General features: G+C 69.3%; 54 protein-coding genes and 1 tRNA gene (1 of these 55 running past the window's edge). 30 read left to right on the forward strand and 25 right to left on the reverse strand.

Going from position 1 to position 55253, the window contains the following annotated elements; translation table 11 throughout:
- Window positions 1–244 precede the first annotated feature (244 nt).
- From Q0W60_RS03805 to Q0W60_RS03820, 4 genes are all read left to right on the forward strand, one after another.
- On the forward strand, window positions 245–928 hold the full coding sequence (locus Q0W60_RS03805) for a superoxide dismutase (RefSeq protein WP_297692726.1): 684 nt from the start codon (window positions 245–247) through the stop codon (window positions 926–928).
- A gap of 126 nt (window positions 929–1054) precedes the next feature.
- Complete coding sequence (locus Q0W60_RS03810) at window positions 1055–3061, forward strand: protein-L-isoaspartate(D-aspartate) O-methyltransferase (RefSeq protein WP_297692728.1); 2007 nt, start codon at window positions 1055–1057, stop codon at window positions 3059–3061.
- 84 nt (window positions 3062–3145) lie between these two features.
- Entirely contained in the window at window positions 3146–3583 is a 438-nt protein-coding gene (locus Q0W60_RS03815) for a CBS domain-containing protein (protein ID WP_297692730.1), read from the forward strand.
- A gap of 173 nt (window positions 3584–3756) precedes the next feature.
- On the forward strand, window positions 3757–4368 hold the full coding sequence (locus tag Q0W60_RS03820; protein ID WP_297692732.1) for a cytochrome b/b6 domain-containing protein: 612 nt from the start codon (window positions 3757–3759) through the stop codon (window positions 4366–4368).
- Here the strand turns inward: Q0W60_RS03820 and Q0W60_RS03825 are convergent.
- Window positions 4301–4813: a TetR/AcrR family transcriptional regulator gene (locus tag Q0W60_RS03825; RefSeq protein WP_297692734.1), complete on the reverse strand. Its 513-nt coding sequence runs from the start codon at window positions 4811–4813 to the stop codon at window positions 4301–4303. The genes Q0W60_RS03820 and Q0W60_RS03825 overlap by 68 nt on opposite strands.
- 119 nt (window positions 4814–4932) lie before the next feature.
- Here Q0W60_RS03825 and Q0W60_RS03830 point away from each other — a divergent pair, with 119 nt between their 5' ends.
- Together Q0W60_RS03830 and Q0W60_RS03835 are read left to right on the forward strand one after the other, a co-directional pair.
- Window positions 4933–5304, forward strand: a complete 372-nt coding sequence (locus Q0W60_RS03830) for a VOC family protein (RefSeq protein WP_297692736.1) — start codon at window positions 4933–4935, stop codon at window positions 5302–5304.
- 2 nt (window positions 5305–5306) lie between these two features.
- Window positions 5307–5747, forward strand: coding sequence for a DUF4345 family protein (locus Q0W60_RS03835; RefSeq protein WP_297692738.1), 441 nt, complete (start codon window positions 5307–5309; stop codon window positions 5745–5747).
- Here the strand turns inward: Q0W60_RS03835 and Q0W60_RS03840 are convergent.
- A tRNA-Leu gene (locus Q0W60_RS03840) sits at window positions 5726–5811 on the reverse strand. The two genes, Q0W60_RS03835 and Q0W60_RS03840, sit on opposite strands and share 22 nt — an antisense overlap.
- A gap of 130 nt (window positions 5812–5941) precedes the next feature.
- Between Q0W60_RS03840 and Q0W60_RS03845 the strand changes: the two genes are divergently transcribed.
- Window positions 5942–7468 carry an FAD-dependent oxidoreductase gene (locus Q0W60_RS03845; protein WP_297692740.1) on the forward strand — a complete coding sequence of 509 codons (1527 nt, stop codon included), beginning with the start codon at window positions 5942–5944 and terminating at the stop codon, window positions 7466–7468.
- On the opposite strand, the gene Q0W60_RS03850 is transcribed toward Q0W60_RS03845, so the two are convergent.
- Window positions 7465–8217, reverse strand: coding sequence for a VOC family protein (locus tag Q0W60_RS03850; protein ID WP_297692742.1), 753 nt, complete (start codon window positions 8215–8217; stop codon window positions 7465–7467). The genes Q0W60_RS03845 and Q0W60_RS03850 overlap by 4 nt on opposite strands.
- An 85-nt stretch (window positions 8218–8302) precedes the next feature.
- On the opposite strand from Q0W60_RS03850, the gene Q0W60_RS03855 reads away from it, so the two are divergent.
- Window positions 8303–9124 (forward strand): enoyl-CoA hydratase, encoded by an 822-nt coding sequence (locus tag Q0W60_RS03855; RefSeq protein WP_297692744.1) that lies wholly within the window; start codon window positions 8303–8305, stop codon window positions 9122–9124.
- 7 nt (window positions 9125–9131) lie between these two features.
- Complete coding sequence (locus tag Q0W60_RS03860; RefSeq protein WP_297692746.1) at window positions 9132–10190, forward strand: amidohydrolase family protein; 1059 nt, start codon at window positions 9132–9134, stop codon at window positions 10188–10190.
- On the opposite strand, the gene Q0W60_RS03865 is transcribed toward Q0W60_RS03860, so the two are convergent.
- From Q0W60_RS03865 to Q0W60_RS03875, 3 genes are all read right to left on the reverse strand, one after another.
- On the reverse strand, window positions 10187–12385 hold the full coding sequence (locus Q0W60_RS03865) for a CoA transferase (protein ID WP_297692748.1): 2199 nt from the start codon (window positions 12383–12385) through the stop codon (window positions 10187–10189). The genes Q0W60_RS03860 and Q0W60_RS03865 overlap by 4 nt on opposite strands.
- Window positions 12386–12397: 12 nt before the next feature.
- Window positions 12398–13654: a TetR family transcriptional regulator gene (locus tag Q0W60_RS03870; protein WP_297692750.1), complete on the reverse strand. Its 1257-nt coding sequence runs from the start codon at window positions 13652–13654 to the stop codon at window positions 12398–12400.
- A 164-nt stretch (window positions 13655–13818) separates the two neighbouring features.
- On the reverse strand, window positions 13819–14586 hold the full coding sequence (locus Q0W60_RS03875; RefSeq protein WP_297692752.1) for a molybdopterin-binding protein: 768 nt from the start codon (window positions 14584–14586) through the stop codon (window positions 13819–13821).
- 167 nt (window positions 14587–14753) lie between these two features.
- Between Q0W60_RS03875 and Q0W60_RS03880 the strand changes: the two genes are divergently transcribed.
- From Q0W60_RS03880 to Q0W60_RS03905, 6 genes are all read left to right on the forward strand, one after another.
- A complete protein-coding gene (locus Q0W60_RS03880; protein ID WP_297692754.1) occupies window positions 14754–16805 on the forward strand; it encodes a M13 family metallopeptidase in 2052 nt (683 codons plus the stop codon).
- 50 nt (window positions 16806–16855) lie between these two features.
- On the forward strand, window positions 16856–17596 hold the full coding sequence (sfsA, locus tag Q0W60_RS03885) for a DNA/RNA nuclease SfsA (RefSeq protein WP_297692756.1): 741 nt from the start codon (window positions 16856–16858) through the stop codon (window positions 17594–17596).
- 69 nt (window positions 17597–17665) lie between these two features.
- Complete coding sequence (map, locus tag Q0W60_RS03890) at window positions 17666–18490, forward strand: type I methionyl aminopeptidase (protein WP_297692758.1); 825 nt, start codon at window positions 17666–17668, stop codon at window positions 18488–18490.
- A 31-nt stretch (window positions 18491–18521) separates the two neighbouring features.
- The gene (locus Q0W60_RS03895) at window positions 18522–19055 is read left to right on the forward strand and encodes a hypothetical protein (protein ID WP_297692760.1); all 534 of its coding nucleotides are present in this window, start codon (window positions 18522–18524) and stop codon (window positions 19053–19055) included.
- Between the two features lie 87 nt (window positions 19056–19142).
- Entirely contained in the window at window positions 19143–20018 is an 876-nt protein-coding gene (locus Q0W60_RS03900; protein ID WP_297692762.1) for an ABC transporter ATP-binding protein, read from the forward strand.
- Between the two features lie 15 nt (window positions 20019–20033).
- The gene (locus Q0W60_RS03905) at window positions 20034–23633 is read left to right on the forward strand and encodes a M1 family aminopeptidase (protein WP_297692764.1); all 3600 of its coding nucleotides are present in this window, start codon (window positions 20034–20036) and stop codon (window positions 23631–23633) included.
- 9 nt (window positions 23634–23642) lie between these two features.
- Here Q0W60_RS03905 and Q0W60_RS03910 read toward each other — a convergent pair whose 3' ends face one another.
- Entirely contained in the window at window positions 23643–24026 is a 384-nt protein-coding gene (locus tag Q0W60_RS03910) for a hypothetical protein (RefSeq protein ID WP_297692766.1), read from the reverse strand.
- A gap of 203 nt (window positions 24027–24229) precedes the next feature.
- Between Q0W60_RS03910 and radC the strand changes: the two genes are divergently transcribed.
- Complete coding sequence (radC, locus tag Q0W60_RS03915) at window positions 24230–24976, forward strand: DNA repair protein RadC (protein ID WP_297692854.1); 747 nt, start codon at window positions 24230–24232, stop codon at window positions 24974–24976.
- A gap of 189 nt (window positions 24977–25165) precedes the next feature.
- Here the strand turns inward: radC and Q0W60_RS03920 are convergent, their stop codons facing one another.
- Window positions 25166–26071, reverse strand: coding sequence for a sugar kinase (locus Q0W60_RS03920; RefSeq protein WP_297692768.1), 906 nt, complete (start codon window positions 26069–26071; stop codon window positions 25166–25168).
- A 227-nt stretch (window positions 26072–26298) separates the two neighbouring features.
- Here Q0W60_RS03920 and Q0W60_RS03925 point away from each other — a divergent pair, with 227 nt between their 5' ends.
- Genes Q0W60_RS03925 through Q0W60_RS03935 form a run of 3 tightly spaced genes read left to right on the forward strand, consistent with a single transcriptional unit; the run spans window position 26299 to window position 28391 of the window.
- A complete protein-coding gene (locus Q0W60_RS03925; protein ID WP_297692770.1) occupies window positions 26299–26943 on the forward strand; it encodes a DUF47 domain-containing protein in 645 nt (214 codons plus the stop codon).
- Between the two features lie 10 nt (window positions 26944–26953).
- The gene (locus Q0W60_RS03930; RefSeq protein ID WP_297692773.1) at window positions 26954–27973 is read left to right on the forward strand and encodes an inorganic phosphate transporter; all 1020 of its coding nucleotides are present in this window, start codon (window positions 26954–26956) and stop codon (window positions 27971–27973) included.
- Window position 27974: 1 nt separating this feature from the next.
- The gene (locus Q0W60_RS03935) at window positions 27975–28391 is read left to right on the forward strand and encodes an NUDIX hydrolase (RefSeq protein WP_297692775.1); all 417 of its coding nucleotides are present in this window, start codon (window positions 27975–27977) and stop codon (window positions 28389–28391) included.
- 22 nt (window positions 28392–28413) lie between these two features.
- Here Q0W60_RS03935 and Q0W60_RS03940 read toward each other — a convergent pair whose 3' ends face one another.
- On the reverse strand, window positions 28414–28602 hold the full coding sequence (locus Q0W60_RS03940) for a hypothetical protein (RefSeq protein WP_297692776.1): 189 nt from the start codon (window positions 28600–28602) through the stop codon (window positions 28414–28416).
- Window positions 28603–28741: 139 nt separating this feature from the next.
- Window positions 28742–31102 (reverse strand): PAS domain S-box protein, encoded by a 2361-nt coding sequence (locus tag Q0W60_RS03945; protein WP_297692778.1) that lies wholly within the window; start codon window positions 31100–31102, stop codon window positions 28742–28744.
- A gap of 143 nt (window positions 31103–31245) precedes the next feature.
- Between Q0W60_RS03945 and Q0W60_RS03950 the strand changes: the two genes are divergently transcribed.
- The 5 genes from Q0W60_RS03950 to Q0W60_RS03970 all read left to right on the forward strand — a co-directional run bounded on the left by Q0W60_RS03950 (window position 31246) and on the right by Q0W60_RS03970 (window position 34242).
- Window positions 31246–31533 (forward strand): hypothetical protein, encoded by a 288-nt coding sequence (locus tag Q0W60_RS03950; RefSeq protein WP_297692780.1) that lies wholly within the window; start codon window positions 31246–31248, stop codon window positions 31531–31533.
- A gap of 52 nt (window positions 31534–31585) precedes the next feature.
- Complete coding sequence (locus Q0W60_RS03955; RefSeq protein ID WP_297692782.1) at window positions 31586–31789, forward strand: hypothetical protein; 204 nt, start codon at window positions 31586–31588, stop codon at window positions 31787–31789.
- Between the two features lie 180 nt (window positions 31790–31969).
- Window positions 31970–32401 (forward strand): response regulator, encoded by a 432-nt coding sequence (locus tag Q0W60_RS03960; protein WP_297692784.1) that lies wholly within the window; start codon window positions 31970–31972, stop codon window positions 32399–32401.
- Window positions 32402–32462: 61 nt separating this feature from the next.
- Window positions 32463–33239, forward strand: a complete 777-nt coding sequence (locus Q0W60_RS03965; protein ID WP_297692786.1) for an alpha/beta fold hydrolase — start codon at window positions 32463–32465, stop codon at window positions 33237–33239.
- A 7-nt stretch (window positions 33240–33246) separates the two neighbouring features.
- On the forward strand, window positions 33247–34242 hold the full coding sequence (locus tag Q0W60_RS03970; protein ID WP_297692788.1) for a nitronate monooxygenase: 996 nt from the start codon (window positions 33247–33249) through the stop codon (window positions 34240–34242).
- Here the strand turns inward: Q0W60_RS03970 and phoU (Q0W60_RS03975) are convergent.
- The 6 genes from phoU (Q0W60_RS03975) to Q0W60_RS04000 all read right to left on the reverse strand — a co-directional run bounded on the left by phoU (Q0W60_RS03975) (window position 34239) and on the right by Q0W60_RS04000 (window position 40165).
- Window positions 34239–34907 (reverse strand): phosphate signaling complex protein PhoU, encoded by a 669-nt coding sequence (phoU, locus tag Q0W60_RS03975; protein ID WP_297692790.1) that lies wholly within the window; start codon window positions 34905–34907, stop codon window positions 34239–34241. The genes Q0W60_RS03970 and phoU (Q0W60_RS03975) overlap by 4 nt on opposite strands.
- Window positions 34908–34916: 9 nt before the next feature.
- Complete coding sequence (gene pstB, locus Q0W60_RS03980) at window positions 34917–35726, reverse strand: phosphate ABC transporter ATP-binding protein PstB (RefSeq protein ID WP_297692792.1); 810 nt, start codon at window positions 35724–35726, stop codon at window positions 34917–34919.
- Window positions 35723–36574 (reverse strand): phosphate ABC transporter permease PstA, encoded by an 852-nt coding sequence (gene pstA / locus Q0W60_RS03985; RefSeq protein ID WP_297692794.1) that lies wholly within the window; start codon window positions 36572–36574, stop codon window positions 35723–35725. Before pstA ends, pstB begins: the two co-directional genes overlap by 4 nt.
- Window positions 36571–37539 (reverse strand): phosphate ABC transporter permease subunit PstC, encoded by a 969-nt coding sequence (gene pstC / locus Q0W60_RS03990; RefSeq protein ID WP_297692796.1) that lies wholly within the window; start codon window positions 37537–37539, stop codon window positions 36571–36573. The genes pstA and pstC overlap by 4 nt, the downstream gene beginning before the upstream one ends.
- A 93-nt stretch (window positions 37540–37632) precedes the next feature.
- Window positions 37633–38634, reverse strand: coding sequence for a phosphate ABC transporter substrate-binding protein PstS (gene pstS, locus Q0W60_RS03995; RefSeq protein ID WP_297692798.1), 1002 nt, complete (start codon window positions 38632–38634; stop codon window positions 37633–37635).
- 199 nt (window positions 38635–38833) lie between these two features.
- Window positions 38834–40165, reverse strand: a complete 1332-nt coding sequence (locus Q0W60_RS04000) for a hypothetical protein (protein ID WP_297692800.1) — start codon at window positions 40163–40165, stop codon at window positions 38834–38836.
- Between the two features lie 394 nt (window positions 40166–40559).
- On the opposite strand from Q0W60_RS04000, the gene Q0W60_RS04005 reads away from it, so the two are divergent.
- A complete protein-coding gene (locus tag Q0W60_RS04005; protein WP_297692802.1) occupies window positions 40560–40757 on the forward strand; it encodes a hypothetical protein in 198 nt (65 codons plus the stop codon).
- Window positions 40754–40954: a hypothetical protein gene (locus Q0W60_RS04010; protein ID WP_297692804.1), complete on the forward strand. Its 201-nt coding sequence runs from the start codon at window positions 40754–40756 to the stop codon at window positions 40952–40954. Before Q0W60_RS04005 ends, Q0W60_RS04010 begins: the two co-directional genes overlap by 4 nt.
- A 42-nt stretch (window positions 40955–40996) precedes the next feature.
- Here Q0W60_RS04010 and phoB read toward each other — a convergent pair whose 3' ends face one another.
- On the reverse strand, window positions 40997–41686 hold the full coding sequence (gene phoB, locus Q0W60_RS04015) for a phosphate regulon transcriptional regulator PhoB (RefSeq protein ID WP_297692806.1): 690 nt from the start codon (window positions 41684–41686) through the stop codon (window positions 40997–40999).
- Entirely contained in the window at window positions 41683–42402 is a 720-nt protein-coding gene (gene phoU / locus Q0W60_RS04020) for a phosphate signaling complex protein PhoU (protein ID WP_297692808.1), read from the reverse strand. Before phoU (Q0W60_RS04020) ends, phoB begins: the two co-directional genes overlap by 4 nt.
- 147 nt (window positions 42403–42549) lie before the next feature.
- Between phoU (Q0W60_RS04020) and Q0W60_RS04025 the strand changes: the two genes are divergently transcribed.
- Window positions 42550–43428 (forward strand): oxygenase MpaB family protein, encoded by an 879-nt coding sequence (locus tag Q0W60_RS04025; protein ID WP_297692810.1) that lies wholly within the window; start codon window positions 42550–42552, stop codon window positions 43426–43428.
- 28 nt (window positions 43429–43456) lie between these two features.
- Here the strand turns inward: Q0W60_RS04025 and Q0W60_RS04030 are convergent, their stop codons facing one another.
- The 4 genes from Q0W60_RS04030 to Q0W60_RS04045 are packed head-to-tail and all read right to left on the reverse strand — an operon-like array spanning window position 43457 to window position 47842.
- Complete coding sequence (locus Q0W60_RS04030) at window positions 43457–44581, reverse strand: ATP-binding protein (protein WP_297692812.1); 1125 nt, start codon at window positions 44579–44581, stop codon at window positions 43457–43459.
- Window positions 44582–44629: 48 nt separating this feature from the next.
- Complete coding sequence (gene mgtA / locus Q0W60_RS04035; protein ID WP_297692814.1) at window positions 44630–47239, reverse strand: magnesium-translocating P-type ATPase; 2610 nt, start codon at window positions 47237–47239, stop codon at window positions 44630–44632.
- A 59-nt stretch (window positions 47240–47298) separates the two neighbouring features.
- Window positions 47299–47511: a hypothetical protein gene (locus tag Q0W60_RS04040; RefSeq protein ID WP_297692816.1), complete on the reverse strand. Its 213-nt coding sequence runs from the start codon at window positions 47509–47511 to the stop codon at window positions 47299–47301.
- Entirely contained in the window at window positions 47465–47842 is a 378-nt protein-coding gene (locus Q0W60_RS04045) for a metalloregulator ArsR/SmtB family transcription factor (protein WP_297692856.1), read from the reverse strand. Before Q0W60_RS04045 ends, Q0W60_RS04040 begins: the two co-directional genes overlap by 47 nt.
- Before the next feature lie 2 nt (window positions 47843–47844).
- Here Q0W60_RS04045 and Q0W60_RS04050 point away from each other — a divergent pair, with 2 nt between their 5' ends.
- Both Q0W60_RS04050 and Q0W60_RS04055 read left to right on the forward strand, forming a co-directional pair.
- Window positions 47845–48708, forward strand: a complete 864-nt coding sequence (locus Q0W60_RS04050) for an MBL fold metallo-hydrolase (RefSeq protein ID WP_297692818.1) — start codon at window positions 47845–47847, stop codon at window positions 48706–48708.
- Between the two features lie 68 nt (window positions 48709–48776).
- Window positions 48777–49982: a cytochrome P450 gene (locus Q0W60_RS04055; RefSeq protein WP_297692820.1), complete on the forward strand. Its 1206-nt coding sequence runs from the start codon at window positions 48777–48779 to the stop codon at window positions 49980–49982.
- Window positions 49983–50130: 148 nt separating this feature from the next.
- On the opposite strand, the gene Q0W60_RS04060 is transcribed toward Q0W60_RS04055, so the two are convergent.
- Window positions 50131–52326, reverse strand: coding sequence for a M3 family metallopeptidase (locus tag Q0W60_RS04060; protein ID WP_297692822.1), 2196 nt, complete (start codon window positions 52324–52326; stop codon window positions 50131–50133).
- A 143-nt stretch (window positions 52327–52469) separates the two neighbouring features.
- Window positions 52470–53837: an MFS transporter gene (locus Q0W60_RS04065; protein WP_297692824.1), complete on the reverse strand. Its 1368-nt coding sequence runs from the start codon at window positions 53835–53837 to the stop codon at window positions 52470–52472.
- Between the two features lie 102 nt (window positions 53838–53939).
- Between Q0W60_RS04065 and Q0W60_RS04070 the strand changes: the two genes are divergently transcribed.
- A complete protein-coding gene (locus tag Q0W60_RS04070) occupies window positions 53940–54557 on the forward strand; it encodes a glutathione S-transferase family protein (RefSeq protein WP_297692826.1) in 618 nt (205 codons plus the stop codon).
- A gap of 15 nt (window positions 54558–54572) precedes the next feature.
- Here the strand turns inward: Q0W60_RS04070 and Q0W60_RS04075 are convergent, their stop codons facing one another.
- Window positions 54573–55253, reverse strand: partial view of a PAS domain-containing protein gene (locus tag Q0W60_RS04075; protein ID WP_297692828.1) — the end only. It continues 1047 nt past the right edge of the window; 681 of the gene's 1728 nt are visible here — the last part of the coding sequence; its start codon lies beyond the right edge, outside the window — the gene reads right to left on this strand; it ends in the stop codon at window positions 54573–54575.

Raw genomic sequence — 55253 nt, forward strand, 5'->3', positions numbered from 1 at the left:
GACTTCAAGGCGCTGCAGGACATGGGCGTCGCCGCCATCTTCACGCCCGGCACGGTGATCCCGGAGAGCGCCATCGTGCTCCTGGAGCGGCTGAACGAGCTGTTGGGCTACGCCCAGGAGCAGGCGGCGCAGTAGCGCCGCGCAATCGACGACGTCGCCCGGAACAGGCGCTCAGGGCCGCCGGTTGCAAGGGCGTGGGCGGGGGCCGACAGCAACCGCTGTCATCAGTAAATGAGGTCCAGCGATGTTCATCCTTCCCGAGCTTCCCTATGGCTACGACGCGCTCTCGCCGACCCTGTCGGCGGAGACGCTGCGCGTCCACCACGACAAGCACCACAAGGCCTACGTGGAGAAAACCAACACCCTGGCGCAGAAGGCCGGGCTGGAGGGACGCTCGCTGGAAGACGTGGTCCGCGAAGCCAAGCGGCGCGGCGACCAGGGCCTGTTCAACAACGCGGCCCAGGCCTGGAACCACGCCTTCTTCTGGAACTGCATGACCCCGCAGAAGGCGCGCCCCTCGGGCGGCCTCGCCTCGGCGCTCGACCAGGCGTTCGGCGGCCTGGAGGCGTTCAAGAAGGCGTTCGTGGAGGCCGGGGCGAGCCACTTCGCCTCGGGCTGGGTGTGGCTGGTCACCGGCTCGGAGGGGCTGAAGGTGGTCTCCACCCACGACGCCGACGACATCCTCGTGCGCGACGGCCTGTTCCCGCTGCTGGTCTGCGACCTCTGGGAGCACGCCTACTACCTGGACTACAAGAACGACCGTGCGGGATTCCTGAACGGCTGGGTGGGCGAGATCGCCAACTGGGCGTTCGCCGAACGCCAGCTGGCCGCCGCGAACGGCCAGGGCCAGGGCTACCGCTATCCCGCGGCCGTGGATGGCGAGGGCCGGACGAGCCGGGATCAGGGCGAGCAACGGCCGACGGCGTAGCTTGCGGGTCCCCTCCTCCTCGCTGGAGGAGGGGACCATGCATCGGCCGAAGTCGATTTGATGCGTCGCAAAGGCCCTCTCCCGCGATCGCGTTAAAGAGGTCGGGACTGAACGGAGACGGTTCAGATGCTCGACTTCGCCCGCGCCCGTCAGCGGATGGTGGAGCGGCAGGTCGCCGCGCGGGGCGTCCATGACAGCTCTGTCCTGGAGGCGATGGGCGAGGTCCCACGCGAAGCCTTCGTGCCGAGCGGCATGGAGGAGTTCGCCTACGAGGACTCGCCGCTCCCCATCGAGGCAGACCAGACCATATCCCAGCCGTTCATCGTCGGCCTGATGATCGAGGCGGCCCGCGTTCGGCCGGGCGAGCGGGTGCTGGAGGTGGGCGCGGGCTCCGGCTACGCCGCCGCCGTGATGAGCCGCATCGCCGAGGACGTCTATGCGATCGAGCGGCACGAGGAGCTCACCCGGCTCGCCCAGGGCCGCCTCGACCGGCTGGGCTATCACAATGTGCACCTGAAGACCGGCGATGGCACTCGCGGCTGGCCCGAAGCGGCGCCGTTCGAGGCCATCCTGGCGGCGGCCGGCGGACCGGCCGTCCCCGCGGCCTTGCAGGCCCAGCTGGCGATCGGCGGCCGGCTGGTGATGCCCGTGGGGGCGGAGCCGCGGCGGCAGCGGCTGATCAAGATGACCCGCACTTCCGAGGACCAATTCGCAGTGGAGGACCTGGGCGAGGTCGTCTTCGTGCCGCTGATCGGCGACGAGGGCTGGGCCTCGGAGACGCCGGCGCGGCCGCCCATGCCCGAACCTCGCAGCTTCCGCGAGCCCGCCCGCCCGGTCTCGCTTCCGGAGATGATCCGCGCCGCCGCCGAGCCCCTGCCCGAGCTGCACGATCCGGCGTTCGGCGCGCTGATCGACCGCTTCGCCCAGGCCAAGGTCGTGCTGCTCGGCGAGGCGAGCCACGGGACCTCGGAGTTCTACCGGGCGCGGGCGGCGATCACGCGACGCCTGGTCGAGACGCACGGCTTCCGCATCGTCGCCGTCGAGGCGGACTGGCCGGACGCCGCGCACATCGACCGCTATGTTCGCGGCGTCCCCGCCCCGAGGCACGACGAGCCGCCGTTCCGCCGCTTCCCGACCTGGATGTGGCGCAACACCGACGTCGAGGCCTTCATCGAAGGGTTGCGCGAATGGAACCTGGCCCGCCCCGCGGCGGACCGCTGCGGGTTCTACGGCCTCGACCTCTACAACCTCTCCGCCTCGATCCGAGCCGTCCTGGACTACCTCGACCGGGTCGACCCCGCGGCGGGCAGGATCGCGCGGTCGCGCTACGCCTGCCTGACGCCCTGGGCCAAGGAGCCGCAAACCTACGGCCGGCTGGCGCTCTCGTCAGGCTACCGGGCCTGCGAGGAAGGCGTCATCAAGACCTTGCGGGAACTGCTTGAAAACCGGATGGAATATGCCCGCGCCGATGGCGAGCGCTTCCTCGACGCTGAAGGCAACGCGCGGCTCGTGAAGAACGCCGAGGCCTATTACCGGGCCATGTACTACGGCTCGGCCGAGAGCTGGAACCTGCGTGACACGCACATGTTCGAGACGCTCTGCAGCCTGCTGGACGCCAAGGGACCGGACGCCAGGGCCGTGGTCTGGGCCCACAACTCGCACATCGGCGACGCCTCGAAGACCGAAATGGGGATCGAGCGCGAGGAGCTGAACATCGGCCAGCTCTGCCGCGAGCGGTTCGGGCTCGACGCCGCCCTGATCGGCTTCGGGACGCATTCGGGCACGGTGGCCTGCGCCGAGGACTGGGACGAGCCGATGCAGGTCAGGCGGGTGAGCCCGTCGCTGGAAGACTCCTACGAGCGCATGGCGCACGACGCCGGCGTCAGCCGCTTCCTCCTCGATCTGCGCGACGGGGTGCACGACCCGCTGCGCGTCCGCCTGCTCAGCCCCCGGCTCGAGCGGTTCATCGGGGTGATCTACCGGCCGGAGACCGAACGCTGGAGCCACTACGCGGCCTGCTCGCTGCCGCAGCAGTTCGACGCCTACGTCTGGTTCGACGAGACCCACGCGGTGACGCCGCTGGTCACCAGGGCGCGCGCTGGCGCGGAGGACACCTATCCCTTCGGATTGTGAGCCGCGCCGCAAGGAACCCACCGTGCCGGGCTGCGGTTGAGGCGCCGAACGCCGGGGGACGCCATCAGCTCGACGGAGGCATCGATGAAGATCTCTGACTGCATGACCCGCGACGTCCAGCTCGCCCGGCCCGACATGTCGCTGCACGAGGCGGCGAAGATGATGTCGGACTGCGGCACCGGCGCCCTGCCTGTCGAGGAGAACGACAGGCTGGCCGGGATGGTCACCGACCGCGACATGGCGATCCGCGGTCTCGCCAAGGGCCTGGGACCCGACGCCAAGGTGCGCGAGGTGATGAGCGGCGAGATCCGCTACTGCTTCGAAGACGACGACGCCGACGACGCCCTGCAGATGATGGGCGAGCAGCAGATCCGCCGCATGCCGGTGCTGAGCCGCGAAAAGCGCCTGGTCGGCATCATCTCCCTGGGCGATCTGTCGAAGGGCGAGCGGCCGCAGCGCACGGGCGAAGCGCTGTCCGGCATCTCCCGCGAAGGCGGCCAGCACTCTCAGACGGCGCACTAGCTCGCCGACGGACGCGGACCCGGCCCACACGAGCGGATCGGGTTCGCGTCCGAAACGGCCTGATGTCCGCGACTCCGGCGGGGGAGCTCTGCCAGACGGCTGAAACTTCCGCTCGACGCGTCGATGAACAAATGACACGCTACGGTATCGTTTCCTAAAATGGGAGCCGTCCCGTGTCCCCGGTCCGCCGCTACCACCCTCTTCTCGTCGGCCTGCACTGGCTGATGGCGTTGCTGGTCATCGCCACCCTGGCGCTCGGCGCGCTCAAGATGGCGCCGCTCGCCAACACCGATCCGATGAAGATCGAGGCCTTGCGCGCCCACATGGCGGGCGGCGTCGCCATCCTCGTCCTGCTCGCCGGCCGATTCATCACCCGACAGACGACCGCCCGGCCCGCGCCGCAGAGCGCGGGGCTCGAGGCCTTCGACCGCATCCGCCCGCTCGCCCACGCCCTGCTCTACCTTCTCATTCTCGGGATGACCCTGAGCGGGCTGACCATGGCCCTGCAGGCTGGCCTGTTCGACATCATCTACGGCGGGCGCGGGCGCCTGCCGCCCTCGCTGTGGATCTACCCTATCCGGTCGGTCCACTTCTGGATCTCGCGCGGATTGATGCTCGTGATCGGCCTGCATTTGTCGGCCGTGGGCTATCACCAGTTCGTCCTCAGGGATGGACTGATCCGGCGGATGTGGTTCGGCCGGCGCCGGGCGCGCGTGGCTACAGACCTCGCAGGGCCCGATCCGCAATCGTCCGGGCGGCCTCGCGCGTCAGCGGCTCGCGGCTGAACCAGCGGCGATAGAACAAGGGCCCCATGATCGCCCCGATCAGGTCCGAGGCCGCAACGTCCTTGGGGAGCTCGCCTTTCGCCTGGGCGCGGCCGACGACCTCGTGGAAGGCGGCCATCATCTCGTCGTGCAGCCTGGCGTGCAGGGCCGCCAGCTCCGGATCGCGTTCGGCGGCGTCGATCACGGAGGGCAGGACGGACGACCAGCGTCCCGTGAGTCGGTCGGCGATGGATTCCGCGAGCGCGGCCAGATCGCCCGCGACGCTGCCGGTATCGGGCGCCTCGGGCCGTGCGGTGAGCTGGGAGCACGCGTCGAGCAGCAGGGCCGCGCGTGTGGGCCAGTGGCGATAGATGGTGGTCTTCGCTACACCCGAGCGTCGCGAGACCTCATCGACGCTCACCCCGCCCAGGCCAGCTTCGGTCAGCAGGCCGAAAGTCGCCGCCATAACGGCCTGCTTGGAGCGGCGCACTCTTTCGTCAACGCGGTTCGGATTGTCGATCGCCAAGGATTGACGGCTCCAATAACGATACGATACCGTATCGTATATCAACCAGGAGGCATGTCATGCGACTGCAGCAGACCCGGCTCGTGACGTCCGATGTACCGCGGCTGACGGCGTTTTACGAGGCCGTGACCGGCGCCTCTAAGGGCGTGGCCACGGATGCCTACGTCGAGTTCGCCAGTCCCGCGCAGGGACTCGCCATCGCCGGAGGCCAGGCCGGGCGTGTGTACGGCGAGGGCGTGGTCGCCCCGGCCCAGAACCGCTCGGCCATCCTCGACTTCGAGGTGGCCGACGTAGACGCAGAGTACGAGCGCCTGAGGCCCATCGTCGCCGATTGGGTCATGGCGCCGACGGTCATGCCCTGGGGCAACCGAGTGATCGTGTTCCGCGACCCCGACGGCAACCTCATCAACATGTTCGCGCCGGCGGACTGAGGATGCGCGCCACGGCTCAAGACCGCGCCGGCTGGATGGCCCGCCTGATGCTGCTGGCGGCCGGTCTCCTCTATGTGCTGATCGGCTCGAAATTCGTCCTGGACCCCGAAGCGGCGGGCGCCGAGTCCGGCTACCGGTTCGCGGCAGCCGTGGCGCGCACCAACCTCAGGGCGGGGGTCGGCGGCTTCCCGCTGGGCGTCGCTGCGGCCCTGCTCTACTGCGCCGCCTCGCCCGCACGGACCCTGGCGGGCCTCAAGCTCGCAGCCGGCGTAACGGGCGTCGTGCTCGCGATCCGGCTCGCGAGCGCCGCAAACGACGGGGTGGTGGGCGACGCCGCCAAGCTCCTGGCCCCGGAGTCCATCGTGACCGTTCTCACCGGCACGACCGCGCTTCTGCTCGCGCGTCGAAACGCTGCAAAAGCTGGTGGGGACACCGGGATTTGAACCCGGACGGGCGATGCCCGAGCGATTTTAAGTCGCTTGCGTCTGCCAGTTCCGCCATGTCCCCGCCGGCCAAGGCTTATCCGCCGCCGCGCATCGGGTCGAGGGCCGCCTCGGCGCACATGGGCCTTGGAAGCCCGGCCGCGCGGGAACATGCTGCGCCCCCTCTCGTCTAACGGAACGCGGAGAGGGAGATCATGGCGGCGCAAGCGCAAACCAGCGGGCCGGACCTGGCGCGGGGCGTGGATCTCGGCGAACTCGCCGAGGGTCAGCCGCTGCTCGGCCACGTCGGCGACGACCCGGTCATGATCGTGCGGCAGGGCGAGGAGATCTTCGCCATCGACGCCAGCTGCACCCACTATGGCGGACCGCTGGCCGAGGGCCTGCTGGTCGGCGACACCGTCCGCTGCCCCTGGCATCACGCCTGCTTCAGCCTGAGGACGGGCCGGGCGCTCCGGCCGCCGGCGCTCAATCCGGTCGGTTGCTGGCGCGTGGAGCGGCAGGGCGAGCGCGTGCAGGTGACGGGCCGGCTCGAGGCCGCGCCCGCCACGCGCCGTGCGCCGGCGCCCGGCGAGCCGCGATCGATCGTGATCGTCGGCGGAGGCGCGGCGGCCGCGGCGGCGGTGGAGACCCTGCGGGCGGAAGGCTACGGCGGCCGGATCACGATGATCAGCGCCGACGCCTCAGTCCCCTATGACCGGCCGAACCTCTCCAAGGATTACCTGGCCGGTTCGGCGCCCGAGGAATGGATCCCGCTGCGCAGCGAGGAGTTCTACGCCGACCTGGGCGTCGAGCTGCGCCTTTCCACGGATGTCACCGACCTCGGCCTTGGCGAGCGCGCCGTGGTCACCCGCGACGGCGGCAAGTTCGGCTACGACGCCCTGCTGCTGGCGACCGGCGCCGAGCCCGTCCGACTGCCGCTGCCGGGCGCGGACCAGCCGCACGTCCACTACCTGCGCACGCTCGCCGACAGCCGCGCGATCATCAAGGCCGCCGAGAAGGCCAAGCGCGCGGTGGTGCTGGGGGCGAGCTTCATCGGCCTCGAGGTCGCCGCCTCCCTGCGCACGCGCGGCCTGGAGGTGCACGTCGTCGCGCCCGAGAAGGTCCCGATGGAGCGCGTCCTGGGGCGCGAGGTGGGGGCGTTCGTCCACAAGCTGCACGGGGGAAAGGGTGTGATCTTCCACCTGGGCAAGACCGCCCAGGAGATCCAGGACCTGCAGGTCCTGCTGCCCGATGCGGAGACCATCGCGGCCGACCTGGTGGTGATCGGCGTCGGCGTCAGGCCGAACATCGCGCTGGCCGAGCGCGCCGGGCTGGCGATCGACCGCGGCGTCGCGGTCGACGAGTTCCTGCAGACCAGCCGGCCGGGCGTGTTCGCCGCCGGCGACATCGCCCGCTGGCCGGATCCGCATTCGGGCGAGCGGATCCGCGTCGAGCACTGGGTGGTCGCCGAGCGTCAGGGGCAGACCGCGGCGCGCAACCTGCTGGGCCGTCGCGAACCGTTCGACGCCGCGCCCTTCTTCTGGAGCCAGCACTACGACACGCCGATCCTCTATGTCGGCCACGCCGAGAGCTGGGACGAAGCCCGCATCGACGGCGACCTCACCGCCGGCGACGCCCGCGTCGACTACCGCAAGGGCGGCCGCACGTTGGCCGTCGTCACCATCGGCCGCGATCTGGAGAGTCTGCGGGCGGAGCTTGCGATGGAAAGAGGCTCGCTCTAGGCCCGGACCAGCCGGACCCGCGTCCCGCAGAGCACGACGTTCCCGTCGGCGTCCGTGCAGCCGCGCGCCTTGGCGCGGGCGCGCACCGCCTCCGGATCGCGCACCGCGACATCGAAGGTTCCCAGCCCCTCGCCGCGGCCATCGGCGGGCGCCGTGAAGCGGATCTCGCCGCCGTCGACGGCGATGCGCCAGCCGCCGTCTGCCTTCTCGCGCGGGCGGTCGAGCACGGTCGCCCATTTCTGCGAGACGGCGTCCGGATCGTCGGTCTGGATCTCGCAGCCGCGGATCTCCGCGGCCACGTCGGTCTTCACGTGCTCGCGCCAGTGCGGCCCGCCCCACTCCCACCGCGCCTGCGGCTCCATGGCGTCGATGGAGACGATCGCGCCCGGCACGTCCTTCGGATGCAGGTGGGTGAACGAGGCGCCGTTGCGGTCGGCCTGGTCGGCGACCCGGACGCCCTGCGCCGCGATCCGCGCGCGCGCCCTGGCGAGATCGTCGGTCTGGAAGATCGCCATATAGCCGCCGTCGCCGCCGCGCTTGTCCAGCAGCCGCCCCGCCGTGGTGCCGGCCTCCTTCGGCGAGACCACCTCCAGGAAGGTGTCGCCGATCGGCCAGACCTGGTTCCGCAAGCCATACTTGCCGACGCCGGGATCGGCATACGCCTCGCCAAGCCCCAGCACCGCGACGATGTCCGCCCGGATCGCATCGAGATCGCTGCCGACGAGGGCGATCTGCCGAAGCCGCATCATGTCCGCTTCCCCTGCATGAGCCCTTCTACGGGCCGAGCTTGCGGCCTATCACTCTAGAGGAGGAACGCCGCAAGGAAACCAAGCCATGGGCAAGATCGACACCGGGACCAACGACCTGCTCGCCGACCTCGACGGCGGCGTGCTCACGCTCACCCTCAACCGCCCCGAGGCGCGCAACGCCATGAGCGGCCCGATGAACGACGCGCTGGCCGCCCAGCTCGCCTGGGCCGAGCTCGCGCCCGAGGTGAGGGTCGTCGTCCTGACCGGCGCCGGCAAGGGGTTCTGCGCCGGCGGCGACGTGAAGGGCATGGACAGCCGCAACACCGGCTCCGGCCAGCCGGTCTCCATCGACCAGGCGATCCACAACCAGCGGGTCAACCAGCGCGCCACGGCGGGCAAGCTGTTCAGCATGCCGAAGCCGACAATCGCCGCGCTGCCGGGCGCGGCGGCCGGCGCGGGGCTTTCGCTGGCGCTCGCCTGCGACCTGCGGATCATGGCTTCGAACGCCATCATGACCACCGCCTTCGCCCGGGTCGGCTTCTCCGGCGACTACGGCGGGACCTACTTCCTGACGCAGCTGGTCGGGTCGGCGAAGGCGCGCGAGCTCTACTTCCTCTCCGAACGGGTCAGCGCCGAGGAGGCGCTGCGGCTCGGGCTCGCCAACTGGGTCGTGGAGCCCGACGAGCTGCAGCCCAAGACGCGCGAGATCGCCGGCCGCCTCGCGGCCGGACCGACCGTCGCCTACCGCTACATGAAGGAGAACCTCAACCGCGCCATGGCCGGCGAAGTCGACGATTGCCTGGACCTGGAGGCCACGCACCACGTCCATTGCGGCCAGACCGCCGACCATCGGGAGGCCGCGCGCGCGTTCGTCGAGAAACGCGAGCCGGTGTTCGCCGGCCGCTAGGCGCCTGATGAGCGGCATCGCCTTCGTCGGCTGCGACGGCGCGCCGGCGCGCCCGCGCGCGGCGCCCGCCAGCCGTCCGAGGGCCGCGCGCCAGGAGGGCGGCCCGCGACGCGTGATCGACGTCCACGCCCACTGCGCCTTCCCGCAGGCCATGGCGCTGATGGGCCTCCGCTATCCGTCCCACGCGCATCCGGGACTGCCGCAGGTGCTCAAGGTGGAGGAGGACCAGATCCCCGCCCGGGTGGCGGCGATGGACGCCCAAGGGATCGACATGCAGGTGCTGTCGATCAACCCGTTCTGGTATCGGGCCGAGCCGGACCTCGCGCGCGAGGTCGTGCAGATGCAGAACGAGGCGCTCGCCGAGGTCGTCGGGCGCCGCCCCGACCGCTTCGCCGCGCTCGCGAGCGTGGCCCTGCAGCACCCTGAACTTGCCGCCGAGCAGCTGGAGCACGCGGTCCGCAAGCTCGGCCTGAGCGGCGCGATGATCGGCGGCAGCGTCGAGGGCCAGGAGCTCGCCGATCCGGCGTTCGACCCGTTCTGGGCCAAGGCCGAGGCGCTGGGCGTCCTGGTCTTCATCCATCCGCAGGGGACGCCTGAGCTCGCCAAGCGGCTCTCCGGCAGCGGCGGGCTGGGGAATGTGATCGGCAATCCGCTGGAGACCACGATCGCGCTCTCGCACCTGATCTTCGAGGGGACGCTCGACCGCTTCCCGGGCCTGAAGATCCTCGCGGCGCATGGCGGCGGCTACCTGCCCGCCTACGCGGCGCGCTCCGACGCCGGGATCCGCACGTTCCCCGGCACCTACACGACGCCGCTCAGGAAGCCGCCCACGGCCTATCTGAAGAACCTCTACTACGACACCATCGTCTTCACGCCGGAGGCGCTGCGCCACCTCGCCGCCGAGGTGGGCGCCGACCGGCTGATGCTGGGCACCGACTTCCCCTACCCCTGGACCGACCGGGCCGTGGCGCACATCCGCGAGACGGCGGGCCTGACCGAAGCCGAGCGCGCCTCGATGCTGGGCGATCTCGCCGCGCGCCTGTTGGCGATCGAGGTCGACGGCTAGACCTCCATGGGACCGACGACCTCGCCGGTGTGCTCGCCCAGCACCGGCGCGGGCCGCCGGAGCGCCGGACGGCGAGCGTCATAGGTCCAGGGCGAATTGGCCATCAGGTGCCGGCCGACGTAGCGGCGCTCCATGTGGTCCCAGAACCCGCCGGCCAGGAGCTGCGGATCGCGCGCCAGGTTGGAGGCGCGCTGCACCGGCGCGGCGGGCACGCCCTCTCCCTGCAGAAGGGCCGCGGCTTGCTGCGGGGTCTTGAGCACGGCCCAGGCCGCAATCTCCGCCTCGATGTCCTCGGCGAGGGCGGCGCGGCGAGGCGCAAGCGCGAGCAGCGGGTCCGCCAGCCAGTCGTCGCGCCCGAGCGCCCGGCAGAGGCCGTCCCAGGCATGCTCGCCGTCGACGGCCAGGGCCACCCACTCATCCTCGCCGTCGCAGCTTGCGACATAGACCGGCGACATGCGGCCGCGACGGTTTCCGGTGCGCGGGACCGGGGCGCCGGAGAGCTGCTCGGCGATGATCGCGTCGGCGCCGAATTGGAACAGGCAGGCGGTCTGCGCCAGGTCGATCTCCGCGCCGCCCAGCCGGCTGCGCGCGTGCAGGGCCGCGAGGATCGAGCCGGCGGCGTAGAGCCCGGCCAGGGGATCGCCATAGGCCACGTGCTGCAGGCAGGGCGCCCAGTCCGCCTCGCCGTTCATGTATGGCAGGCCCGACGCCTGCTCGACGGTCGAGCCGTAGGCCCGCAGGCCCGACAGCGGGCCGCCATTGCCGAACGCCGGCATCGAGACGCTGATCAGGCCCGGCTTCAACCGCCGCTGCTCGGCCTGTCCCAGCCCCAGCTTCTCCATCACGCCGGCCGCGAAGTTCTCCAGCGTCACGTCGGCGCGGGCGACGAGCGCCTTGGCGGCCGCGAGCCCGTCGGGCCTGGTCAGGTCCAGCGCGATCCCGCGCTTGTTGACGTTCACGCAGAAGAAGTTGTGGCGCAGCTCGGTGAGCGGCGGATCGCCGCCCTCGTCCGGCTCCCATCCGCGCCACCAGTCGGGATGCGTCTCGGACTCGACCTTGATCACGTCGGCGCCGAGATCGGCGAGGGTGCGGCCGCAGATCGGCCCCGCCCAGCCCATCCCGAAGTCGATGACCTTCAGCCCGCTGAGCGGGCCGGCCGGACCTCCCCGGGGCGTGGGCTGCGCGACGCCGTCGAAGCGCATCCGGAACGGCAGCGAAGGCCCCTCGACGCCGCTGTCGTCGAAGCGCGCGAAGGTGTGCCGCGCGCGCCAGTGCGCCATCTGCGGCAGCTCGCCGGGACGCGGCATCGGCGTGGTGGGCACCCGCGCCTTGTCGCCAAGCGCCACCCATTCCGCGGTGGTCCGGGTCAGGAAGTCCGGCGCGATCAGCGCGTCGACCTCGTCGGCCAGCAGCAGCCGGTCGACCGTGGTGGCGAAGCGCGGATCCTCGGCGAGCTCGGGCCGCCCGAGCATCCCGACCGTGAGCGCCCGCCACTGCGCGGGGATCAGCGCCGTGACGCCCACCCAGCCGTCGGCGGTGCGATAGCTGGTGCAGGGATAGGTGGGCGCGAAACGGTTGACGCCCCAGCGGTGCGAGGTGACGCCCTCGACGTGGGCGCTCATCGCCCCGGTCTCGGTGAAGCACATCGCCGCCTCGAAGACGTTGACGTCGATGCGCGAGGGCCGCTGGGCCCTCGGCAGCAGCAGGGCCGCCGCCGTCGCATTGAACGCGGTGAGGCCTGCGGTGAGCTGCGGGCCGTGGCCCTGAGCCAGGACGGGCGGGCCCTCCTGCGGCCCGAAGGCGTAGGCGAGGCCGACCAGGGCCGAGATGATCTCATCCGTCGCCCGCCAGCTCGCATAGGGCCCGTCGGACGCGAACCAGGTGAGCGCGAGCCGCACCGCAGGCTCCGGAAGGCTGCGCGCCACCGGCTCGGCCGCGGCGATGCCGGTCCAATCCTGTCCGGCGATGATCAGATCGACTGCCCCGTCCGGCGCGTCGGATCGCCGCTTGCCGGCGTCGAGCCAGCGGCCGTAGGCCTCGCCGGCGGAGCCGGCATAGCCCAGGCGCACATCGCCGGCCTGGGGGATGAGCGTGGTCACCTCCGCCCCGAGCTGGGCGAACAAGCGACCGCAGTAGCGGACCGCGACCTCGCCCGAGGCTTCCAGGATCCGCAAACCTTCCAGCGGCCGCTCCATGGCCTGCTCTCCTCAGTCGGCGGGCGACAGCAAGCCCTGGAAGAACGGACGCACGTAATGGTCGGCGGCCGCCTCCGGCGTCAGGCCCGGCGCGAAATAATGCAGTTCGGCGGCCGCATTGATCATCGCGGTGATCATCTGGGCGGCGACGTTGACGTCGATCGGGCGGATCGAGCCGTCGCCGATGCCGTCGGAGATGATCGCGGCGAAGCGGTGCGAGATGCGATCGAACTTCGCCATCAGCTCCGGCTGCAGCGCCTCCGGCGCCGTCGTCATGGCCGAAGCGCGCAGGAGCGGCGCGGCCCCGCGGAGCTGGTACTCGACGAGCGCGGAGGACAGCGACACCAGCACCTCCAGGGCCGAGCCGCCCGCCGCCTCGGCCGCCCGGATCGCCCGCCACATGATGTCGAAGGCCCGCTGGAAGCAGGCCATGACCAGCTCGTCCTTGGTCTCGTTGTGATGGTAGAACGCGCCCTTCGAGACCTTCAGCCGGGCGGAGATCCGCTCGACGGAGGCGCCGTGGTAGCCCTCGGCGTTGATCAGCTCGGTGGCGGCCCGCAAGAACAGCTCGGAGGACGCCTGCGCGGACGGGTCGTCGGCGTGGGTGAGATCGAGCGGCCGGCGCTGCGGCCAGGGCTGGCCGGGGGCCGCCAAGCCCTCGGTGATGATCGCCGTCATGCGTGCGGCGGCGCGGCCGTAGTCCGCGAACTCGAAATCCTTCAGCCAGGCCACCGCCCAGAAGATCTCCGACAGCAGGAGGTGCGTGCGGGCGTTCCGGTGCAGCCTAGGCAGCGATGCGCGATCGGCGTCGTCCAGCAGCTCGCGCGCGTGGCGGAACAAGGCTTCATAGGTCCCGTTCACCGCCGCCGAATTGAGCGCGCGCATGTCGTTGAAGACCGCGATCCGCTCGGCCTCGCCCGCCTCGCAGGCCTGCTTGAACGCGAAGAAGGCGCCCACGAAGGCGGCGATCCGCTCGCGCGCCCTGGGCTGCGCCAGGCCCGCCGCGATCAGCGCCTCGAAGCGCGCGATCGCCTGCAGGAAGCAGGCGGCGGCCAGCTCCTCCTTGTTGCGGAAATAGTAGATGACGGCCGTCGGGACGAGATCGAGCTTGGCGGCCACTTCGCCGAGCGTCATGCCGCGCAGCCCCTTGCGGTTCAGCTCCTCCACGGCCGAGGCCAGGATCGCCTTGCGCCGAGCCTCGTAGCGGCGCGTGGGCGTCCGCGCAGCCGCCGGCAGGGTGGCGGCCTCGCCATCGGCTGCTGCGATCATGGAGCCTCCCCACTTCAAGCCGCCGGCTGCGGCCGCCGCCACGCCCCGCGTCCACTCTAGAGCGAGGTCCTGCCCTCACGGAAGCCCCAAGCGATCCCTTGAGTCCGCGCGCTGGCCCGCGCCGCCTCGATTTGAAATGACGGTCTGGACTCCGAGGGCCGCCGCTACGCCGCCTCGACCGCGCGCACGTTCGCGATCCCGGCCGCGTTCAGGACGCCGATCAACTCGACGACCGTGGCCTCCACCTCGGCGGCGTCGCGGCCCCGGAGCACCAGGTTGGAGCCGTAGCCGTCCTGGCCGTAGAACGGGTAGCTGCCAAGCGACATGGCGGGGTGCGCCTTGGCCACGGCCTCCAGGGGCGCGGCGATGACGCCCTCGCCGGATCCCTCGACGCGCACCGTGCGGGAGATGGTGACTGCGCCCGGCCGCATGCGTGGGCCCACGTCCTCGAGCATGCCGCGCATCACCATCGGCACGCCCGCCAGCACGAACACGTTGCCGATGGTGAAGCCGGGCGGCCCCTGGATCGGGTTCTTCACCAGGCTTCCGCCCACCGGCACCCGCGCCATCCGCCGCCTGGCCGGCGTAAGCTCGCCGCCCCAGCGGGCCTGCATCATGGCCAGAATCTCCGGGTGCTCCGCGAGCTCGACCTCGAAGGCGGCGGCGACCGCCTCGGCGGTGATGTCATCGTGGGTGGGCCCGATGCCGCCGGTGGTGACCACATAGTCGTAGCGGGTGCGAAGGGCGTTCAGCGCCGCCACGATCTCCGCGTGGATATCGGGGACCACCCGCGCCTCGGCGAGGTCGACGCCGAACGTCCCGAGATAACGGGCGATGTCGCGCAGATTGGTGTCCTGGGTGCGGCCGGAGAGGATCTCGTCGCCGATGATCAGCACTGCGGCCGTGACCCGCTCAGCTGCGCCGCTCGCCATCCCGCACCGCCTCGTCTGCGCCTGCCCGATCCTCCCCGACCGAGTAACGCCGCACGCCGATGCTCTGCAACCGCCACGCGGCCGATGGCGCCGCGGCTGCAAGATGATGAAGACAAGCGCGGCCCCGCCCGGCATGCTCACGCCGAGGATCGTTCGTGGGGGAATGCATGCGCAGGTCGAGCTGGCTCGGGGTGGCCCTGGCGATGTCGCTGGCGGCCGGGGGCGTCAAGGCGGCGAGCGCGCCAGCGGCAGGGACGACGGGCATCGACCCGGGCAACATCGACCACAACGTGCGGCCGGGCGACGACTTCTGGGGCTATGTGAACGGCGGCTGGGCGCGGGGCCAGGCGATCCCGCCCGATCGCTCCTACTGGGGCGACGCCGCGCGGCTGAGGGAGCAGAGCGCCGCGCGCGTGCGGGGCATCCTCGAGGGCGCCAAGGCCGCCACCCCTGAGGCGCGCAAGATGGGCGCGTTCTACGCCGCCTACATGGACGAGGCCGCCATAGAGGCGAAGGGGATCGCGCCGCTGCGCCCGGACCTGGCGCGCATCGCGGCGCTGAGAACCCCGGCCGACATCGCGCGGTTCATGGCGGACTTCGAACGGCGGCAGCCGCTGACCGCAGCGATCGGCGCCCAGTCGGTGTTCCCGATCTCACCGGGCGTCGGCGCCGACCTGAAGGACCCGACCCGGAACACCTTCGGCCTCAGCCAGGGGGGGCTCGGCCTGCCGGACCGTGACTACTACCTCTCCACCGACCCCAAAATGGCGGCCGCGCGCGAGGCCTACCGAGTCTACCTGGCCCGCCTGTTCACCCTGACCGGCTTCGGCCAGCCGCAGGCGCGCGCCGACCGGGTGATGGCGTTCGAGGCCGACCTCGCCAAGGGCCACTGGGCCCGGGCCGACCTGCGGGATTTCGACAAGACGTACAACCCGATGACCGAGGCGCGGCTCGCGGCCAGCGCGCCCGGCTTCGACTGGTCCGGCTACCTCCTGAAGTTGGGCGTGCCGGGAATCAATCCGATCATCGTCGGTCAGCCGACGGCCATGACCGCCTTCGCCAAGCTGGCCGCGGCCACTCCCGTCCAGACCTGGCGGGACTATCTCGTCGCCCACGTCGCGAACGCCGAGGCGCCCTATCTGACGAAGGCGTTCGTCGATGCGGACTTCGAGTTCCACGGCAAGGCGCTGTCCGGCGTGCCCGAGCTGCGCGCGCGCTGGAAGCGGGCGGTCGACCTGATGAACCTCTGCATGGGAGACGCGATCGGCCGGGAGTATGTCCGCCGCTATTTCCCGCCGCAGGCCAAGGCCCAGATCGAGGCCATGATCGGCGAGATCAAGACGGCGTTCGCCCACCGGATCGACCGGCTCACCTGGATGGCGCCGGAGACCAAGCTGCGGGCCATGGCCAAGCTCGCCGCCTTGAAGGTGGAGGTGGGCTATCCGGACAAGTGGCGCAGCTACGCCGGACTGCAGATCCTGCCGGGGGACCTGTACGGCGACGTGAGCCGGTCGGGCGCCTTCGAGCAGGCCTACCAGTTCGGCAAGCTGAAGCACCCGGTGGACCGCTCGGCGTGGGGCTTCACGACCGAGCCGCAGACCGTCAACGCCTTCAACTACGGCAACCTCCTGAAGCTGGCCTTCCCGGCCGGCTATCTGGCGCCGCCATACTTCGATCCCGCGGCCGACCCCGCCGTGAACTATGGCGGCATCGGCTCGACCATCGGCCATGAGATCAGCCACAGTTTCGACGACCAGGGGGCCAAGCTCGATGAGCGCGGGCGGCTGATCACCTGGTGGACGCCCGCCGACGCCGCGGCGTTCAAAGCCTCCACCACCGCCCTCGCCGACCAGTTCAGCGCCTACGAGCCGCTGGCCGGCGTGCACGAGAATGGCCGCCTGACGCTGGGCGAGAACACCGGCGATCTCGGGGGGCTGGTGGCGGCGCTCGACGCCTACCACGCTTCGCTCAAGGGCCGGACCGCCCCGGTGATCGACGGACTGACCGGGGACCAGAGGTTCTTCATCGCCTACGCCCAGGCGCACCGCTGGATCTATCGCGAGAACTTCCTGCGCCAGGTGCTCGCCACCGACCCGCACGGCGCCGATCCCTACCGCGCCGACACCGTGCGCAACGTCGACGCCTGGTACGCGGCGTTCGACGTGAAGCCTGGAGACAAGCTCTACCTGGCGCCCGATCAGCGCGTGCGGATCTGGTGAGCCGCTCGCCGCGACGTTGCGGAGCGCCTCGGTGAGCCGCTAATCGGCGCATGGACTTCCCTTCGCCGCTGCTGCCCGGCCGCCTGCTCCGCCGCTACAAGCGCTTCCTGGCCGACGTGGAGCTGGACGGCGGCGAGGTGGTCACGGCCCACTGCCCCAACCCCGGCGCGATGATCGGGCTGAACATGCCCGGACTGACATGCTGGCTGTCCAAGTCACCCGATCCGAAGCGCAAGCTGCCCTACACATGGGAACTGGTGGAGGTTCCGAACGAGATTTCGGGCGGTTTTGTAACCTGTGGCTTGAACACCCTGCATCCCAACCGGCTGGTCGCAGAGGCGCTGGCGGCGGCTGCGATCCCGGAGCTCGCCGGCTACGCCAATCACCGGCGCGAGGTGCGTTACGGGACCAACTCTCGGGTCGACTTCCTGCTCACCGATCCCGAGCGGTCCGCCTGCTGGCTGGAGGTCAAGAACGTCCATCTGCGCCGGCAGGGCGCGCTGGCGGAGTTCCCGGACTGTGTGGCGGCGCGCTCCACCAGGCACCTGCGGGAGCTTGTTGCCCGGGCCGAGGCCGGCGAGCGGGCGGTGGTGCTGTTCGTCGTGCAACGGACCGACTGCGAGGCGTTCGCCGCGGCCGCCGACTGCGATGCCGCCTTCGCCGCCGCGCTGGCCGATGTCGCGGCTCGCGGGGTGGAGGTCCTGGTCTACGGCTGCGAAATCACGCCCGAGCGGGTGCGCATCGCCCGGCCACTGCCATGGATCGACCCGGGCGCGGGCCTGCGGCGTTGAACTCTCGGGCAACCGTTGTCACATAGGCTCTCACCAGGAGCGGGCCGGCGCGGACCCGCGGAGCAGGTCATGGCTTCCACCGACATCCTCGACGCCGAGCACCGCACCGGCCGCATCAAGGTCCACAAGCCCGAGGACTTCGAGGGCATGCGGCGCGCGGGCCGCCTGGCGGCCGAGTGCCTCGACATGCTGGTCCCGCACGTGGTTCCAGGCGCCGTCACCGACGATCTGGACCGCATGGCGCGGGAGTTCATCCTGGACCACGGCGCGCTGCCCGCCTGCCTCGGCTACCGCGGCTACACCAAGACGCTCTGCATCAGCCCCAACCACATCGTCTGCCACGGCATCCCGGGCGAGCGGAGCTTGCGCGAAGGCGACATCGCCAACATCGACGTCACGGTGATCGTCGACGGATGGCACGGCGACACCTCGCGCATGTACGGCGTCGGCCAGATCGCGCCGCGCGCCAAGCGGCTGGTCGAGGTCACCTATGAGGCGCTCGAGCGCGGCCTGGCTGCGGTGAAGCCCGGCGCCACGACCGGCGACATCGGTCACGCCATCCAATCCTACGTCGAGAGCATGCGCTGCTCGGTGGTGCGCGACTTCTGCGGCCATGGGGTCGGGCGGGTGTTCCACGACGCCCCCAACATCCTGCACTTCGGCCAGCGGGGAACCGGCGAGGTGCTGAAGCCCGGCATGTTCTTCACCATCGAGCCGATGGTGAACCTGGGCAAGCATCCGGTGAAGCTGCTGGCCGACGGCTGGACCGCGGTCACCCGCGACAAGTCGCTGTCGGCGCAATGCGAACACTCGGTGGGCGTGACGGAGGCGGCCTACGAGGTCTTCACCGTCTCGCCCGCAGGCCTCTTCAAGCCGCCGCTGCAGTCAGCGTAAGCTCGCGCCCTCGCCGTCCGCGAGGGGACGCATGTTCGAGCACTGGGACAGCTTCTACCTGCTGACCGGCGGCGCGGCCGGCGGGCTGATCGGCCTGCTGTTCATCGTCGCCACCCTGACCAAGGGCGCGCAGGACGCCGACAGCGCGCTCCGCGGCGCCTCGATCTTCATGACCCCGATCGTGGTCAACCTCGCCGTCGTGCTGGCGGTGAGCGGCGTGGCGGCGGCCCCCGGCCTCACGCGAGCGGAGAACGGCGCTCTCCTGGCGCTCGCCGCGGCCATCGGCGTCTTCGCTTCGGGCTGGGTGATCTTCCATATCGGGGTGAACCGCACGCTTCGGGCGGCGCATTGGACGGACATCTGGTGCTATGGCGCGATGCCGCTCGGGGCCCACGCCCTGCTCGCGGCCGCGACGGCGGCGATCTGGCTCCGGCCCGACTGGACCGCGCGGGGCGTGGCCGTCAGCCTGATGGCGGTGCTGCTGATCGCCATCCGCAACGCCTGGGACCTGGTGACCTGGATCTCGGCCAAGGCGCCCGGCCGGCCCGCCGGCGAGACCAGCTAGGGCCTTCTCAGCGCTGGTTACGTTTTCCTCACTTGCCAGCGTCGCCGGAAACGGCTCACCTCTCCGCAACCTGGAGTGGGACGGCCGATGCTTTCAATTCGCGACCTGACGCACGTCTATGCCAACGGCACGCGCGCGCTCGACAACGTGACCCTGGAGATCGGGGCCGGGATGTTCGGCCTGCTCGGCCCCAACGGCGCCGGCAAATCCACCCTGATGCGCGCCGTGGCCACCCTGCAGACCCCCACCTCGGGACAGATCCGCTTCGGCGACATCGACGTGATCGCCGAGCCCGAGAAGCTTCGCCGCACGCTGGGCTACCTGCCGCAGGACTTCGGCGTCTATCCGCGGGTGTCGGCGTACGACCTGCTCGACCACATGGCGGTGCTTAAGGGGGTCGCCTCGCGCGGCGAACGGAAGGAAACCGTCGAGTCGCTGCTGCAGCAGGTGAACCTCTGGAGCGTCCGCAAGAAGGCCGTCGCGGGCTACTCGGGCGGCATGCGCCAGCGGTTCGGCATCGCCCAGGCGCTGATCGGCCGCCCCAGCCTGATCATCGTCGACGAACCCACGGCGGGTCTCGACCCGGAGGAACGCAACCGGTTCCTGAACCTGCTCGCGGAGATCGGCGAGAACGTCGTGGTCATCCTTTCGACCCACATCGTCGAGGACGTCTCCGACCTCTGCCCGAGGATGGCGATCATCGCCGACGGCAGGATCGTGCGCGAGGGCTCCCCCGCCGAGCTGATCGAATCCCTGCGCGGCCGCATCTGGACCAAGACCATCGACAAGGCGGAGCTGGACCCCATGCGCGCCGCCCATCGGGTGATCTCCACACGGCTGTTCGCCGGCCGCACCGTGGTCCACGTGCTCGCCGACGCCTCCCCGGGAGCGGGCTTCACCGCCGTCTCCGGCGGGCTGGAGGACGTCTACTTCTCCACCCTTGCCGCCCGCCAGGCGGCCTGAGACTCGAGCTCGGCCATGTTCTTCAAGATCGCGGGCTTCGAGTTCCGCTACCAGACGCGCAACCCGGTCTTCTGGGTGGCCGTCGTGCTCTTCACCCTGCTCTCGTTCGGCGCGGTCGCCTCCGACAACGTGCAGATCGGAAATACGGCCAACATCCACAAGAACGCGCCGTGGGTGATCGCCCAAACGAGCCTGATCTTCGCGGTGATCTACATGTTCGTGACCACCGCGTTCGTGGCCAATGTGGTGATCCGCGACGACGAGACCGGCTTCGGGCCCATGGTGCGCGCCACGCGGGTCTCGAAGTTCGACTACCTGTTCGGCCGCTTCACCGGCGCCTATCTGGCCGCCACGCTGTCCTTCGCAGCGGTGCCGCTCGGCATGTGGCTGGGCTCGCTGATGCCGTGGGTCGACCGCGAGACGCTGGGGCCGACGATGCCCGGCGCCTACCTTTACGCCTTCGCCTGGTCGGCCAGCGTGCTGTTCCTCTCGTCGGCGATCTTCTTCGCGCTCGCCACCGTCACGCGCTCGATGATGTGGACCTATGTCGGCGTGGTCGCTTTCATCGTGCTGCGCTCGATCTTCGGGCTCCTGCTGTCGCGCCAGGGCTTCGAACAGACCGCGGCGCTCTGGGAGCCGAACGGGGTCTCGGCCTTCGGGCTCGCCACCCGCTACTGGACCGCCAGCGAGCGCAACGCCCTGCTTCCGGCGATCCAGGGGCTGATCCTCTGGAACCGCATCATATGGACCGTCATCGGCGTGGGATTCCTGGGCCTCGCCTACGTCCTGTTCCACTTCGAGACCGGCCGCGCCTCGAAGCGTCAGCGGCGGGAGGCGAAGCTCGCCGCGGGCGCCGCCGAAGTCGCCGCCGCGCCGCAGGCGGGGGCCCTTCCCTCGCCGCGCTTCAATGCCGCCACCGCCTGGGCGCAGCTCTGGGCGCGGACTCGCCTCGACATGGGCCAGGTGTTCAAGAGCCCGGCTTATTTCGTGCTGCTGGCGCTGGCGGCCCTGCTCTCGGTCGTCAACCTGTGGCTCTCCACGGACGTGAGCCTTTACGGCGGACGCACCTACCCCGTGACGCGCGTCATGATCACGGCGCTCAACGGCATCTTCTCGGCCATGGTGCTGATCATCGCCATCTACTATGCGGGCGAGCTGGTCTGGCGTGAGCGCGAGCGGCGGACGGCGGAGATCATCGACGCGACGGCGACGCCGGACTGGGCGTTCGTCGTCCCCAAGACGCTGGCGATCTCGCTGGTCCTGATCTCCACCTTCGCGATCAGCGTGGTGGTCGCTGTGATCATCCAGCTGATCAAGGGCTTCGGCGACCTCCAGCTCGGCGAATATCTGCTCTGGTGGCTGATCCCGCAGTCGATCGATGCGATCCTGCTCGCGGCCCTGGCGATCTTCATCCAGGCCCTAAGCCCCAACAAGTTCATCGGCTGGGGCGTGATGGTGGTCTATCTGATCTCCAACATCGTGATGACCAGCCTGGGGCTGGAGCACAATCTCTACACCTATGGCAGCGGCCCGAACGTGCCGCTCTCCGACATGAACGGCCAGGGCCGCTTCTGGCAGGGCGCCTACTGGTTCCGGCTCTACTGGTCGGCGTTCGCGCTGATCCTGCTGAGCCTCGCCTACGGTCTCTGGCGACGCGGCACGGAGCCTCGGCTCGGGCCGCGGCTGCGCCGCCTGCCCGCCAGGCTGAAGGGCGGCGCGGGCGTCCTGCTGGGCGGGGCCGTCCTGGTGTTCGCGGCGAGCGGCGTCTTCATCTTCATCAACACCGACGTCTGGAATCCCTACCGCACCCATCTGGACGCCGAGCGCTTCCAGGCCGACGCGGAGAAGGCGTTGTGGCGCTACGCCGCCACGCCCGAGCCGACGATCACCGGCGTCAAGCTCGACGTGCAGCTCTTCCCGCGCGGCCCCAAGGTGGAGACCACGGGAAGCTATGTGATCGAGAACCGCACCGGCGCCCCGCTCTCCGAGGCGCATATCGGCTTCGGCGACCGCGACCTGGAGGTGAGGTCGCTCACGATCGAGGGCGCCCATGCGGTCCGGCAGGTGAAGCCGTTCAGCTTCTGGATCTTCGCCTTCAACCAACCCATGCAGCCTGGCGAGCGGCGCACGGTGAGGTTCCAAACGGTCCGCGAGCAGCGCGGATTCGCCAACCGCGCCAACCTGACGCGGATCGTCCGCAACGGCTCGTTCATCAACGACACCGAAGTGACGCCCGGCTTCGGCTTCGACCGCAATGCGGTGCTCACCGACCGAACCAAGCGGCGCAAGTATGGCCTGCCGCCGGAGCGACGGATGCCGAAGCTCGGCGACCCTGCGGCGACCCGGTTCAGCTTCATCCGACACGATTCCGACTGGGTGACCTCGGATATCACGCTGACCACCGACGCCGACCAGGTTCCGATCGCGCCGGGCTACAAGGTCTCCGAGACGACCGCGAACGGCCGCCGCACGGCCCGCTTCGTGACCGAGACGCCGATCCTGCACTTCTTCTCGATGCAGTCGGCCCGCTATGCGGTGAAGACGGTGACCTACAAGGGCGTGGCGATCAGCGTCTATTACGATCCCAAGCATGCCTGGAACGTCGACCGGATGATCAAGACCGGCGAGGCCGGCCTCGACTATTACCAGGCGAACTTCAGCCCCTACCAGTTCCGCCAGCTCCGGTTCCTGGAGTTCCCGGCCTTCCAAGGCAGCTTCGCCCAGTCGTTCGCGGGCACCGTGCCGTGGTCCGAGGGACTGGTGTTCATCGCCGACGCGCGCGATCCCGAGAAGATCGACATGGTGACCTACGTCGGCGCCCACGAGCTCGGCCACCAGTGGTGGGCGCACCAGGTGATCGGGGCCGACGAGCAGGGTGCGACCATGCTCGACGAGACGCTGGCCCAGTACTCGGCGCTGATGGTCATGAAGCACATGTACGGGCCGGACATGATCCGGAAGTTCCTGAAGTACGAGCTCGACAGCTACCTCAAGTCACGGGGCGGCGAGGTGGTCGAGGAGCTGCCGCTCGAGCGGGTGGAGAACCAGCCCTACATCCATTACCGCAAGGGCTCGCTAGTCATGTACCTGCTGCAGGACAGGATCGGCGAGGAGGCGGTGAACCGGGCGCTCAGGAAGTTCCTGCACGACCACGCCTTCAAGGCCGCGCCATATCCGACGTCGGCCGAGCTCGTGGCGGACTTCCGCGCCGAGGCGCCGGCCGACAAGCAGCAGCTGATCACCGACCTCTTCGAGCGGATCACGCTCTATGACCTGAAGGCCAAGTCGGCGAGCTACAAGAAGCGCCCCGACGGCCGCTATGACGTGACCCTGACGCTGCAGGCCAGGAAGATGTACGCCAACGGCCAGGGCAAGGAGACCGAGGCGCCCTTGAAGGACGAGCTGTTCGACATCGGCGTGTTCACCGCCGAGCCCGGCAAGAAGGGCTTCACCCCCAAGGACGTGCTGGCGTTCCAGACCGTGCCTGTGCGCTCGGGCCAGCAGACCGTGACGCTGACGGTCGCCAGGCCGCCGAAGTTCGCCGGCATCGATCCCTACAACAAGGAGATCGACCGCAACTCCGAAGACAACGTGGTGAAGGTGACCGGCGCCTAAGCCGCGCCCTCAGGCGCGCGCCATGAACTCGCCGCTCGCGGCGTCGACCATCCCACCCAGGTGCTGCAGCTGCCAGCGCATGAACAGCCGCCCCAGGTGCAGGCCGAACAGCACCAGCATCGCCGCGTTGCCGGAAAATGTGAGCCACAGATGGGACGGCAGGCTCCTGGCGCTGACGTGCTCGGCGAACTGGCTGATAATCATCAGCGTCATGCCGCCGAACAATACGACCTGGCTGGCGATCTCGGCGCTGCTTTCGAGGCGCTGGACGGGGCTTCCGGGCGGGCTGGCGCGCCTCTGGCGCAGGCGTCGGGCCATCAGGTGAAAGGTCATCCCGGCGCCGCCGAGGATGATCAGGAATCCGATCCAGTTCGTCACTTCCATCCAGGGCATTCGCCGTCTCCTCCGCGAACGAGGGTTCGAACGGATCGCGCGTTTCGCTTAATTTACTCGGACAGAACATTGCAAACACCCATTAACCCTGCCGGGCGCTTCGCAAGTGCGCGCTCGATGGTCGGCGCTGAAATTCTGAGGGCGGCAGGATCCGAGATTGAACTGGACATGACGGAACGCATGGGGAACATTGGCTCTCCATGATCCGCCGTCTCGCCGTCGAGGACGCCGCCGGCCAGCCCGAGCTCTGGGCCGCCGTCAGTCCTGTCCCAAAGCGCGCGCCGCACTACCTGGGGCACCGCGATCGGCTGCGGGATCGCGCGCTGGCGGGCGGGCTTTCCGCGCTGCCCGACTACGAGCTGCTGGAGCTCCTGCTGTTCCGGGCGATCCCGCGCGGCGACGTGAAGCCGCTGGCGAAAGGCCTGCTGGCGCGGTTCGGCTCGCTGGCGGCCGTGCTCGGCGCGAGCGCCGACGAGCTGAAGACCGTCAGCGGCGTCGGGGAGACCGCGGCGCTGGAGCTCAAGCTCGTCCAGGAGGCGGCGCTGCGGGCGGCCAAGACGGCGCTCGCCAAACGCCCGGTGATCTCCTCCTGGTCGGCGCTCTTGGCCTATGTGAAGCAGGCGCTGGCGCACGAAGCGCGCGAGCAGTTCCGGGTGCTGTTCCTCGACAAGAAGAACCAGCTGATCGCCGACGAGGTGATGAACCGCGGCACCGTCGATCACGCCCCGGTCTACCCGCGGGAGGTCGCTCGCCGCGCCCTTGAGCTGTCGGCCAGCGCGGTCATCCTGGTGCACAACCACCCGTCGGGCGACCCCACGCCTTCGGCGGCCGACGTGGACATGACCCGCCAGGTGGCCGAGGCGCTGAAGGCCCTGCGCATCGCCATCCACGACCATCTCGTGGCCGGCCGCGATGGGGTGGCGAGCTTCAAGGCGCTGGGCCTGATCTGACGGCGGACGCGCTCGCCGGCAAGCCGATCGCCGCAAGACTCCAGGCTGCTGATCATTCGCTATCGTCTGGAACCCGACCGAGCATCGGCCGGTTGGTTGCCGTTCGCAGACGGGCGCCCCCATCCGGCTGCGAATGGACCGGCCCAACGACATGAGCCCCTCTCTCTCCAGCGGTTGGGCCGGTCCGCCTCAATAGGCCGGCTCCGGCATGTCCGAGCGCGGGATGATCGCCCCCTCGTGTGCGATGACGGCTTCCGCGAGCCTGCGGCCCGCCGCCACGGCGCGCGTGGCGGCCTCCCCGCGAAGCCGCGCGGCCAGGTAGGCGGCGTTGAAGGCGTCGCCCGCGCCGGTGGTGTCCACGACCCGCGGCGGGTTGGGAGCGGGGCGGATGTCCAGCACCCCGTCCTCGGAGCGGACCCGCACCGTGCGATCGGCGAACCGCTCGATCACCTCCGCAGCCTCCGGCGGGTTCCAGCCCCTCAGGTCGGCGCGGTCCTCCTCGCTGAGCGAGATGTAGCGGGCGAAGGCCGCCGCCCGGCTCAGCGCGGCGCGCGCGACATCCGCCGAGGGCCAAAGGCGCGCCCGATAGTTCACGTCCAGGGCCACCACCGCCCCCGCATGCGTGGCTGCGGCGAGCAGCGCCAGGAGCTTCGTGCGCCCGGTCTCCCCCACCACCGCCAGGGTCACGCCTGAGAGATAGACCAGGCTCGCCTGGCGGAGCGTCCGGAGCAGCGCCGGCGCAAGGCCGGCCTCGTCCGACAGACGGAAGAAGTCGCGCACCGGCGCCTCGCTCCGCCAATAGTGGAAGCGGCGCTCGCCCGCCGCATCGCGCGAGATGGCGTAGAGCCCGGGCAGCCGGCCCGCCGCGCGAACCACCAGCGAGGCGTCGATCCCCTCGTCGGCCATCACCCGCACGATCTCCGCGCTGAACGGATCTTCCGCCCCCAGGGCCGTCGCATAGCTCACCGGAACGCCGAGGCGGCTCAGATAGACGGCGGTGTTGAAGGTGTCTCCCGCGACGCCGATCGCGGCCTGCCGGGGCCCGGTCAGATTGAGCTCCACCATGCATTCACCGATCGCCACGGCTCGCGTCATCTTGGAAGCCCCTCGGCTTCGGCGCCGCGCCCTGTCCGGCCCTCCGGGGCGGGCCGCGGGCGATCCTCCGCTCCGGCCCCTCACGGCTTCCAACGTCCAAGCTTGGCCATTCCATCCATTCCAGCGCGCCGCGCGGGCCGGCGCCGCGCGCGAGGCGGTTTACAGCCGCCGCGGCGAGCCCTAGGGCTCGGCGTCACGTAACCGTCGCAATCGGACCGAGGCGGCCCATGCTGAACTGGTTCCAGGCCCTCATGCCGAAGGAGGGCCGGTTCTTCGATCTGTTCGAGGCGCACGCCAAGACGCTGTGCGCGGGCGCGGGCGCCTTGCGGCGGATGCTTGATGGCGGTCCCGACGTTCCGGAGCGCTGCGCCGAGGTGGCCCGACACGAGCAGGAGGCCGACGAGATCACCCGCGATGCGCTGCTGGCCGTGCGCCGGACGTTCATCACGCCCTTCGACCGTAGCGACATCATCGACCTGATCACCACGATGGACGACGCCATCGACCAGATGCACAAGACGACCAAGGCCGTGACTCTGTTCGAGCAGCGGAATTTCCATTCCGACATGGTCAAGCTTGGCGACGTCATCGTCCAGTGCGCCGACCTCACCGCTGAAGCCGTGCCGCTGCTCAGGTCCATGCGCGCCAACGCGGGCCGGCTGAACCGCCTGGCCGAGGAGGTCACGCGGCTGGAGGACGAATCCGACAGGCTCTACGACGATGGCCTGGCCGCCCTCTACCGGGGGCCCGCCAAGCGCGATCCGATGGCCTATATCGTGGGTTCGGAGATCTACGATCACCTGGAGAAGGTGGTCGATCGGTTCGAGGACGTCGCCAACCGGATCAGCGGCGTGCTGATCGAGCACCTCTGAAGGGCGACGCATGGACCTCGCCGGGTCGGGCCTGTTGCTGATCGCTCTGATCGTCGTGGCCCTCCTGTTCGACTTCCTGAACGGACTGCACGATGCGGCGAACTCGATCGCCACCATCGTCTCCACCCGCGTGCTGCCGGCGCGCTACGCCGTGTTCTGGGCCGCCTTCTTCAACTTCGTGGCCTTCCTGGTGTTCGGGCTGCATGTCGCCAACACCGTCGGCAAGGGCATCGTCGATCCCAAGATCGTCTCCGATGCGGTGATCTTCGGCGCGCTCGGCGGGGCGATCACCTGGAACATCATCACCTGGCTGGGCGGCATTCCCTCCTCGTCCTCGCACGCGCTGATCGGCGGCTTGCTGGGCGCCGGCATCGCCAAGGCGGGCGTCAAGACGATCCTGCTCGACGGAGTCAGCAAGACGATCGCCGGGATCGTCGCCTCGCCGTTGATGGGCTTCGTGCTGGCGCTCCTGCTGGTGCTCGCGGTCTCCTGGGTTTTCGTGAAAACGAGCCCCGCCTTCGCCGACGCGACCTTCCGGCGCCTGCAGTTCGTCTCGGCCTCCCTCTACTCGCTGGGTCACGGCGGCAACGACGCTCAGAAGACGATGGGCATCATCGCGGTCCTGCTCTTCGCGCACGGGGAAGGCGGCGGGAGCTTCCACGTGCCGCTGTGGGTGGTCCTCGCCTGCCAGACCGCCATGGCGTTGGGCACATTGGCCGGCGGTTGGCGTATCGTGCACACCATGGGATCGAAGATCACCCGGCTCTCCCCCCAGCAGGGATTCTGCGCCGAAACCGGCGGGGCGATCACCCTCTTCGCCGCGACCTACATCGGCGTGCCGGTCTCCACCACCCACACCATCACCGGCGCCATCGTCGGGGTCGGCGCTGCGCGCCGTGTCTCGGCCGTGCGGTGGAACGTGGCCGGCGGCATCGTCTGGGCCTGGATCCTCACCATGCCCGCCTCGGCGCTGATCGCCGCGGCGTTCTACGCCCTCGCGCGCCTCGCCGATCATTGGCAGGGTGGATGAGATGCCCAAGCCCCGCGATGCGCAGTACGCCGCCCTGCCCTGGCGCCGCTCCGAAACGGGGGAGTTGGAGGTGCTGCTGATCACCTCGCGGGAGACCCGCCGCTGGGTGATCCCCAAGGGGTGGCCGAAGCCCGGAGAGTCACCCGCCCTCTCCACCGCCCGCGAAGCGCTGGAGGAGGCCGGCGTGGAGGGCGTGATCGTGCAGGCCCCGCTGGGCGCGTACCGCTACGACAAGCGGCTGAAGGATGGCGAACTCCAGCCCGTCGAGGTCAAGGTCTACGCCCTGCAGGTGCTCGAGGAGCGCGAGGCGTGGCCGGAGGCGGACCAGCGCGAGAAGCTGTGGACCGCGCCAAGCGAGGCGGCCGGCCTGGTCGAAGAGCCGGAACTGCAGGCGCTGATCGCAGCGTTCGCGCCCTGAGCGGCGCGCGGAGCCATTTCGCTCAGGTCCAGCGCAACGCGCGACGCACGTCGTCGAGACTCGCGGCAGGTATGTCCGGCGCGGCGGTCAGCTCGTCCTCGGCTTCGGACAGGTGCGCCTCGGCGTCTCCGCCGTAACGCTCCCGCAGGTGTCTGGCGGCTTCTTCGGCCGCCTCGGCGGCCTGCAAGGCCCCAACCCAGTACTTCCCCATGGCGATCCCTCCTCGAGCCATTGGGCGCGCCGAGCCGTCGCCGGACGCTCGGCGCCAAGAATTCCGCTCGCCGCAGCCTGTTCCGTTGACCGGCTCAACGCCAACGATCGCCGTCATCAAAGGCGCGTGAGGGACTCGCTCAGCCAGCCTTGTCCTGCCGCGCGGCCCGGGCCCGCCGCGCGCCCTCGAGCGTCACCAGCTTGCCCCCCGCCGCGCGCGCGTTCAGCAAGGCGCCCACCGCGCGGCCGAGCTCCGCCAGCTTGTACGGCTTGCGAAGGATGGCGAACTCGTCGTTCATCCGTTCCGCAGCCTGGCTGTAGCCGGTGGCGAGCAGGATCGGGATGTCCGGCGCCTCGGCCCTCAGTCGCCTGGCGAGCGCCACGCCGTCCATGTCGCCCGCCATGACGATGTCGCTGAACACCAGGTGAGGCGAGTCCTGGTTGACGGCCTCCAACGCCGCCGCAGCGCTGGCCACCACGCGAACGCTATGACCAAGTTGCTCGAGCATGCCGGCTGCGACTTCCGCCACCTCCGGATTATCCTCGACGACGAGGATCTCGGAACTGGGCGCCGCGCCGGAGTCGCCCTCCGCGGGTTCGGACTTGGGCTGCTGGCGGGCCCGCGGCAGGTAGAGGGTGAAGCTCGTGCCGCGGCCGAGCTCGCTGTTCACCGTCACCCGGCCGCCGGACTGCTGGGCGAAGCCGTAGACCTGCGACAACCCGAGGCCCGTGCCCTTGCTCACCTCCTTGGTGGTGAAGAAGGGATCGAAGATGCGCGGCAGGATGTCGGGCGGGATGCCCACGCCGTTGTCGCTGAAGGTGAGCGCCACGAACTGCCCCGCAAGGTCGCTCGCGCCGCCGCCGGACTGCTCGGTGTTTTCCGCCGAGATCGACAGCACGCCTCCGGACGGCATGGCGTCGCGCGCATTGACCATGAGATTGAGGAGGGCGAGCTCGAACTCGCTGGCGTCCACCTGGACCGGCCACAGCCTCTTCGGCACATCCACGATCAACTGGACGCTGGCCGGCAGGCTCGCCGTGAGCAGCTCCTGCAGCCCCCGCATCTTTTCCTGCAGCGACAGCGCCGCCGGCTGCAGCCGCTGGCGCCTTGCGAATGAAAGCAGGTGGCGGGTCAGGTCTTCGCCGCGCCTGGCGGAGGCTTCGATGGCGTCCAGCGCCCGCAGCGCGCGGGCGTCGCCCTCCAGCCGCTTGCGCAGCAGCTGGGCCTGGCCGCTCACCACCATCAGCAGGTTGTTGAAATCGTGCGCCACCCCGCCGGTGAGCTGGCCGAGCGCCTCCATCTTCTGAGCCTGGGCGAGCTGATCGTGCGCCCGCTGCAGATCCAGCTGGGCGTTGCGCTTGTCGGTGATGTCGCGGGTGATCTTGGCGAAGCCGATGACCTCGCCTTGATCGTTCCTGACCGCGTCGAGAACGACGCTAGCCCAGAACAGCGAGCCGTCCTTGCGGACGCGCCAGCCTTCGGACTCGTGGCGCCCCCGCTCGCCTGCGGTCTGCAGCGCCTTCATCGGCGCGCCCGCTGCGCGGTCGGCCTCGGTGTAGAAGCGGGAGAAGTGCTGGCCGACGATCTCCTCGGCCGTGTAGCCGTTGATGCGCTGCGCGCCGGCGTTCCAGTTGGTCACGACGCCGTTCGGATCGAGCATGAACAGCGCGTAGTCCATGACGCTCGAGACCAGCAGGCGGAACTGGCTCTCACTCTCGATCAGCGCCTCTTCGGCGGCTTTTCGTTCGCTGATGTCGCGGGTGATCTTGGCGAAGCCGATGTGGCGGCCGGCATCGTTGTAGATCGGGTCGACCACCACGCTGGCCCAGAAGCGCGTGCCGTCCCGGCGCACCCGCCAGCCTTCGGCTTCGAAGCGCCCCTCGTTCAGGGCGATGGCGAGCGTGCGGGCCGGCATCCCCGCCTGGCGGTCCTCCGGCGGGTAGAAGATGCTGAAGTGGCGGCCGATGATCTCGTTGGCGCTGTAGCCCTTGATCCGCTCGGCGCCCTTGTTCCAGTTGGTGATGGCGCCGTTCACGTCGAGCAGGTAGATCGCGTAGTCGATCACCCCTTCGACCAGCAGGCGGAAACGTTCCTCGCTTTCGCTCAGCGCGACCTGCGCCTCGCGCTGCGGGGTCATGTCGCGCGTCACCTTGGCGAAACCGATCAGCCGGCCATCCTCGCCTCGAACGGCGTGCACCGTGGCCTGCGACCAGAACCGGCTGCCGTCCTTGCGCACCCGCCAGCCCTCGGTCTCGACCTTTCCGTCCGCGGCGGCCTGGGAGAGGATCTGCTCCGGCAGCCCCGTGCGGCGGTCCTCCAGCGAGAAGAAACGGGCGAACGGTTCGCCCTCGATCTCCTCGCGGCTGTAACCCTTCAGCCGCTCGGCGCCGGAGTTCCAGGTGATCACCCGGCCATTGGTGTCCATCATATAGATGGCGTAATCGCTGACGGCCTCGACGAGATAGTGAAGGGCGCGATCGTAACTGTGGGGATCGCTCATGAAGTCGGACCGCACGCTGCTCGCCAGATAACGTCCCCTAACCCATTTAGCGGACGAGGAATTTGCCCACAACGCCGGTAACGAGAATTGACTTGTGATCGGTCGCTAGGGAAACTTGGACGGCGCGGTGCGAGGGAGAGGGCATGTTTTCGGCTGCACACGAGCTTCGTCCCCCCGACGAACCGTCCGATCAGGACCCCAAAACGTCTCCGCCTTATGGCGAGTTCCCTCACGAGGGCGACGACCTCCCCTACAAGGTCGAGGTCTGGGACGAGACGAGCAAGTACGTCGAACAGGTGGTGGCGGTGAGCGTCAGCCCCGCCATCGGCTATGCCGCCTACTACGCCGCCACGCGCGAGTATCCGGGCCGGGCCATCACCCTGCGCCACAAGGCGGCGGTGATCAGCCGCTGGACCGGCAAGGCCCATTAGGCGGACCAGTCGGCCGATGTTCAAGGGCGGTGACAAGCCAAAGGTCGTTCCGATGACCCCCGCGGTCGCGGCCGCCGCCCGGCTGCCTTACACGGTCGAGCTCTGGGACCTGCCGCGCTTCGCCCCGGAACGGGTCATCGGCCGCGCCGCGAGCATCGGCCTCGCGCGGGCCATCTTTGCCGCGGCGCGGAGCGAGCATCTTGGCCGTCGCATCCTGCTGCGTCGCGGCCGGCGGATCCTGGCGGAAAGCGGCTGAGGCGGGCTTAACCTTGAGCCGCGCGCCTCCCGGCGAATATTCAAGGGGCCGCGGCATCCGTTAACGGCGGTTAGCCACGTCTGTCAGCCTTACCTTAGCGACTTGGCGCCAGAGTGTGCTCTTCGGAAGATGTGGCCTGCGCGCATTCCGCCGACGGCCACGGCCTGGAGTAAGCTTCACGTGTCTGACTCGAACGCCAAGCCCGAACGCGCGCTCACCGTCCTCCATGTGGACGACGACCCGGTCAACCTGCGCGTCGTCGAGGAGATCCTCACCGCCTTCGGCCACCACGCCGTGAAGGCGCTGAGCGGGTCCGAGGCGCTCGAGCAGATGGGCAAGCAGGCCTTCGACGTGGTGCTGATGGACATCCACATGCCGGAGATGAGCGGCATCGAGGTCCTGAAGCGGATCCGCGGCTCGCTCGGCCCCGAGCGGGACACCCCGGTGATCGCGCTCACCGCCGACATCCTCTCGCGCGAACCCGCCGAATACCTGGCCCTCGGCTTCGCCGGCTTCGTGCCCAAGCCGGTCATGGTCCAGGGCCTGATCGCAGCGGTCACGCGCGCGGCGGGCGTCGCCCAGCCGATGCTTCGGCTGCGTCGGGCTAGCTGAACCCGCTCTCCTGCGGCATTCTGCCTCGCCAGGCCCGCGATGAGGCCAGGGAGGACCGGTCATGCCCAAGCTCAGCCGTGACGGCGTTTCGCTTTATTACGAGGTCCACGGCGAGGGCCCGGCCCTCCTCCTGACCCATGGCTTCTCGGCCACCTCGCAGATGTGGAAGGGCCAGATCGACGCCCTCGCGCCGCGCTTCACGGTCATCACCTGGGACATGCGCGGCCATGGCCAGAGCGACTATCCGGCCGATCAGTCCGAATATTCCGAAGAGGCCACGGTCGCCGACATGGCGGCCCTGCTCGACAGGGTGGGCGCGCGGCGCGCCGTGATCGGCGGCCTGTCGCTCGGCGGCTACATGAGCCTCGCCTTCCATCGCGCGCACCCGGAGCGCACGCGCGCGCTGCTGATCATCGACACCGGCCCGGGCTACAAGAACGACCAGGCGCGGGCCGGCTGGAACGAAAACGCCATCCGCCGCGCGGAGCGGTACGAGGCCGAGGGGCTCGGTGACCTCTCCCGCGCCTCGGCGGAGGTGCGCGCCTCGAGCCACCGCGACGCCACGGGCCTCGCCAAGGCGGCCCGCGGGATGCTCACCCAGCGCGATTCCCGCGTGATCGAAAGCCTGCCGGAGATCGCCGTCCCGGCCATCGTCATCGTCGGCGAGAACGACACGCCCTTCCTGGCCGCCTCCGACTACATGGCGGCCAAGATCCCCGGGGCGACGCGGGTGGTGATCCCGAACGCCGGGCATGCGGCCAACATCGACAATCCGGAAGCGTTCAACGAAGCCCTGGCGGATTTCCTGCAGGGCGCGCACCTCGCCGAGCCGGCCTGAGGGCGGCATGAAGACCGCGCTCTGCAACCTGCTCGGCATCGAGCTGCCGATCGTCCAGGCGCCGATGGGCGGGGCGACGACTCCCGAGCTCGCCGCCGCGGTCAGCAACGCCGGCGGCCTTGGCAGCCTCGCGCTCTCCTGGCATCCGCCTGACGCGGTCCGGGCGGTGATCCGCGCCACCCGCGCGCTCACCGAGCGGCCGTTCGCGGTCAACCTGGTGCTCGCGTTCCCGCAGGCGGAGCGGCTCGCGGTCTGCCTGGAGGAAGGCGTTCCGGTGATCTCCTTCTTCTGGGGGGATCCGGAACCGCACCTGGCTGCGGTGCGCGCCAGGGCCGCCAAGTCGCTGCTCACAGTGGCCAGCGCCGCCCAGGCCAGACGGGCGGCCGAGGTGGGGATCGATGCGGTGGTGGCCCAGGGCTGGGAGGCGGGCGGCCATGTGCTGGGCGACGTCGCCACCCTGCCGCTGGTCCGCGCGGTGGTCGACGAAGTCGCGCCCATGCCGGTCATCGCCGCGGGCGGGATCACCGACGGACGGGGGATGGCCGCCGCCCTGGCGCTGGGGGCCGCGGGCGTCTGGATCGGCACGCGCTTCCTGGCCGCCTCGGAGGCCTCGATCCATCCGGAATATCGCCGGCGGCTGATCGAGGCGGCGGAGACCGCGACCGTCCACACGCAGCTGTTCGACGGCGGCTGGCCGGGCGCGCCGCACCGGGTGCTGCGCAACTCGACCTATGAGGCCTGGGAGAAGGCCGGCCGCCCCGCTCCCGGCCATCGTCCCGGAGAGGGCGAGACCCTGGCCGAGGGCGGCTTCGGACCGACGCCGCGCTACGCCGCCACCACGCCGGGTCCCGCGACCCGCGGCGACATCGAGGCGCTGTCCCTGTGGTCGGGACAGGGCGTCGCCCAGCTCAGGCGCGAGCAGCCGGCGGCCGAGATCGTCCGCGAGATCGCCGGCGAAGCCCGCGCCGTGGCGGCCTCGCTGGCCGGCGAGCTCGCGCTCTAGCCCTTGGCCCGTTCGCCGAGTTCGACGCCGGTCGCCTGGTAGCAGACCAGCTCGGCGATGTTGGTCGCGTGGTCGCCGATCCGCTCCAGGTTCTTGGTGATGAACAGCAGATGGGTGGAGGCCTGGATCGAGGACGGGTCCCCCGACATCGACGTCAGGATCTGCCGGAACACCTTCTCGTGCAGGGCGTCGACGTCGGCGTCCCGCTGCCAGACGGACTTGGCCTCGTCGGAGTCCATGGATCGGAAGGCGTCCATCACCTCCGCGAGCCGCTTGGCGACCAGCGCGCCGAGGTCGCCCAGGCCCTTGGCAATGGCCGTCTCCGGTGCGGACTTCAGCTGCGGAATGCGCTTGGCGAGGTTCTTGGCCAGGTCGCCGCAGCGTTCCAGGTTCATGGCGGCCTTCATGGCCGCGATGGGCGCGCGCAGGTCGTCGGCGAGCGGCTGGCGCAGCGCGATGAAACGTACCGCGCGCCGCTCGATATCAGCGTCCATCTCATCGAGCCGCGCATCCTGGAGCGCAATGCGCGCGGCGGCTTCACGATCGTTGCGCAGAAAGGCGTCGACGGCCGAGACCAGCTGGGTCACTGCGAGTTCGCCCATGCTCACCACGTCATCGTGCAACGCCTGAAGGTCCTCATCGATGGCCTTGAAGGTGTGTTCCATGGCGGCCCCCTAGCCGAATCGGCCGGTGATGTAGTCGCGCGCCCGCGTCGTCGCGGGGCTGGTGAAGACCTGGTCTGTCTCGCCGTACTCGACCAGTTGGCCCAGGTACATGAACCCGGTGTGGTCGGAGAGCCGGGCGGCCTGGCCCAGGTTATGGGTGACCACGATCACCGTGTAGTCGCTCTTCAGATCGCTGATGGTCTCCTCCAGCCGGGCCGTCGATATCGGGTCCAGCGCCGAGGCGGGCTCGTCCAGGAGCAGCACCTCGGGCCGCACGGCGATGGCGCGCGCCACGCACAGCCTCTGCTGCTGGCCGCCCGACAGGCCGTGGCCGGAGTCCTTGAGCTTGTCCTTCACCTCGTCCCAGAGGGCGGCCCGGCGGAGCGACTCCTCGACCCGCGCGGCGAGGTCATGCCGGCTCAGCTTTTCATAGAGCCGCACGCCATAGGCGACGTTGTCGAAGATCGACATCGGAAACGGGGTCGGCTTCTGGAAGACCATGCCGACGCGCGCCCTGAGCGCCGCCAGGTCGACGCCTCTGGCCAGCACGTCCTCGCCGTCCAGGAGTACCTGGCCTTCCGCCCGCTGGTGCGGATAGAGGCTGTACATCCGGTTGAGCGTGCGCAGCAGGGTGGACTTGCCGCATCCCGATGGGCCGATCAGCGCGGTCACCGACTGCCGCCTGAAGGCGAGGCTCACGTCGAACAGGGCCTGCTTCGTCCCGTAGAAGAAGTTCAGGTTCTTGACCTGGATTCTTGTCTCATCGGGTGGGAGCTCCAGCACCTGGACCTCCGGCGCATCGAGGATCTCGACACTCATGGGCGATGCTGCTCCCGGGCGATGATGCGAGCGACGATCGTGACGCCGAGTACGGTCGCGGCGATCAGCAACGCGCCGACCCACGCCAGGCGGCGCCAGTCGTCGTAGGGACTGAGGGCGTACTGGAAAATCACCACCGGCAGATTCGCCATCGGCTTCAGCGGATTGAGTTCGAAGAACTGGTTGCTGAGCGAGGTGAACAAGAGCGGCGCGGTTTCGCCGCTGATGCGCGCGAACGCCAGCAGGCCGCCGGTCACGATGCCGCCCCGCGCCGAGCGCCAGAGCACCTCGCGGATGACCAGGGCCATAGGCGCGCCCAACGCCGTGCCTGACTCCCGCAGCATCGATGGCTGCAGGCGCAGCACATCCTCGGTGGTGCGGGTGATGACCGGCGCAGCGATCATCGCCAGGGCGCAGCCCCCGGCGACCGCGGAGAAGCCGTGGAAGGGCGCGACCAGCACCTCGTAGACGAACAGGCCCACCAGGATGGAGGGCGCGGACAGCAGCACGTCATTGAGGAAGCGCACCACCGATCCATAGGGCGATCCCTGGCCGTACTCGGCGAGCCAGGTGCCGGCGAGCACGCCGACCACCGTCGCAATCAGCATGCCGATGAGACACATCACCACCGAGCCGATGATGGCGTTCGCCAAGCCGCCGTGCGAGTTGGGGGCGGGTGTCGCCCGGACAAAGACGTCCAGGTCGAGACCCCCCACGCCGCGCGCCAGCAGGGTCCAGAGGATGGCCGCCAGGGCGACCAGCGCCAGGACGGTCACCGTGATGCAGAAGCCCTTGAACATCAGGTCGACAATCCGCCGCCTCAGCATGAGCTCAGAACGCCTGTTCATGCGTGCTTCTCCTGCAGCCCAAGCAGAAGGCGCGCCAGCGCCAGCACGGTGAAGGTGATGACGAACAGCACGAGGCCCAGGGCGATGAGGGCGGAGAAGTGGGCGGGGCTGCTCGCCTCGGTGAACTCGTTGGCGATCGTCGAGGCGATAGTCGAGCCGGACGCGAACATCGAAGCCGGGAAGTCGTGCGAGTTGCCGATCACGAAGGTCACGGCCATGGTCTCACCCAGCGCGCGGCCAAGGCCCAGCATCACCGCGCCGATCGCGCCTGAGCGGATGTAGGGCAAGGTCACCGACAGGACGACCTCCTTGGTCGTCGCGCCCAGCCCGTAGGCGCTCTCCCGGACGGCCGGCGGCACGCTCAGCAGCAGGTCCCGCAGCGTCGCAGCCATGAACGGCAGGATCATGATGGCCAGGATGACGGAGGCCATGAGGATGCCCGAGCCGTTGGGAATGCCGGTTGTGAGCTTGTCCCAGAGCGACCCGGGGGGCGCGGCGGCCATCAAGGGGATTTCGACGTGCCTGGCGAACAGCGGCGCGAGCACGAACAAGCCCCACATGCCGTAGACGATCGAGGGAATCCCAGCCAGCAGCTCGACCGCCGTGCCGATCGGCCGCCTCAAGCGATCGGGGCACAGCTCGGTCAGGAAGAAGGCGACGCCGGCCGCGACGGGCAGCGCGAAAACCAGGGAGACCGCCGAGGTGACCAGCGTCCCGACCAGCGGCCCGGCCGCGCCATAGATCTCGGTCACCGGATTCCAGGTCGACGTCGTCAGGAAGCCGACGCCGAATTTCCGCAGCGTCGGCCAGCCGCCGATGAATAGCGCCACGAGCAGCCCGCCGAGCGCGGCCACGAGGGCGGTCGCCGCAGCGAAGCAGAGGCCCTCGAAGAGCGAACTCAGCCGCGAGCCGCGGGGGCGCCCCTTGGGCGCGGAAGTCGGGATGAAGGGCGAAACGTCTGACATGCGGTCCGTGGCGGGAAGATCCGGAGGCGACGAACGCGGCCCGCCGATCCGTGGGCCGCCGGGGGCGCGCGCCATAGCGGGCTCAGGTGAGGGCTACTTGACCTGCGAGAAAGCTTCCTTGCGGACTTGACTCTTCACCGCGTTCGGCAGGGCGACGTAGGAGAGCGAGGCCGCCGCCGCATCGCCGTTCTTGAACGACCAGTCGAAGAACTTGATGACTTGCGGACCGTTCTTCTGGTTCTTGTGCAGGATGACCCACGTGGCGCCGGTGATGGGCCAGGAGGCGACGCCCGGCTGGTCGACGAGGATCACGCCGAAGCCCGGGACCGCGCTCCACTTGGCGCCGGCCGCCGCCGCCGCGAAGCTCGCGGCCGTCGGCATGACGAACCTGTGCTCGCGGTTCTGCATCTGCACGAAGGTGAGCTTGTTGGTCGCGGCATAGGCGTATTCGACGTAGCCGATTGCGCCTTGGGTCTGCTTCACGTAGGCGGCGACGCCCTCGTTGCCCTTGCCGCCGAGGCCGACCGGCCAGGCGACCGAGTCGCTGGCCCCGACTTCGGACTTCCAGTGCGGCGCCTGAGTGGACAGATAGGTCGTCCAGATGAAGGTCGTCCCGGAGCCGTCCGACCGATGCACCACCGTGATCGGCAGATTGGGCAACCGAAGGCCCTTGTTGGTGAACTGCAGGAGCGGATCGTTCCACTTTTTGATCACGCCGCGGTAGATGTCCGCGAGCTGGGCGCCGGTGAGCTTGATCTGGCCCGGATTGAACCCCGGCAGGTTCACCACCGGCACGACGCCGCCCACGGCGGTCGGGAACTGCGCGAAGTTGTTCTTGGCGAGGTCGTCGCCGCTCAGCGGCTTGTCCGAGGCGCCGAAATCGACCGTATTGGCCGTGATCTGGCGGATGCCGCCGCCGGATCCGATCGACTGGTAGTTGAGGCTCATGCCGGTCGCAGCCTTGTAGCCTTCCGCCCACTTGGCGTAGAGCGGCGCCGCGAAGGTCGAGCCCGCGCCCGAGATGGTGGCGGCCTGGATCGTGGAGGCGCCGAGCGTCAGCGCTAGGCCGAGCGCGGCCGCGATTGACTTGAACATCGTCCTCTCCTGAATTCCGAGCGCCCGAGTCCCCGTCGCTCTCGGGAGAAGGGCTTATGCCCACGGCGCGAAGCTTCCACGACAGCCGCGTGACAGAACTGCGACAGCCGACGCGACTGCGCGCCAGATGCGAAGAGAGGCTCCCGCGCCGGGAGCCTCTCCTCTCCGCGTCCGCGCTCGCGCGCGGAGTCGCGTCGGCCTACCAGCGGAACTGGCCGAACAGACCGACTTCGTCGTAGGTCCCCTGGCTCACCCCGCCGATCGTGCCGTTCGAGGTGGAGAACAGGCCGTTGTCGACCTTGTCGCGCTTGTAGACGAGCGCCAGGTCGACGATCTTGATGGGCTCCCAGTTGAGGCCGAGGTTGTAGTAGTTGTCCTTCTCGCTGGGCTTGAGCGTCTTCGACGGCTTCACGTGGTCCCAGCGGGCGAACGCCGAGACCATCGGCGTGAAGTTGATCGAGCCCCACAGGGAATAGCCGTCCGACTTGTCGCTCGCCGCCGTGGTGACGGTGTTCCAGTTGTCGGCTGCGAAATACTCGACGCCCAGTCGGAAGCGCGGGTCGACGTAGGCGGCCAGCGCATCCCAGCGGGTGGCGTTGTGGAAGGTTGGCGGCCCGCCCTGCACGTCCTTGCCGAGCTTGCCGGTGTAGCCGCCGATCGCCAGCACGACGTGGTCCAGGTTGAGGTTGGCCCGACCCTCGATGTCCATGGTCTTGGTGCGGACCGGGTTCTTGTAGCCGGCCCCGTCGACCACGGAGACGGCGTAGTTGAAGAGACCGCCGGCGAGCTTGCCGGACACGTGCAACCCCCAGTCGGCCGAGGCGCCGAACTTGGTCCGGTCGGGCAGCACGTTCTCGACGAAGCGGTAGCCGTAGGTCTCTTCCACCAGCGGAATCCAGGGCAGGTCGGCCGAGCCCGCGCGAACGATCAGCGCATCGGAGAGCTTGGCCTGCAGGTAGGCCTTCTTGATGTAGACCTGGGTCAGGCTTTCGGCCGAGTTGTACTGAACATCGGTGGTGACGTTGCCCGACCAGGTGTCATTGAACTTGTGGTCGATCCCCACATAGAAGCGCTTGATGTCGAAGCCCGTGCCCGTCGGCGCGATTTTCGCCCCGTCCTTCTTCTGCTCCACATGCGTCAGGTCGAAGTACATGCGGCCGTTGACGGAGGTGTTGTCGGCCCAGCTGGGCCGCGGTTTCGGATTCGCCGAGGCGACCTGGGTGCGCACCTCGGTCGGGATGGTCTGAATCTCGTTGGCGAGCTGCGCCTGCGCCTGCTGCGCGGTGGCCTGCGCCGCCTGCGCCTGCACCTGTCGCTGGGAGGCTTCGGCGTCGTTGAGCCGCTCGGTGAGCGAGGCGACCTGCGCCTTCAGATATTCGATCTCCTCGGCTTCCTTGGCGCGTGCGGCGGCCGCGGCGTCGGCGCGCTTGGCCTTGTGATGCGCCGTCTTGGCCTCGGCCTGCGCCGCGAACCCGCTTGCCAGGAAGACGCCCACAGCCGCCCCCGTGAGCAGCGACATCTTCGTTGTCATGGATGACCCCCTCGTTGGACGCGCTTCCTGCAAGCGGCGTCGAAGGCGGTCTTACAAAGCCTGCGTGACAGTTCCATGTAACCGCCCGGAGCCGCGGCCGGGCGGTCCGCCGCGAAGTGACAACCCTGGCGCGCGGGCAACACCCGCGTCGTACCCTCGACATGAGGATTTGGCGACGGTCGCCTGACAACGCGAGCGACGGCCAGGCCCAAGCGCCGCTGGGGCCGCGCGGCAACGAGCCGGCGCCGGGAACCTTTGGGTCGCTATGACGTCAGACAAAAACCAAGTCTTGATTCGCCGCTCAGACTCGGATTTTCTCAATATAGGCGGCGGGACGGCAAGAACTCATAATATAAATATCGCATAATACTTCGGCCGCACACTGGGAGGGGAAATGCCGATGAGCTACTGGGAATTCGAGGACCTGCGCCGGGAAGCGGAGTCCGCCTGCGATCGCTTCGGCGCCTCGCCGGAGGGTCAGGCTCAGGCCCTGCGGCACCTCTGGTCGGGGGACGTCGCGGCACGGCGGGACGCGCGCTTCGCGCAGCAGCGCCAATGGATGAAGACGCTCACGCGCAGGCACGCCACGTGATCGCCGCGAAGCGCCTCCGGCGCTGGATTCCCTATTTCCTCCTTGGCCCGGTCACCGGGCCCTTGGCGGCCGGCGTCGTGCGCAGCCTGCGCGCCCGCCAGCCGCTCCTGGCGGGCCTCTACGCCTTCGCCGTCGTCGAAGCCTGGGTCGTGTTGCCGCTGGTCGCGCACAACTTCGCGGTGGCGGCCAGTCCGTAGGCGCTCGGCGAAGTCTTCCGGAGCGGCCGCCTCGAAACCGGCTCAGCGCTCCTGGTCGAGCGAGTAGCCCGCTGAGCGCACGGTGCGGATCGGGTCGGCCGCGCCGCCCTCGCGCAGCGCCTTGCGCAGCCGGCCCACGTGCACGTCGACCGTCCGCAGCTCGACATAGGTGTTGGGGCCCCAGACGGCGTCCATCAGCCGCTCGCGGCTGAACACCCGGCCAGGCCGCTGCATGAGGAAGTCGAGCAGCCGGAACTCCGTCGGACCGAGACGCACGTTGCGCCCCGAGCGCGTGACGCGACGGCTGGCCCGATCGAGCACGATGTCCTTGAACTCGAGCCGCTCCTCCACCAGCTCCGGGCGCGTGCGGCGCAGGAGCGCCCGGATGCGGGCGACGAGCTCGGACATGGCGAACGGCTTGACGACATAGTCGTCAGCGCCGGTGTCGAGGCCGCGCACCTTGTCGGTCTCCTCGCCGCGGGCCGTCAGCATCAGGATCGGCATGCGCCGGGTTTCCGGACGCGCCCGCAACTGGCGGCAGACCTCGACGCCAGAGACCTTCGGCAGCATCCAGTCCAGGACGACGAGGTCCGGCGTCTCCTCCTCGATCCTCAGGAGGCCCTCCTCACCGTCGGCCGCGCACGCGACGCGGAAGCCCTCCTTGTCGAGATTATATTCGAGCAGCGTCGACAGCGCCGCTTCGTCCTCGATCACGAGGATGCTGGGCTTCACGTCGCCCCGTCCCTCGGCGGTCCGGCCTCGATGAGCGAAACCTTCGGCCGGGGCTGGTCCAGCTCTTCGCCGGTCATCTGGAAATGCAGGATCTCTGCGATGTTGGTGGCGTGGTCGCCGATCCGCTCGAGGTTCTTGGCGATGAACAACAGGTGCGCGCCCGTGGCCACCGCTTCGGGCTCCTCGGCCATCAGCGTCAGCAGCTCGCGCCACAGGCTCTCGTAATGTTCGTCGACCTCATCGTCGCGCCGCCACACAGTGAGCGCCGCCTCCATCTCTTGGGCGGCGTAGGCGTCCAGCACCTCGCGCAGCCGGCCGGCCACAAGACGGCCCATGCGGGCGAGGGCGCTCATCAGCGGCAACACCGGCGCGGATTCCGAGAGCACCATGCTGCGCTTGGCGGTGTTGCGGGCCAGATCGCCGCAGCGCTCCAGGTTCATGGCGAGCTTGAAGGCGGAGACCGCGCGCCTCAGATCCTCGCCTTCCAGGGCTTCGCCGGCGATCAGCGCCATGGCTCGGCGCTCGATGTCGGCCTGCATCGCATCGAGCCTGAGGTCGCGTACGATCAGCCCCTGGGCGAGCGGCACGTCGCGCCGCACCACCGCGTCGACGGCATCCACCACCTGGGCCTCCGCCAGGCCGCCCATCCGGATCACCTCGGCGGTCAGGGCGCGCAGCTCGGCGGCGGAGGAACGGGCGGGAATCGGCTGGGGCAAGGGAGGCGCCTTCTTCGAGCGCGAGACCCTAGCGGCCCGGCATGACACTTATGTGACAGTGGAGCTGCGACCTTCCGGCTCCGAGGCGCAGCAGCGGCTTCGCGCCGGCCCGCGGCGGCCCTATCTTAGGCGCCTCCAGCGAGATCCATGCCCGACCTTCGTCAAGCCATCGCCGACCAGATCCGTCAGCTCGTCGGGGCGGGCGGGGCCAATCGTGAGCGGGTGCGCACGGATTCCGGCCTTTTCGGCCCGGGCTCCGCCTGCTGGAAGGTGCACGGCGACTTCACCAGCATGATGGTGGGCGGGATCGCCGCCCTGTTTCTCCAGATGCTGCATCCCGGCGCGCTGGCCGGCGTGTGGGATCACTCGAACTTCCGTCAGGACATGTCCGGGCGCCTGCGCCGCACAGCCCGGTTCATCGCCGGAACGACCTATGGCTCGACGGCCGAAGCCGGGGCGCTGATCGCCCATGTCGGCCAGATCCACGATCGCGTCGCCGGGAGGCTCCCGGACGGCACGCCCTACTCCGCCAACGACCCGGACCTGCTCACCTGGGTGCACGTGGCGGAGGTCTCGAGCTTCCTGGCCGCGTACCTGCGCTACAAGGACCCATCCTTCCCGCCCGCCGAGCAGGACCGCTACTTCGCCGAGGTCGCGATCATCGCCGAGAAGCTGGGCGCCACGGACGTTCCGAAGAGCCGCGCCGCCGTCCGGGCCTACCTGCGCGAGGTGCGACCGCAACTGCGCTATGACTACCGGACCCGCGAGGTGGCCCGCGCGCTGCTGTCGCAGCGTGCGCCGAATCCCGCCGCCGCGCCGTTCCTGGCCCTCATGTTCGAGGCGGCGCGCGACCTGCTGCCGGACTGGGCGCAGCGCATGCACGGCTTCCGCGCGCCGGTCGCCGGGCGGCCGGTGGTGAGACTGGGCGTCCAGGGCGTCGGCCGCATGTTCCGCTGGGCGCTCACCAACAGCGCCGAGGCGCGCGCCCGCCGCCGCGCCGCCGAGCTGGACGCGCAGAGGGCATGAGCCTCAGCGCCGGCATCGGCGACGTCGGTCACAGGGCCGCCGGCAGATAGACCGTCAAGGTGGTCCCCTGCCCCTCCGCGCTCTCGACCATCAGTCCGCCCCGGTGGCGGTTGACGACGTGCTTGACGATGGCGAGGCCAAGACCCGTGCCGCCGCTCGTCTGCCCTTCTACGCGGTAGAACCGCTCCGACAGCCGCGGCAGGTGCTGGCGGGCCATTCCAGGACCCTCGTCGGCGATGCGCCCGACGACATAGGGTTGGTCGGCGCCGGCGTCGGGCGTGAGCAGCGAGAGCGCCACGGCCCCCTCCCTCGAAGCCGCGCGCGCCGCTCCGACGCCTTCGACGCGGCTCAGCGATACCCGCACGACGCCGCCCCTCGGTGAATACTTGACGGCATTGTCGATGAGGTTCTGCACCACCTGCACGATCTGGTCGCGGTCGCCCACGGCTCCGAGCGACCCCTCGGGCGCGGAGACCTCGATCCGGATCCCCCGCTCGGCGGTGAGCGGCCGCACGGCGTCGGCCACGTCGTCGACGGCGCGCAGCAGGTCGACGACGCCGTCAGGCGCGATGTGCTCGTTGAGCTCGATGCGGCTGAGCGACAACAGGTCGTCGATCAGCCGGGCCATGCGGGCGGCCTGCTCGGCCATGATCGCCAAGAACCGGTCGCGGGCCTGGGGATCCTCCCGGGCGTGCGTGCGCAGCGTCTCGACGAAGCCCGCGAGCGACGCCAGCGGCGTCCGAAGCTCGTGGCTCGCGTTGGCCAGGAAGTCGGCCCGCATGCGTTCGGTGCGGCGCGCGTCGGTCTCGTCGCGCAGCACGAGCACCAGCTCATCACCGCGGCCGAGCGGCCGGACGAAGGCGCGCCAGAACCGGGGCTGCGCGCCGATGGATTCGAAGAGCACATCTTCCGGCCCGCCGGTCGAACGCGCCGCCTCGATGGCCTCCAGCACCTGCGGCTGGCGCAGCGCGGCCTCGAGCGGGGCGCCCTCCAGATCGATGCGGAAGAGCGCCCGGGCCGCGGCGTTGCCGTAGACGATCTCGCGCCTCCCGGTCTCGATGGCCCGGACGAGCAGCAGCGGATCCGGGATGACCTCGAGGATGGCCTCGGCCGGCAGGCTGCGGTCGTGCGGCTGAACGGCAGGATCGGACACGGGCCCCTAGTTCCCGCGAAACGCGCGCTTCGGCAACCGACGGCCCAATCAGAACCCCCAGCGCCGGACATACCAGGTCTTTGCGAGCGTGGTCAGCGCGGCGTAGGCGATCAGGAACGCCGCCACGATCGGCCAGTAGAGCGCCGGCAGAGGAACGAAGCCGAGCGCGCCGCCGGCCCACGTGAACGGCAGGGCGATGGCGACAGCTGACACGAGCAGGCTGGTGAACGTCAAAGCCAGGCTCGCCCGGCTCTGCACGAATGGGATCTTCGCGGTTCGGATCACGTGGATGATCAGCGTCTGGGTCAGCAGCGACTCCACGAACCATCCGGTCTGGAAGAGGTGCGGGTTGGTCCCGGCCTGGAAGACGAACCACATCGCCGCGAAAGCCGCATAGTCGAAGATCGAACTGATGGGTCCGATCAGAAGGACGAAGCGAAGCAGGCCCGCGATCTCCCACTTGCGCGGCTTCAGAAGGTAGTCGGGATCGACGCGATCGGTCGGGATGGCGGTCTGGGAGACATCGTAGAGGAAGTTGTTGGTGAGGACCTGGATCGGGGCCATCGGAAGGAAGGGAAGCAGCAGGCTCGCCCCGAGCACGCTGAACATGTTGCCGAAGTTCGAGCTCGCGCCCATTCGGATGTACTTGATGATGTTGCCGAAAACACGCCGACCCTCGAGCACCCCGTCCTGCAGCACCGCGAGGCTTTTCTCGAGCAGGATGATGTCGGCGGACTCCTTGGCGATGTCGACGGCGGTGTCGACCGAGACGCCAACGTCAGCCGCCTTCAGACCCGGACCATCGTTGATCCCGTCGCCCAGGAAGCCCACCACATGGCCGCGGGCGCGCAGAGCGCCGATCACCCGCGCCTTCTGCTCCGGCGAAACCTTGGCGAACACCTGGGCCGTGTCGGCGAGCTCGCCCAGCGCCTTGTCGTCCAGCGCCTCGACCTCGGAGCCGAGGATGATCCGCTCCGGCGCCAGGCCCACGTCGCGGCAGATCTTGCGGGTGACCAGATCGTTGTCGCCGGTGAGGATCTTCACAGTCACCCCGGCCTGGGAGAGGCGCGCCAGGGCGGGCCCCGCCGACTCCTTCGGCGGGTCGAGGAATCCGACATAGCCCACCAGGGTAAGGGCCTTCTCGTCGGCCACGCTGAACGCATGGCCGGTGTCGGGCGCCTCCTTCACCGCCACCGCTACAATGCGGAAGCCGTCGCCGTTGAGCTTGGCCGAGACCTCGTGCGCGCGGGCGAGATGCGACGGATCGAGGGCGCCTTCCCTGTCTCCGATCCGATATCGGCTGCAGACGGCCAGCACCTCCTCCACCGCGCCCTTGCAGATCAGGATTCGGCCGCCGGTCTTGTCTTCCAGCACCACTGACAGGCGCCGCCGCTGGAAATCGAACGGCACCTCGTCGATCTTGCGGTAGCCGGAGGCGCGGACAGGACCTTCATGCTCCGCATGCTCGAGCACGGCCACGTCGAGCAGATTCTTCAGACCGGTCTGGAAGCGGCTGTTGAGATAGGCGTACTTCTGCACCGAGTCGTCATCGTGGCCCTGCACGTTGAGGTGCAGCTTCAGGACTACCTTGTCCTGGGTGAGCGTGCCCGTCTTGTCGGTGCACAGCACGTCCATGGCGCCGAAGTCCTGAATCGCGTTCAGCCGCTTCACGATCACCTTCTTGCGGGACATGGCGAGCGCGCCTTGCGAGAGGTTCACGGTCACGATCATCGGCAGCATCTCGGGCGTAAGCCCGACCGCGACAGAGACGGCGAAGAGGAGGGCTTCAAGCCAGTCGCCCTTGGTGAGCCCGTTGATCAGGAATACCGCAGGCGTCATCACGCCGATCATCCAGATCATCATCCAGACGACGCCGTTCACGCCCTTGTCGAAACTCGTCTGGCCTTTCGCGGCGACAACCTTGCGAGCGAGGCGTCCGAAATGGGTCCGCTCGCCGGTGGCCGCCACCACGGCGAGCCCGTAGCCGCTCACCACATGACTGCCCATGAAGGCCATGTCGGGCAGCTCGAAGTCGTCGGCAGGCGAGCTGCCGATGATCTCCGCGTGCTTTTCGGCCGGGAGCGACTCTCCCGTCAGCGCCGACTGATTTACGAAGAGGTCCTTGGTCTCGATCAGGCGCACGTCGGCCGGGACCATATCACCGGCGGAGAGCCGGACCACGTCGCCCGGCACGAGCTGCTGGATCGGGATCTCGATAAATGCCTCGCGCGCGCCGGGCCGCCGGACGCTGGCGAGAGTCCTGACCATGCCGGCAAGCTTGGCGGCCGCGGCATTCGAGCGGTGCTCCTGGATGAAGCCGAGCGCGACGCTCAGGATCACCATGGCCGCGATCACCAGCGCCGCGCGCGCATCGGAGAGGACCCAGGAGAGCGCGGCCAAGGCGATGAGGAGCGCGTTCAGCGGGTTCCGAGTGCGAGTCCAGAGTTCGCGCCAGATCGACGGAGGACCGGCTCGCGCGATCTGGTTCAGCCCACAGCGGCGGCGGCGCGCGGCGGCCGCCTGCGAACTCAGGCCCTCGGGCCGGCTCTCCAGCCGGGCGAGCGCCTCCGCTGGGGTCGCGCTCGCGGTGGCCCGCAGCTCGTTGGACAGCACCGCCCCGGCGGAGGTCGCGGGGCTTGGTTGGTCCGTCAGGGTCATGCTGAACCGTCCCGGCGCAGCCTCGCCTGCGCCATGATCGATCGCAAAGTCATTTGGGCCTAGCGGCTCGCCCGCCAGGCGACATACGCGCCCGCCGCCATGACCATCAGGGCGAAGGCCCGCCGCGCCCACTTGGCCTGGCCTTCGAGCAACCGGGCGGCCGGGCCGCCGAGAAGGGCGCCAATCCCGCCGCCGACCAGCGCCGCGCGCTTGTTCGCGATGCGATCAGCGACGGCGGCGGGCTTCAGGGCGATCAGCTGGGCGGCGATCATTGGTCGGCGTCCTTCCTGGGGGGCAGAAGATCTCCGCAAGCGTCGCCACCACCCTCACCGCCGCCGGATCGGCGATTCGGTAGAAGATGGTCTGGCCTTCCCGACGCGTGGCCACGACGCCTTGTTCGCGCAGCACCGCGAGATATTGCGACAGCGCCGATTGTGAGAGCCCGACGAGCGTCTGGATTTGACCCACCGCAAGCTCCGGCTCGCCGAGATGGCACAGGATCATCAGCCGTCGCTCATTGGACAGCGCCCTGAGCAGCTTCGCCGCGTCGGACGCGCTGGCCTCGAACTCGGTATTTATGTGCGAGCCGAAGGGAGGCTCTATTTATGCGCCCCGCCGTCCAAGCCTTTTTCGATCCCGCCACTGCGACCGTCACCTATCTCGTCTTCGACCCCGCGACCAAGGCGGCCGCGATCATCGATCCGGTCCTGGATTACGAGCCGAAGGGCGCGCGCATTTCCACCGGCTCGGCCGAGACGGTGCTCTCGGCCGCGCGCCATCAGGGACTCGACATCCGCTACGTGCTGGAGACCCACGCCCATGCCGACCACCTGTCGGCGGCCGACTACATTCGCCGCGAGACCGGCGCGCAGGTTGCGATCGGATCGCACATCACCGAGGTCCAGAAGATCTTCATCCCGCGCTTTGAAGCCTATGACGTCAAACCCGACGGGGCGGTGTTCGACCGGCTGGTGAACGAGGGCGATCGGCTGGAGCTCGGCAAGCTCGAGATCGGGGTCCTGCACACGCCCGGTCATACGCCCGCCTGCGTCACCTATGCCATCGGCGACGCCGCCTTCGTGGGCGACACGCTGTTCATGCCGGACTACGGCACGGCCCGGGCCGACTTCCCGGGCGGCGACGCGACGAGTCTCTATCGTTCCATCCGCAAGATCCTGTCGCTACCGCCAAGCACGCGGATCTTCGTGGGTCACGACTACCTGCCGGAGGCCGGCCGCACGGAAAACCGCTGGGAGACCACCGTCGCTGAGGAGGCCGCTTCGAATATCTATATCCATCAAGGGGTAAGCGAGGCCGAGTTCGTGGCGCGGCGAGAGGCGCGCGATGCGACCCTCGCGCCGCCGGCCCTGATCTTGCCGTCGCTGCAGGTGAACATCCGGGGCGGCGCGCTTCCGCCGCCCACCGCGGACGGCCACGTGTTCCTGCGGCTGCCGCTCACGCTCGGCTGAGCGCGCGAGGCGCTTGCCTGCCGTCTCGTAAAGGCGCCCTGATGCGGCAAACCCGCAGGAGGGCTTCCGTGCAGATCGACCTGCTTTCCCCGGAGCGTTTCGTGGGCGGCCAGCCGCACGACCAGTTCCGCTGGCTGCGCGAGCACGATCCGGTCCACTGGCACGACGAACCGGACGGCCCGGGCTTCTGGGCGGTGACGCGCTTCGATGACGTCTGGACCGTCGACCGGGACTTCCAGACCTACTCGTCGGAACCCACCATCATGATCCGCGACCCGCTGAGCGAGCAGCAGGGCTTCGGCGGCGCCAAGATGATGCTGATGATGGACCCGCCGGAACACACCGCGTTCCGCAAGCTGATCCGGGCGGAGTTCACGCAGCCCGCCGCCCACCTGCGCGAGGGCCGCATCCAGGCGCTGGCGCGGCAGATCGTGGATGGCGTCATCGGGCGCGGCGAATGCGATTTCGTCGCCGACGTGGCGGGCGAAATGCCCTCCTTTGTGATCGCCGAGCTGATGGGCCTGCCGCTCGACGACGGCCGCGAGCTCTACAAGCTGACCGAGATCATCCACACCGCACCCGAGGCGCAGGCTCCGGGGGCCGGCGGCCAGGCGGTGATGAAGATGTTCGAGTACGGCTCGGGCGTGATCGCCGAAAAGCGAGCGCGGCCGGGCGAGGACCTCGCCTCCAAGCTGCTGGCGGCCGAGGTCGACGGGCGTCGGCTGACGGACACCGAGTTCCTGCTGTTCTTCCTGCTGCTGGTGGACGCCGGCGGCGACACCACGCGCAACCTGCTCTCAGGGGGCCTGCTGGCGCTCATGCGACACCCGGATCAGTTCCGCTGGCTGATAGCCGACCTCGACGCACGCCTTGCGACCGCGCGCGAGGAGCTGCTGCGCTGGACCACGCCGGTGATCTACATGCGCCGCACGGCGAGGAAGGCGACCGAGCTCGCCGGCAAGCCGATCCGCGACGGCGACAAGGTGGTGATGTACTTCGGCTCGGCCAACCGCGATCCGGCGAAGTTCGACGCGCCCGAGACGCTGGACCTCTCGCGCAGCTCCAACCCGCACAACGCCTTCGGCGTCGGCGCCCACGGCTGCCTTGGGCAGCACATCGCTCGCATCGAGATCGACGCGATGCTGCGCGAGGTGCTGACGCGCATGACGGATTTCCAGCTCGCCGGCGAACCCGAGTGGCTGCCCTCCAACTTCATCTCCGGGCCGAAGGCGATGCCGCTCAGGTTCAAGGCTCAGGCGAAGGTGGCGGCCTAGCCGTAGCCGGCCGCCACTCCCCGCGCTCAGTGCGGGCTATGGGCGGAGGGCGCCGTCCGCCCGCGCATCACCGGCGGCGGGGTCCGCAGCATGCCGTTGCCGGGATTGGCGTTCAGGTCGGCTGCGTGAAGGCGCGCCGGCGGTCTCCCTAGTTCGGCTCCGCCCTCGCAGGTCGCACCGTGTCGGCGCTCGCGAGGCCGCGGTGGACGAGCATCGGGCCGATCTCCGGATCCTTGCCGTAGAAGGCGCGGAACATCGGGCCGTAGTCCTCGGTGTGCCCCCTGGAAAGGATCAGATCGCGGAAACGCTGCCCGTTCTCGCGAGTCAGGCCGCCGTGCTGCTCGAACCATGCATAGGAGTCGTCGGCCAGCATCTGGGTCCAGAGATAGGCGTAGTAGCCGGCCGCGTAGTTATTGGCCCAGATGTGCAGGAAGTAGCTCGAGCGGTAGCGGGGCGGCACGTCGGGGAAATCGACGTTGCCTGCTTTCAGCGCCTGGAGTTCGAAGGCGTCGACGTTCTGCTTGGGCGCCGTGGCGGGCTGCATGTGCCACTGCATGTCGAGCTCGGCCGCGGCGATCAGCTCGCCCATGGCGTAGCCCTGGTTGAACTTGGACGCCGTCTTGATCTTGTCGGCCAGCGCCTGCGGGATCGGCTGGCCCGTCCGGTAGTGCACCGCGTAGTGCTTCAGGACCTTCGGATCTAGCGCCCAGTTCTCGTTGAACTGCGAGGGGAACTCCACGAAGTCCCGGGCGACGTTGGTCCCGGAGAGCGACGGATATTCCTGCGCGGCGAACAGGCCATGCAGCGCGTGGCCGAACTCGTGGAACATGGTCGTCACGTCGTCGAAGGTGATCAGCGCCGGCTGGCCGGGCCCCGGAGGGGTGAAGTTGGCGACATTGTAGATGACCGGCTTTGTGCCCAGGAGCTTCGACTGGCCGACCAGGTGGCTCATCCAGGCGCCGCCGGATTTGTTGTCGCGCTTGAAATAGTCGAAGTACATCAGGCCGAGCAGCGAGCCGTCCTTGTCGTGCACCTCGAAGACCATCATCTCGGGGTTCCAGACCGGGATGTCCTTCCGCGGCTTGAAGGTCACGCCGTAGAGCTGGTTGGCGGCATAGAAGACGCCGTCGGTCAGCACCTTGTGCAGCTCGAAATAGGGCTCCAGCTCATCGTCGCTGAGGTCGTAGCGGGCCTTCTTCACGCGGTCCGAGTAGCGCTCCCAGTCCCACGGCTTCAGCTGGAAGTGCTCGCCCCCCGCTTCGATCGCCTTCTGGATGTCGGCGGCTTCGGCGGCCGAACGGGTGCGGGCGGCCGGCGCGAGCCGGCCGATGAAGCGCTGCACCGCCTCTGGGGTCTCGGCCATCTGGTTCGAAAGCACATAGGCCGCATAGTTGGGATAGCCGAGCAGCTTGGCCTTCTGCGCCCGAAGCACCGCCATGGTGGCGATCAGGTCGCGGGTGTCGTTGGCGTCCCCCTTCTCGGCCCGCATCCAGCCGGCGTTGAACAGCTGCTCGCGAACGTCGCGGTCGGCGAGGTCCTGCAACAGTGGCTGCTGGGTGGTGTTCTGTAGCGCAATCAGCCACTTGCCGGCCAGCCCTCGGCTCTCAGCCGCCCGTTGGGCGGCGGCGATCTGCTGGTCCGACAGACCCTTGAGCTTGTCCCGATCGTCGATGACCAGGGCGCCCGCCTTGGCGGCGGCGAGCAGCTTCTGCTGGAAGGCGGTCGAGAAACTGGAGAGCTTCTCGTTGAGCCCTTTCAGCTGCGCCTGGTCGGCCGGCGAGAGCTGGGCGCCGGAGCGGATGAATTCCTGGTAGGTGATCTTGAGGAGCTGCCGCGCCTCGGGGGAGAGCTTCAGGGCGGCGCGCTTGTCATAGATCGTCTTCACGCGCGCGAAGAGCCTGGGGTTCAGGTAGATCCAATCGTGGTGCGCGGCGAGCTGGGGCGAGGTCTCCGCGTCGATCTTCTCGAGGGCGTCGTTGGTGTTCGCGCCGGTGAGCGCCGAGAAGACATTGGTCACCCGGTCGAGCATGCGGCCCGAGCGCTCCATGGCCACGACGGTGTTCTCGAAGGTGGGCGGGGCTGGATTGTCGGCGATGCGGGTGATCTCCGCCTTCTGCTGGCGCATCCCCTCCGCGATGGCCGGCAGGAAATCGGCGTCGTGGATCTTGTTGAACTGCGGCGCATGCAGGAACAGCGGGCTATCGTGGGCGAAGATCGCGCCGTGGCCGCTCATCGTCTTGTCTCCCTGGGCGTGGCGAACAGGATGCTGTGTCGCGGCGTCGGCGCCGCCGGCGGCGAGCGCCATCGCGGCGCAGCCCAGGAAAAGCATACGAAGTGTCGGCATAGAGCGTTCCCACAACCAGCGGCGGCCGCGCACCGCTAGCGCATGCTACGCCCCTCAGGGAAGGGGCGGCTGAGCGATTTTCGTCCCGAATGGGCGAGCTAGCGCGCAACTTTCGTCCAGGCGGGGTCCGCTTCCGGGTGGAATTAGCTCACCATCTCCTCGCGCACGCGCCGACGGGCGAGCCAGAACAGCAGCGCCGAGACGGAGCCCGCGATCGTCGAGGAGATCAGCGCCCATCTCAGGCCCTCGGCCTTGCCCAGACCGCCCACCTTGTTCAGCAGGTCCGCGAGCGCGCCGATGCAGATCGCGCCCAGCACAAGCCCCAGGAAGTTGATCACGAACAGCATCATAGAGGCGCTCATGGCGCGCATCTTCGGCGGCACCATCCCTTGGGCGGAGGAATAGACCGGCCCGTACCACAAGCTCCCCATGATCCCCGTGACCGACGTCAGGGCTATCGCGAGCACCGCCGAATTCGTCGTGTAGATCAGCAGCGTGAACGGCAGCGCCGCGATCACCGCAATGGCCGGGATGGACCCGTAGACCCGCAGATCCCGCTTGCCCCAGCGGTCGGCGATCTGGCCCCCTAACCAGGAGCCGAACGTTCCGGCGACTCCGCCGATGACGCCGAGCGAGAGGCCGACGAAGGTCTGCGGCCGCATGCCGAACTGGTGCGCCAGCGCGGCTATCTCCGCGCCATGGCTGCGGTAGAAAAAGGAGGCGGAGAACGCCGCGTGGCCGTACCCGAGGAAGGCCCGGATGCCGGCCCCCCAGGCGAGCAGCCAGAATGCCCGCTTGCGGGAAAGATAGCGCAGCGTCTCGCCGAAGCTCGCCATCTCCTCGGTGACGCGCTCGCTCGCCTTGCCGATCAGCCGGCGAGGCTCCTTGAGGGTGAAGAACGACAGGATCGCCAGCCCCAGGCCGGGGATGGCGGCCACCAGGAACGCCACGCGCCAGCCGAAGAAGTCGGACAAGAAGCCGCCGATCGCCAGGCCCAGCAGCGAGCCGATCGGCGTGCCCATGGCGTAGAAGGCGAGCGCGGAAGCCCGCTTCTCCTTCGGCGTATAGTCGGCGATCAGCGCGTGGCTGGTGGGCGTGCAGCCCGCCTCGCCGATGCCAACGCCGGCGCGCGCCGCCACCAGCTGGCCGAAGTTCTGCGCCAGCCCGCAGACGGCGGTGAAGCCGCTCCAGGCGGTCAGACATGCTGAGATGATCCAGACGCGATTGCCGCGGTCCGCGGCGCGCGCCAGCGGAAATCCCAGCACCGTGTAGACGAGACCGAAGGCGAAACCGGACAGCAGCCCTACCTGCCAGTCGAGCAGGTGCAGGTCGTTCTTGATCGGCTCGGCCAGGATGTTGATCACCTGCCGGTCGAGGAAATTCACCACGTAGATCAGCAGCAGCACCCAGAGGGCGTAGCGGCGGTAGGCGGCGGAGAGGAGCGGCCGCGCAAGATGCGCCTCGCTTTCGTCCACCAGCCCTTCGCCGGTGGGCACGGCGATCTCGGTCATTCGTTCCCCCGGGAGCCTTCTTCGTCGCGCCCACTCTAGGCAGGGTTCCCCGGAGAGGCCCAGCCACTTAAATGGCGGGCTTCGTTCGAAGCGGAGGCGGCCATGGAGCTCGTGATCGGCACGAAGAAGTGGTCCACCTGGTCCATGCGGCCGTGGCTGGCCCTCAAGCACACCGGCGCGCCGTTCCAGGAGACCTTGATCGAGCTTCGCCGCGATGGCGAGACGGCGGACGGGCTCGCGGCGCATTCCCCCTCGGGCCTAGTTCCCGTTCTAAAGGACCACGACGTGCTCGTCTGGGACAGCCTGGCGATCTGCGAGTACCTGGCCGAGACGCATCCGGCGCTTTGGCCGTCCGACGCGTCCGCGCGCGCCCGGGCGCGGGCCGCCGCCGCCGAGATGCACTCAGGCTTCGCCTCGTTGCGCGGCGAGTGCCCGATGGATTTGACGGCCGAGCCGCGCGCTGTGGGCCTCTCGGAAGCGACGTACAGGGACCTCCGCCGGATCGTCAGCCTCTGGGGTGAGCTGCTCGCCCGCCACGGCGGCCCGTTCCTCTGCGGGCAATGGTCGATCGCCGACGCCTTCTACACGCCCGTGGCGACGCGCCTGCGCACGTACGGCGTCAAGCTCTCCGACTTCGGCGACGCCGGTCCGTGCGGCGAGTACGCCCAGCGGCTTCTCGGGACACCGGAATTCAAGGCCTGGGAGGCCGACGCCCGGTGAACCGACCGGCCGGGCCTAGTTCGGGCCGGCGGCGGGGGCCCGAATGCGGCAGATCAGGCCTTCAGGCTCGTAGAGCACCTCCGCCTTAGCCCCCAATTCGGCCGCGAGCCCCTGGCTCAGCAGGCGAGAGCCGAAGCCCCTGCGCGCGGGCGCGGCGACCTTCGGGCCGCCGGTCTCACGCCATTCCAGGGCGATGGTCCCGCCCTCCGGGACCCATCGGATCGCCACCCGCCCCCTCGCCTGCGAGAGCGCGCCATACTTCAGCGCATTGGTCGCGAGTTCGTGGAGCGCCATGGAGAGCGCGAGCGCGGCGCTCGGCGCGATCCTCGCTTCGGGCCCGTCGAGCGTAATGCGCCGCGCCTTGGCGTCATCGTACGGACGGATGGCTTCGGCGGCGATCTCCGCCAGTTCCGCGCCCTCCCAGTTCTCGCGGGTGAGCACATTGTGCGCCGCCGAAAGCGCGAGAAGCCGCTCGGTCAGGCGCTCGCGCGCCTCCCGGCCCGGCGCCGCCTCGCGCAAGGTCTGGTGGGCGATCGATTGGACGGTGGCGAGCGTGTTCTTCACCCGGTGGTTCAGCTCGTTGATCAGGAGCTTCTGGCGGATCTCGGCCGCCCTAATGTCGCTGACGTCCATGGCCAGTCCGACATAGCCCTGGAACATGCCCGCATCGTCGACGCGCGGCTTGGCGGACACCTG

It is taken from the genome of Phenylobacterium sp. (assembly GCF_025934275.1).
Lineage (GTDB): Bacteria > Pseudomonadota > Alphaproteobacteria > Caulobacterales > Caulobacteraceae > Phenylobacterium.

Coding starts and splice junctions, on each gene's coding strand:
- Q0W60_RS03805 (WP_297692726.1), top strand. CDS start 245: ATGTTCATCCTTCCCGAGCTTCCCTATGGCTACGACGCGCTCTCGCCG.
- Q0W60_RS03810 (WP_297692728.1), top strand. CDS start 1,055: ATGCTCGACTTCGCCCGCGCCCGTCAGCGGATGGTGGAGCGGCAGGTC.
- Q0W60_RS03815 (WP_297692730.1), top strand. CDS start 3,146: ATGAAGATCTCTGACTGCATGACCCGCGACGTCCAGCTCGCCCGGCCC.
- Q0W60_RS03825 (WP_297692734.1), bottom strand. CDS start 4,813: ATGGCGGCGACTTTCGGCCTGCTGACCGAAGCTGGCCTGGGCGGGGTG.
- Q0W60_RS03830 (WP_297692736.1), top strand. CDS start 4,933: ATGCGACTGCAGCAGACCCGGCTCGTGACGTCCGATGTACCGCGGCTG.
- Q0W60_RS03835 (WP_297692738.1), top strand. CDS start 5,307: ATGCGCGCCACGGCTCAAGACCGCGCCGGCTGGATGGCCCGCCTGATG.
- Q0W60_RS03845 (WP_297692740.1), top strand. CDS start 5,942: ATGGCGGCGCAAGCGCAAACCAGCGGGCCGGACCTGGCGCGGGGCGTG.
- Q0W60_RS03850 (WP_297692742.1), bottom strand. CDS start 8,217: ATGATGCGGCTTCGGCAGATCGCCCTCGTCGGCAGCGATCTCGATGCG.
- Q0W60_RS03855 (WP_297692744.1), top strand. CDS start 8,303: ATGGGCAAGATCGACACCGGGACCAACGACCTGCTCGCCGACCTCGAC.
- Q0W60_RS03860 (WP_297692746.1), top strand. CDS start 9,132: ATGAGCGGCATCGCCTTCGTCGGCTGCGACGGCGCGCCGGCGCGCCCG.
- Q0W60_RS03865 (WP_297692748.1), bottom strand. CDS start 12,385: ATGGAGCGGCCGCTGGAAGGTTTGCGGATCCTGGAAGCCTCGGGCGAG.
- Q0W60_RS03870 (WP_297692750.1), bottom strand. CDS start 13,654: ATGATCGCAGCAGCCGATGGCGAGGCCGCCACCCTGCCGGCGGCTGCG.
- Q0W60_RS03875 (WP_297692752.1), bottom strand. CDS start 14,586: ATGGCGAGCGGCGCAGCTGAGCGGGTCACGGCCGCAGTGCTGATCATC.
- Q0W60_RS03880 (WP_297692754.1), top strand. CDS start 14,754: ATGCGCAGGTCGAGCTGGCTCGGGGTGGCCCTGGCGATGTCGCTGGCG.
- sfsA (WP_297692756.1), top strand. CDS start 16,856: ATGGACTTCCCTTCGCCGCTGCTGCCCGGCCGCCTGCTCCGCCGCTAC.
- map (WP_297692758.1), top strand. CDS start 17,666: ATGGCTTCCACCGACATCCTCGACGCCGAGCACCGCACCGGCCGCATC.
- Q0W60_RS03895 (WP_297692760.1), top strand. CDS start 18,522: ATGTTCGAGCACTGGGACAGCTTCTACCTGCTGACCGGCGGCGCGGCC.
- Q0W60_RS03900 (WP_297692762.1), top strand. CDS start 19,143: ATGCTTTCAATTCGCGACCTGACGCACGTCTATGCCAACGGCACGCGC.
- Q0W60_RS03905 (WP_297692764.1), top strand. CDS start 20,034: ATGTTCTTCAAGATCGCGGGCTTCGAGTTCCGCTACCAGACGCGCAAC.
- Q0W60_RS03910 (WP_297692766.1), bottom strand. CDS start 24,026: ATGCCCTGGATGGAAGTGACGAACTGGATCGGATTCCTGATCATCCTC.
- Q0W60_RS03920 (WP_297692768.1), bottom strand. CDS start 26,071: ATGACGCGAGCCGTGGCGATCGGTGAATGCATGGTGGAGCTCAATCTG.
- Q0W60_RS03925 (WP_297692770.1), top strand. CDS start 26,299: ATGCTGAACTGGTTCCAGGCCCTCATGCCGAAGGAGGGCCGGTTCTTC.
- Q0W60_RS03930 (WP_297692773.1), top strand. CDS start 26,954: ATGGACCTCGCCGGGTCGGGCCTGTTGCTGATCGCTCTGATCGTCGTG.
- Q0W60_RS03935 (WP_297692775.1), top strand. CDS start 27,975: ATGCCCAAGCCCCGCGATGCGCAGTACGCCGCCCTGCCCTGGCGCCGC.
- Q0W60_RS03940 (WP_297692776.1), bottom strand. CDS start 28,602: ATGGGGAAGTACTGGGTTGGGGCCTTGCAGGCCGCCGAGGCGGCCGAA.
- Q0W60_RS03945 (WP_297692778.1), bottom strand. CDS start 31,102: ATGAGCGATCCCCACAGTTACGATCGCGCCCTTCACTATCTCGTCGAG.
- Q0W60_RS03950 (WP_297692780.1), top strand. CDS start 31,246: ATGTTTTCGGCTGCACACGAGCTTCGTCCCCCCGACGAACCGTCCGAT.
- Q0W60_RS03955 (WP_297692782.1), top strand. CDS start 31,586: ATGACCCCCGCGGTCGCGGCCGCCGCCCGGCTGCCTTACACGGTCGAG.
- Q0W60_RS03965 (WP_297692786.1), top strand. CDS start 32,463: ATGCCCAAGCTCAGCCGTGACGGCGTTTCGCTTTATTACGAGGTCCAC.
- Q0W60_RS03970 (WP_297692788.1), top strand. CDS start 33,247: ATGAAGACCGCGCTCTGCAACCTGCTCGGCATCGAGCTGCCGATCGTC.
- phoU (WP_297692790.1), bottom strand. CDS start 34,907: ATGGAACACACCTTCAAGGCCATCGATGAGGACCTTCAGGCGTTGCAC.
- pstB (WP_297692792.1), bottom strand. CDS start 35,726: ATGAGTGTCGAGATCCTCGATGCGCCGGAGGTCCAGGTGCTGGAGCTC.
- pstA (WP_297692794.1), bottom strand. CDS start 36,574: ATGAACAGGCGTTCTGAGCTCATGCTGAGGCGGCGGATTGTCGACCTG.
- pstC (WP_297692796.1), bottom strand. CDS start 37,539: ATGTCAGACGTTTCGCCCTTCATCCCGACTTCCGCGCCCAAGGGGCGC.
- pstS (WP_297692798.1), bottom strand. CDS start 38,634: ATGTTCAAGTCAATCGCGGCCGCGCTCGGCCTAGCGCTGACGCTCGGC.
- Q0W60_RS04000 (WP_297692800.1), bottom strand. CDS start 40,165: ATGACAACGAAGATGTCGCTGCTCACGGGGGCGGCTGTGGGCGTCTTC.
- Q0W60_RS04005 (WP_297692802.1), top strand. CDS start 40,560: ATGCCGATGAGCTACTGGGAATTCGAGGACCTGCGCCGGGAAGCGGAG.
- Q0W60_RS04025 (WP_297692810.1), top strand. CDS start 42,550: ATGCCCGACCTTCGTCAAGCCATCGCCGACCAGATCCGTCAGCTCGTC.
- mgtA (WP_297692814.1), bottom strand. CDS start 47,239: ATGACCCTGACGGACCAACCAAGCCCCGCGACCTCCGCCGGGGCGGTG.
- Q0W60_RS04040 (WP_297692816.1), bottom strand. CDS start 47,511: ATGATCGCCGCCCAGCTGATCGCCCTGAAGCCCGCCGCCGTCGCTGAT.
- Q0W60_RS04050 (WP_297692818.1), top strand. CDS start 47,845: ATGCGCCCCGCCGTCCAAGCCTTTTTCGATCCCGCCACTGCGACCGTC.
- Q0W60_RS04060 (WP_297692822.1), bottom strand. CDS start 52,326: ATGCCGACACTTCGTATGCTTTTCCTGGGCTGCGCCGCGATGGCGCTC.
- Q0W60_RS04065 (WP_297692824.1), bottom strand. CDS start 53,837: ATGACCGAGATCGCCGTGCCCACCGGCGAAGGGCTGGTGGACGAAAGC.
- Q0W60_RS04070 (WP_297692826.1), top strand. CDS start 53,940: ATGGAGCTCGTGATCGGCACGAAGAAGTGGTCCACCTGGTCCATGCGG.